Source organism: Thiothrix winogradskyi (genome assembly GCF_021650935.1).
Taxonomy (GTDB): Bacteria; Pseudomonadota; Gammaproteobacteria; order Thiotrichales; family Thiotrichaceae; genus Thiothrix; species Thiothrix winogradskyi.
In genome coordinates, this window is sequence record NZ_CP091244.1 from 225,290 (window position 1) to 282,960 (window position 57,671).

At 51.2% G+C, this 57,671-nt stretch carries 57 protein-coding genes and 2 pseudogenes (2 of these 59 running past the window's edge); 31 read left to right on the top strand and 28 right to left on the bottom strand.

The features are described from left to right. From L2Y54_RS01270 to L2Y54_RS01285, 4 genes are all read right to left on the bottom strand, one after another. Positions 1-60 carry the 5' portion of a DMT family transporter gene (locus L2Y54_RS01270; RefSeq protein WP_236499344.1) on the bottom strand. It extends 852 nt beyond the left edge of the window, so only the first 60 of its 912 coding nucleotides appear in the window; its start codon is at positions 58-60; its stop codon lies off the left edge, out of view. A gap of 161 nt (positions 61-221) precedes the next feature. Beyond that, positions 222-875 (bottom strand): DNA-3-methyladenine glycosylase I, encoded by a 654-nt coding sequence (locus tag L2Y54_RS01275; RefSeq protein WP_236499346.1) that lies wholly within the window; start codon positions 873-875, stop codon positions 222-224. Between the two features lie 13 nt (positions 876-888). Beyond that, entirely contained in the window at positions 889-1,104 is a 216-nt protein-coding gene (locus L2Y54_RS01280) for a helix-turn-helix domain-containing protein (RefSeq protein ID WP_236499348.1), read from the bottom strand. A 5-nt stretch (positions 1,105-1,109) separates the two neighbouring features. Beyond that, on the bottom strand, positions 1,110-1,640 hold the full coding sequence (locus tag L2Y54_RS01285) for a DUF2975 domain-containing protein (protein WP_236499350.1): 531 nt from the start codon (positions 1,638-1,640) through the stop codon (positions 1,110-1,112). A 77-nt stretch (positions 1,641-1,717) separates the two neighbouring features. Between L2Y54_RS01285 and L2Y54_RS01290 the strand changes: the two genes are divergently transcribed. The 5 genes from L2Y54_RS01290 (at position 1,718) to L2Y54_RS01310 (ending at position 5,087) form a co-directional block, all read left to right on the top strand. After that, entirely contained in the window at positions 1,718-2,290 is a 573-nt protein-coding gene (locus L2Y54_RS01290; RefSeq protein WP_236499352.1) for a hypothetical protein, read from the top strand. Further along, positions 2,284-2,442: a hypothetical protein gene (locus tag L2Y54_RS01295; protein ID WP_236499354.1), complete on the top strand. Its 159-nt coding sequence runs from the start codon at positions 2,284-2,286 to the stop codon at positions 2,440-2,442. Before L2Y54_RS01290 ends, L2Y54_RS01295 begins: the two co-directional genes overlap by 7 nt. A 165-nt stretch (positions 2,443-2,607) precedes the next feature. Further along, entirely contained in the window at positions 2,608-2,937 is a 330-nt protein-coding gene (locus L2Y54_RS01300) for a UPF0175 family protein (protein WP_236499356.1), read from the top strand. Further along, a complete protein-coding gene (locus L2Y54_RS01305) occupies positions 2,934-3,425 on the top strand; it encodes a PIN domain-containing protein (RefSeq protein WP_236499357.1) in 492 nt (163 codons plus the stop codon). The genes L2Y54_RS01300 and L2Y54_RS01305 overlap by 4 nt, the downstream gene beginning before the upstream one ends. A 249-nt stretch (positions 3,426-3,674) precedes the next feature. Then, positions 3,675-5,087, top strand: a complete 1,413-nt coding sequence (locus L2Y54_RS01310) for a prolyl hydroxylase family protein (RefSeq protein WP_236499359.1) — start codon at positions 3,675-3,677, stop codon at positions 5,085-5,087. Between the two features lie 45 nt (positions 5,088-5,132). Here the strand turns inward: L2Y54_RS01310 and alkB are convergent, their stop codons facing one another. After that, positions 5,133-5,780: a DNA oxidative demethylase AlkB gene (gene alkB / locus L2Y54_RS01315; RefSeq protein ID WP_236499361.1), complete on the bottom strand. Its 648-nt coding sequence runs from the start codon at positions 5,778-5,780 to the stop codon at positions 5,133-5,135. Between the two features lie 32 nt (positions 5,781-5,812). Next, positions 5,813-6,184 carry a hypothetical protein gene (locus L2Y54_RS01320; RefSeq protein WP_236499362.1) on the bottom strand — a complete coding sequence of 124 codons (372 nt, stop codon included), beginning with the start codon at positions 6,182-6,184 and terminating at the stop codon, positions 5,813-5,815. A 128-nt stretch (positions 6,185-6,312) separates the two neighbouring features. On the opposite strand from L2Y54_RS01320, the pseudogene L2Y54_RS21810 reads away from it, so the two are divergent. Beyond that, a pseudogene (locus L2Y54_RS21810) lies at positions 6,313-6,411 on the top strand (hypothetical protein); the annotation flags it as partial. Between the two features lie 87 nt (positions 6,412-6,498). Here L2Y54_RS21810 and L2Y54_RS01325 read toward each other — a convergent pair. Further along, the gene (locus L2Y54_RS01325) at positions 6,499-6,852 is read right to left on the bottom strand and encodes a helix-turn-helix transcriptional regulator (protein ID WP_236499364.1); all 354 of its coding nucleotides are present in this window, start codon (positions 6,850-6,852) and stop codon (positions 6,499-6,501) included. Positions 6,853-7,140: 288 nt separating this feature from the next. On the opposite strand from L2Y54_RS01325, the gene L2Y54_RS01330 reads away from it, so the two are divergent. From L2Y54_RS01330 to L2Y54_RS01350, 5 genes are all read left to right on the top strand, one after another. After that, positions 7,141-7,755, top strand: a complete 615-nt coding sequence (locus tag L2Y54_RS01330) for a hypothetical protein (RefSeq protein ID WP_236499366.1) — start codon at positions 7,141-7,143, stop codon at positions 7,753-7,755. A gap of 399 nt (positions 7,756-8,154) precedes the next feature. Then, entirely contained in the window at positions 8,155-8,517 is a 363-nt protein-coding gene (locus L2Y54_RS01335) for a hypothetical protein (protein WP_236499367.1), read from the top strand. 100 nt (positions 8,518-8,617) lie between these two features. Next, positions 8,618-9,133: a hypothetical protein gene (locus L2Y54_RS01340; protein WP_236499368.1), complete on the top strand. Its 516-nt coding sequence runs from the start codon at positions 8,618-8,620 to the stop codon at positions 9,131-9,133. 126 nt (positions 9,134-9,259) lie between these two features. After that, complete coding sequence (locus L2Y54_RS01345) at positions 9,260-10,123, top strand: hypothetical protein (protein WP_236499370.1); 864 nt, start codon at positions 9,260-9,262, stop codon at positions 10,121-10,123. After that, the gene (locus tag L2Y54_RS01350; protein ID WP_236499372.1) at positions 10,123-10,503 is read left to right on the top strand and encodes a hypothetical protein; all 381 of its coding nucleotides are present in this window, start codon (positions 10,123-10,125) and stop codon (positions 10,501-10,503) included. The genes L2Y54_RS01345 and L2Y54_RS01350 overlap by 1 nt, the downstream gene beginning before the upstream one ends. A gap of 126 nt (positions 10,504-10,629) precedes the next feature. On the opposite strand, the gene L2Y54_RS01355 is transcribed toward L2Y54_RS01350, so the two are convergent. From L2Y54_RS01355 to L2Y54_RS01365, 3 genes are all read right to left on the bottom strand, one after another. Beyond that, positions 10,630-11,859 (bottom strand): ATP-binding protein, encoded by a 1,230-nt coding sequence (locus L2Y54_RS01355; RefSeq protein ID WP_236499374.1) that lies wholly within the window; start codon positions 11,857-11,859, stop codon positions 10,630-10,632. Positions 11,860-12,222: 363 nt separating this feature from the next. Continuing rightward, positions 12,223-12,738 carry a DsrE family protein gene (locus L2Y54_RS01360; RefSeq protein ID WP_236499376.1) on the bottom strand — a complete coding sequence of 172 codons (516 nt, stop codon included), beginning with the start codon at positions 12,736-12,738 and terminating at the stop codon, positions 12,223-12,225. Positions 12,739-12,798: 60 nt separating this feature from the next. Then, positions 12,799-13,392 carry a TetR/AcrR family transcriptional regulator gene (locus L2Y54_RS01365; RefSeq protein ID WP_236499378.1) on the bottom strand — a complete coding sequence of 198 codons (594 nt, stop codon included), beginning with the start codon at positions 13,390-13,392 and terminating at the stop codon, positions 12,799-12,801. Positions 13,393-13,508: 116 nt separating this feature from the next. Here L2Y54_RS01365 and L2Y54_RS01370 point away from each other — a divergent pair, with 116 nt between their 5' ends. The 9 genes from L2Y54_RS01370 to L2Y54_RS01410 all read left to right on the top strand — a co-directional run bounded on the left by L2Y54_RS01370 (position 13,509) and on the right by L2Y54_RS01410 (position 24,791). Further along, entirely contained in the window at positions 13,509-13,976 is a 468-nt protein-coding gene (locus L2Y54_RS01370; RefSeq protein ID WP_236499380.1) for a GNAT family N-acetyltransferase, read from the top strand. A 97-nt stretch (positions 13,977-14,073) separates the two neighbouring features. Further along, the gene (locus tag L2Y54_RS01375) at positions 14,074-15,201 is read left to right on the top strand and encodes a thiolase family protein (protein ID WP_236499382.1); all 1,128 of its coding nucleotides are present in this window, start codon (positions 14,074-14,076) and stop codon (positions 15,199-15,201) included. After that, entirely contained in the window at positions 15,198-17,609 is a 2,412-nt protein-coding gene (locus L2Y54_RS01380) for a 3-hydroxyacyl-CoA dehydrogenase/enoyl-CoA hydratase family protein (protein ID WP_236499384.1), read from the top strand. Before L2Y54_RS01375 ends, L2Y54_RS01380 begins: the two co-directional genes overlap by 4 nt. 3 nt (positions 17,610-17,612) lie before the next feature. Then, positions 17,613-18,434: an SDR family oxidoreductase gene (locus L2Y54_RS01385; protein WP_236499386.1), complete on the top strand. Its 822-nt coding sequence runs from the start codon at positions 17,613-17,615 to the stop codon at positions 18,432-18,434. Between the two features lie 22 nt (positions 18,435-18,456). Beyond that, positions 18,457-20,124, top strand: a complete 1,668-nt coding sequence (locus tag L2Y54_RS01390; protein ID WP_236499387.1) for an AMP-binding protein — start codon at positions 18,457-18,459, stop codon at positions 20,122-20,124. A gap of 26 nt (positions 20,125-20,150) precedes the next feature. Beyond that, complete coding sequence (locus L2Y54_RS01395) at positions 20,151-20,933, top strand: PP-loop family protein (protein ID WP_236499389.1); 783 nt, start codon at positions 20,151-20,153, stop codon at positions 20,931-20,933. 150 nt (positions 20,934-21,083) lie between these two features. Continuing rightward, complete coding sequence (gene acs, locus L2Y54_RS01400) at positions 21,084-23,033, top strand: acetate--CoA ligase (protein WP_236499390.1); 1,950 nt, start codon at positions 21,084-21,086, stop codon at positions 23,031-23,033. Between the two features lie 193 nt (positions 23,034-23,226). Then, complete coding sequence (locus L2Y54_RS01405) at positions 23,227-23,496, top strand: helix-turn-helix domain-containing protein (RefSeq protein WP_236499392.1); 270 nt, start codon at positions 23,227-23,229, stop codon at positions 23,494-23,496. Continuing rightward, complete coding sequence (locus L2Y54_RS01410) at positions 23,493-24,791, top strand: HipA domain-containing protein (protein ID WP_236499394.1); 1,299 nt, start codon at positions 23,493-23,495, stop codon at positions 24,789-24,791. The genes L2Y54_RS01405 and L2Y54_RS01410 overlap by 4 nt, the downstream gene beginning before the upstream one ends. Positions 24,792-24,816: 25 nt before the next feature. On the opposite strand, the gene L2Y54_RS01415 is transcribed toward L2Y54_RS01410, so the two are convergent. Then, entirely contained in the window at positions 24,817-25,257 is a 441-nt protein-coding gene (locus L2Y54_RS01415; protein ID WP_236499396.1) for a hypothetical protein, read from the bottom strand. A gap of 94 nt (positions 25,258-25,351) precedes the next feature. Between L2Y54_RS01415 and L2Y54_RS01420 the strand changes: the two genes are divergently transcribed. Together L2Y54_RS01420 and murU are read left to right on the top strand one after the other, a co-directional pair. Further along, positions 25,352-26,359, top strand: a complete 1,008-nt coding sequence (locus L2Y54_RS01420) for an aminoglycoside phosphotransferase family protein (protein WP_236499398.1) — start codon at positions 25,352-25,354, stop codon at positions 26,357-26,359. An 8-nt stretch (positions 26,360-26,367) separates the two neighbouring features. Beyond that, on the top strand, positions 26,368-27,063 hold the full coding sequence (murU, locus tag L2Y54_RS01425; protein ID WP_236501976.1) for an N-acetylmuramate alpha-1-phosphate uridylyltransferase MurU: 696 nt from the start codon (positions 26,368-26,370) through the stop codon (positions 27,061-27,063). A 20-nt stretch (positions 27,064-27,083) separates the two neighbouring features. Here the strand turns inward: murU and idi are convergent. The 5 genes and pseudogenes from idi to L2Y54_RS01450 form a co-directional block, all read right to left on the bottom strand. Continuing rightward, positions 27,084-27,611 (bottom strand): annotated as a pseudogene (gene idi, locus L2Y54_RS01430) (isopentenyl-diphosphate Delta-isomerase); the annotation flags it as partial. After that, positions 27,535-28,524, bottom strand: coding sequence for a GTP cyclohydrolase FolE2 (folE2, locus tag L2Y54_RS01435; RefSeq protein ID WP_236499400.1), 990 nt, complete (start codon positions 28,522-28,524; stop codon positions 27,535-27,537). The pseudogene idi and the gene folE2, both read right to left, overlap by 77 nt. 90 nt (positions 28,525-28,614) lie before the next feature. Beyond that, positions 28,615-29,106 (bottom strand): rod shape-determining protein MreD, encoded by a 492-nt coding sequence (gene mreD / locus L2Y54_RS01440; RefSeq protein WP_236499402.1) that lies wholly within the window; start codon positions 29,104-29,106, stop codon positions 28,615-28,617. Beyond that, positions 29,096-29,896, bottom strand: coding sequence for a rod shape-determining protein MreC (mreC, locus tag L2Y54_RS01445; RefSeq protein ID WP_236499403.1), 801 nt, complete (start codon positions 29,894-29,896; stop codon positions 29,096-29,098). Before mreC ends, mreD begins: the two co-directional genes overlap by 11 nt. 121 nt (positions 29,897-30,017) lie before the next feature. After that, the gene (locus L2Y54_RS01450) at positions 30,018-31,064 is read right to left on the bottom strand and encodes a rod shape-determining protein (protein ID WP_202718604.1); all 1,047 of its coding nucleotides are present in this window, start codon (positions 31,062-31,064) and stop codon (positions 30,018-30,020) included. A gap of 246 nt (positions 31,065-31,310) precedes the next feature. On the opposite strand from L2Y54_RS01450, the gene hslO reads away from it, so the two are divergent. From hslO to L2Y54_RS01465, 3 genes are read left to right on the top strand one after another with little or no spacing between them, the layout of a single operon-like run. After that, positions 31,311-32,174, top strand: coding sequence for an Hsp33 family molecular chaperone HslO (hslO, locus tag L2Y54_RS01455; protein WP_236499404.1), 864 nt, complete (start codon positions 31,311-31,313; stop codon positions 32,172-32,174). A gap of 39 nt (positions 32,175-32,213) precedes the next feature. Then, on the top strand, positions 32,214-32,798 hold the full coding sequence (locus tag L2Y54_RS01460; RefSeq protein WP_236499406.1) for an NAD(P)H-dependent oxidoreductase: 585 nt from the start codon (positions 32,214-32,216) through the stop codon (positions 32,796-32,798). After that, complete coding sequence (locus tag L2Y54_RS01465; RefSeq protein WP_236499408.1) at positions 32,792-33,559, top strand: alpha/beta fold hydrolase; 768 nt, start codon at positions 32,792-32,794, stop codon at positions 33,557-33,559. Before L2Y54_RS01460 ends, L2Y54_RS01465 begins: the two co-directional genes overlap by 7 nt. Here the strand turns inward: L2Y54_RS01465 and L2Y54_RS01470 are convergent. The 7 genes from L2Y54_RS01470 to L2Y54_RS01500 form a co-directional block, all read right to left on the bottom strand. Then, a complete protein-coding gene (locus L2Y54_RS01470) occupies positions 33,556-34,509 on the bottom strand; it encodes a hypothetical protein (protein ID WP_236499409.1) in 954 nt (317 codons plus the stop codon). The genes L2Y54_RS01465 and L2Y54_RS01470 overlap by 4 nt on opposite strands. Before the next feature lie 94 nt (positions 34,510-34,603). Further along, a complete protein-coding gene (locus L2Y54_RS01475) occupies positions 34,604-35,590 on the bottom strand; it encodes a hypothetical protein (RefSeq protein WP_236499411.1) in 987 nt (328 codons plus the stop codon). 166 nt (positions 35,591-35,756) lie between these two features. Continuing rightward, a complete protein-coding gene (locus L2Y54_RS01480; protein ID WP_236499413.1) occupies positions 35,757-36,536 on the bottom strand; it encodes a BPSS1780 family membrane protein in 780 nt (259 codons plus the stop codon). A 48-nt stretch (positions 36,537-36,584) separates the two neighbouring features. Beyond that, positions 36,585-36,872, bottom strand: a complete 288-nt coding sequence (gene gatC / locus L2Y54_RS01485) for an Asp-tRNA(Asn)/Glu-tRNA(Gln) amidotransferase subunit GatC (protein ID WP_236499415.1) — start codon at positions 36,870-36,872, stop codon at positions 36,585-36,587. A 2-nt stretch (positions 36,873-36,874) separates the two neighbouring features. After that, positions 36,875-38,305: an Asp-tRNA(Asn)/Glu-tRNA(Gln) amidotransferase subunit GatB gene (gene gatB, locus L2Y54_RS01490; protein ID WP_236499416.1), complete on the bottom strand. Its 1,431-nt coding sequence runs from the start codon at positions 38,303-38,305 to the stop codon at positions 36,875-36,877. Between the two features lie 12 nt (positions 38,306-38,317). Beyond that, positions 38,318-39,796, bottom strand: a complete 1,479-nt coding sequence (gene gatA, locus L2Y54_RS01495) for an Asp-tRNA(Asn)/Glu-tRNA(Gln) amidotransferase subunit GatA (RefSeq protein ID WP_236499418.1) — start codon at positions 39,794-39,796, stop codon at positions 38,318-38,320. A gap of 82 nt (positions 39,797-39,878) precedes the next feature. Next, positions 39,879-43,523, bottom strand: coding sequence for a DUF11 domain-containing protein (locus L2Y54_RS01500; RefSeq protein ID WP_236499419.1), 3,645 nt, complete (start codon positions 43,521-43,523; stop codon positions 39,879-39,881). A gap of 216 nt (positions 43,524-43,739) precedes the next feature. On the opposite strand from L2Y54_RS01500, the gene L2Y54_RS01505 reads away from it, so the two are divergent. After that, positions 43,740-44,873, top strand: coding sequence for an MltA domain-containing protein (locus L2Y54_RS01505; RefSeq protein ID WP_236499420.1), 1,134 nt, complete (start codon positions 43,740-43,742; stop codon positions 44,871-44,873). A gap of 239 nt (positions 44,874-45,112) precedes the next feature. Beyond that, positions 45,113-46,372 (top strand): coiled-coil domain-containing protein, encoded by a 1,260-nt coding sequence (locus tag L2Y54_RS01510; RefSeq protein WP_236499422.1) that lies wholly within the window; start codon positions 45,113-45,115, stop codon positions 46,370-46,372. 66 nt (positions 46,373-46,438) lie between these two features. On the opposite strand, the gene L2Y54_RS01515 is transcribed toward L2Y54_RS01510, so the two are convergent. Further along, complete coding sequence (locus L2Y54_RS01515) at positions 46,439-48,217, bottom strand: ABCB family ABC transporter ATP-binding protein/permease (protein WP_311196216.1); 1,779 nt, start codon at positions 48,215-48,217, stop codon at positions 46,439-46,441. 201 nt (positions 48,218-48,418) lie between these two features. Between L2Y54_RS01515 and L2Y54_RS01520 the strand changes: the two genes are divergently transcribed. Together L2Y54_RS01520 and L2Y54_RS01525 are read left to right on the top strand one after the other, a co-directional pair. Further along, positions 48,419-50,458: a TonB-dependent copper receptor gene (locus L2Y54_RS01520; RefSeq protein WP_236499424.1), complete on the top strand. Its 2,040-nt coding sequence runs from the start codon at positions 48,419-48,421 to the stop codon at positions 50,456-50,458. 20 nt (positions 50,459-50,478) lie between these two features. Then, positions 50,479-50,973, top strand: a complete 495-nt coding sequence (locus L2Y54_RS01525; protein ID WP_236499426.1) for a copper chaperone PCu(A)C — start codon at positions 50,479-50,481, stop codon at positions 50,971-50,973. 12 nt (positions 50,974-50,985) lie between these two features. On the opposite strand, the gene L2Y54_RS01530 is transcribed toward L2Y54_RS01525, so the two are convergent. Together L2Y54_RS01530 and L2Y54_RS01535 are read right to left on the bottom strand one after the other, a co-directional pair. After that, positions 50,986-51,630, bottom strand: coding sequence for a C40 family peptidase (locus tag L2Y54_RS01530; protein ID WP_236499427.1), 645 nt, complete (start codon positions 51,628-51,630; stop codon positions 50,986-50,988). Between the two features lie 119 nt (positions 51,631-51,749). Continuing rightward, the gene (locus L2Y54_RS01535) at positions 51,750-52,694 is read right to left on the bottom strand and encodes a sigma-54 interaction domain-containing protein (protein WP_236499428.1); all 945 of its coding nucleotides are present in this window, start codon (positions 52,692-52,694) and stop codon (positions 51,750-51,752) included. Positions 52,695-52,805: 111 nt separating this feature from the next. Here L2Y54_RS01535 and L2Y54_RS01540 point away from each other — a divergent pair, with 111 nt between their 5' ends. Beyond that, entirely contained in the window at positions 52,806-53,726 is a 921-nt protein-coding gene (locus L2Y54_RS01540) for an ROK family protein (RefSeq protein ID WP_236499429.1), read from the top strand. Here L2Y54_RS01540 and L2Y54_RS01545 read toward each other — a convergent pair. Beyond that, entirely contained in the window at positions 53,695-54,201 is a 507-nt protein-coding gene (locus tag L2Y54_RS01545) for a hypothetical protein (RefSeq protein WP_236499431.1), read from the bottom strand. The genes L2Y54_RS01540 and L2Y54_RS01545 overlap by 32 nt on opposite strands. A gap of 19 nt (positions 54,202-54,220) precedes the next feature. Then, positions 54,221-54,976: a tRNA pseudouridine(65) synthase TruC gene (gene truC / locus L2Y54_RS01550; protein WP_236499433.1), complete on the bottom strand. Its 756-nt coding sequence runs from the start codon at positions 54,974-54,976 to the stop codon at positions 54,221-54,223. A gap of 159 nt (positions 54,977-55,135) precedes the next feature. Between truC and cas9 the strand changes: the two genes are divergently transcribed. Next, positions 55,136-57,671 carry the 5' portion of a type II CRISPR RNA-guided endonuclease Cas9 gene (gene cas9, locus L2Y54_RS01555; RefSeq protein ID WP_236499434.1) on the top strand. 662 nt of this gene lie beyond the right edge of the window, so the window shows 2,536 of its 3,198 coding nt (coding positions 1-2,536); the start codon lies at positions 55,136-55,138; the stop codon falls past the right edge of the window.

The following is a 57,671-nucleotide window of genomic DNA, read 5'->3' on the forward strand; positions in this document are numbered from 1 at the left end:
CAGCATCCAGCCTGTGCGGAAATAGTTTGGGGTGTCGTCGTCGTTGGGTATTTCCCGCATGATTGTCTCCAAAAAGGGTGCTGCGGGATTAAGCGTCATTAACTGGGGAATCCCGCAGCTAATGAAAAAAGGCAAAAACTAGCTGCTCCGCGTGTATTTGCAGAGTTTTAGCCAGCGATAGGCGTGGGTGAAAAAGGTGGTTACGGTGTTCATGGTCGGCACTATACAGGGAGTTTTTTCCTTGGTGCAAGGGTGTCGGTTAGGGTGATTCCAATGGTGTCCATTTCAGGCTCCTCATTGCGTCGGAAGCAGTCGAGCATGTGGTCATTCACCATCCCTGTCGCCTGCATGTGCGCGTAACACACGGTCGACCCCATGAATTTGAAGCCGCGCTTTTTCAAATCCTTACTCATCGCATCCGATTCCGGCGTGGTGGTAGTGTATTCTGCCAACGTTTTCCGGTGGTTTACGATCGGTTTTCCGCCGACAAACTGCCACAAATACGCATCAAAACTGCCGAATTCTGCCTGAACAGCGAGAAAGCGTTGCGCATTATTGATGGTTGCCAACACTTTCAGGCGATTGCGGATGATTCCGGCATTGCCGAGCAATTCCTCGACTTTGGCAGCGTCATAGAGCGCAATTTTTTCGGGGTCAAAATCGTCGAAGGCTTTTCGGTAATTCTCACGCTTGCGCAGGATGGTGTACCAACTCAAGCCCGCTTGCGCCGATTCCAGCACGATAAACTCGAACAGCTTGCGGTCATCGTGGACGGGTACGCCCCATTCTTCGTCGTGATAGGCGACGTAATCGGGTTTGCTCAGGTCTACCCATGCGCAACGGCACAGGGTGGTATCATGCGTGACATTATTCATGATGATATTCCTATTACTCTCTAGCTTCTGCTTCAAACACCAAAATATCCCCCGGCTGGCATTGTAACACCTCGCAAATTTTCTCCAGCGTATCAAAGCGGATGCCTTTGACCTTGCCAGATTTGAGCAGGGACACATTCTGTTCGGTAATGCCAATGCGTTCCGCCAGCTCTTTCGAGCGCATTTTGCGTTTGGCGAGCATCACATCAAGGTTCACGATTATTGGCATGGCGGTCACACAATCTGGCGGTTGTCTTCGGCAATGGCGGCGGCTGCTTGCAGGGCATGGGCAAGCATCACCATTAACGCCCCGATTAACACCACCAGCACATCATTCATTTCCAGGCTCAACGCGATGGCTTGGTGACCGGCGGGGTTTTCCAGCGTTACCGCCAGCACCATTAACAGCCGTACCAACGGGCCGGTAATGCCAAAGACCACCAACGCCAGCCCAAAGCGTCGCAATTGCAGCGCCACGTTGGCATGAAAATAGTCCCCCTGTGCCAACAAGCGAAACACGCTTGCCATCGCCCAAATGCCAAAGACCATGATCAAGAGGTGCAGCGTGGCAATTCCCCAGCCGACACCGACCGCGAACGGCGTAACCTGAATGGTTTCATGGGTCAGGGTTGCAAAGTGTTTGACGATGAGTGCTTGTCCATCTGGCAGCCACCACAGCAAGGTATTGGATAGCAGCAGCAATACGGCAATCACTTGCGCCAGGGGTGCAAGCCAATGTTTGAGGCGGGAATGGTGGAGTTTCATACAAATCTCATCTTCATGTTGCGTAGAAAAATATTATTGTATTACGATAATATTTTCAACTTAAACGGTATCTTTTTATGAAACGATTCTTACCCATCGCTGCCATCATCTTGTTGAGCGCCTGTACCGCAATCCCCGTTAAAACCCTATACAAACTGGCCACCGCTGATTTTATGACGGTTGACCCGGCGGTATTGCGGGTTGCCGCGCAAATGCCGGATTGGGTTGCGCCACGCCCTGATGGCGTCAAGCTGGAACTGGGCATGAAGCGTGACGGTGAAACGCCAGTGAACGAACGCTTTAACCTCGAAGCCATCCCTCTGGCACTGGAAGGCAAAACGCTCGCCGATGCCGCCAAACCGGGCTATCAACTGTATGCGTATCGGCTTGCACCTGCGGATATTCCGCGCTTGCAACACTTCCGCGACACTGTGAAGGCGAAAAAAGCGGATGGTGGCAAAAAGCCGGAAACCTCCTTGAGCGTGGGAGTGGATGCGTGCCGCAAGAGCGAATTGCCTGCTGGCAAAATCCCCGCGACCACCTTCCTGCAACTGGATAAAGAGTCGGGCTATCTGCCCCTGTTGGTCGATTACGATTTGCGCCAAGAGGTAGATGGCAAGGAACTGGCAACACTGATTCCGCCGTGTTAATTGTCCGACCAAGCACCTCTCTGAGTGCGACGTGGTATCAAGACGTGCTGCGCCCGTTTGCAGAATGGGCGTTGCGCCCGATGCAAGCCGACAGCTTCGATTCCAGCCAAGCCCACGACATTATCCACAACCTCGCCAAAACCTCAGGCTGAATAAGGTGGCGGATGAATTTGTGTTTTTTGACCGCACCGTATACGGCTTATGCAAAATCTTCGAGCGCATGGGCACGACGGTGCGAATTCGTCACCATTGGGTAACTGACAGTTCAACTATGCTATACTCAAGTACTCCGTAACGTTAGTACAAGGTGATTTGCAATGAACGTCATCGGCATCAAGGAATTACAAACCAACCCCGGCAAGTTGAGCCATTTACTGCAAAATAATGAGTACATGCTCATCACCCGACGCGGCGAACCGTTGGGTGTCGCTTTGCCATTCAGCCACCAACTCATGGAAAATGGGCTGAAAAACTGGATGGCACTCAAAGCCTTTCAGAGCGGCGACTTGAGCCTTGGGCAATTAGGCAAAGTGCTGGGGAAAAACAAACATGCCACGCTAGAGCTGCTCGGTGAACTCAATATCCCCTTTGCCGACTACGATTTACAGGAAGACCTGCAAATGCTGGATGAGCTATTTGCTGCATGAAATCGGTGATTGTTAGCGACACCACCAGCCTGATTGTGTTGGAAAAATTGGCATCACTAGGGCTGTTATGCAAGCTATTTGAGCAAATTCTGATACCTGCCGTGGTATTGGCAGAATTACAGGCGGGTTCGCCCGACATCACCGCACAGTTGGCGCATTTACCCTGCTTCACCGTCGTGGATGTGCCAGCGTCAAAACGGCTTACCGCTCTCCTGCTATTGCTGGATGCAGGCGAAGCAAATGCTATCGAACTGGCTACCAGCCTCAACCTGCCCCTGATTATTGACGAACGCAAAGGTCGCCAGATTGCCAAACAATTCGGCATTCGCATCACGGGGTTTGCGGGATTGTTGATACAGGCAAACCGCAGCAAGCTCGTGGATACCCATACTGCGCTAGCGATGCTGGATGAAGCGGTTACTAATGGGTTGAGGCTTGCGCCGTCGCTCCAGCAACAGGTACGGGATGTGTTGGAACAAGCAAGCTAAGCCTAGTGACTTCGTGCGGGTGTTCCTGACCGATGGGGCAGCAAATACCGCTTGCAATTGCCGGAAATTTCCGCGTTGCAAAACCTTGTCGCATGGCTGCTGATCACGGATGGCGAACGGGTGGAAGTGGTTACGTTCTAACGTCGCTCGTCACAATGCTTGCCGAAACGTCAGGTGTCAGGCTAGGATTTGAACGGTTTCTAGGTATTCTTTATTAATGGCATGGTTTTTAAAAATAGTATGGGGTTTATGATGCAAACACAGATGGATAAAGGTTGGAAAGATTGGTTACAGCTCAATATTTCACGCGGGTGTGATAAAGATGGCATCGTCAAAATTTTAATGGACGCTAACTTTCATCCACTCACGATTGTCAATGAAATGAAATATTTGCCACAATCAAATGCGTTAGTCACGCTCATGAATCAAGCGATGAGCAGTGTTTCACCTGCTGAGAACCCAGACTTGGAGATGTATCAGGCGTTGGATGCGATTCATCTGCCTTTTGCTCAAAGGCTTCCTTCCGATCAGGTACGGTTGCATGTGGTGGAGGATTTTTTGAGTGCTAGTGAATGCGTACAACTCGTTGATCAGATTAAAAGCCATTGTCGCCCTTCGACTATAACCACCCCTGATGAAGCAGATAAATATTTTCGCACCAGCCAAACATGTGATTTATTGCTAGAGGCTCATGCACTGACCCAAGAAATTGATCAACGTATCGCAGAATACATGGGTATTGAGCCAGAGCGCTCAGAAGTAATCCAAGGGCAATATTATCAAGTAGGGCAACAGTTTAAAAAACACACGGATTATTTTGAGCCAAATACATGGGAGTTTGAAAAGTTTGGAGGTGATCAGGGGCAGCGCACTTGGACATTTATGATCTATTTAACCGACGTGGAAGAAGGCGGAGAAACACGCTTTACGGATATCGATTTAGAAATAAAACCTAAACGCGGCATGGCAGTAGTTTGGAATAATCTCACCCCCAAAGGCGAAGTTAATCCCTATACAATGCACTGGGCAAAACCTGTGGTTCACGGTGAAAAAGTGGTTATCACTAAATGGTTTAGAACCCAAGGCTCAATAACCACGCCGTTTAAAACTTTACCCTATAAACAACTGCCTTGTTTTACGACAGAGGGTTTTAAGAAAACGCGCCTACCGGATGATTTATTTACTACTATTACTGAATTTTATCAAAAAAATAGGGCGCATACGGTTGCAGAAGAAAATGACGCGATTGGAACCTACATTCAAACTACTACTGATCATCATCCTGCTAAACTCATTGAATTAAGCGAAGAGTTACGCCAAGCAATTTTTAGTGTCATTTGCCCACTGCTGGAAGATTGGGTGAATATCAAACTAAAGCCCAGTGCAGTTTATGGAATCAGAGAATACCAGCGTGGGGCAACCTTAAAAATGCATGTCGATCGGATTGATACTCATCAAGTCAGTATGATTATTAATGTCGCACAACAAGTGGAAAAAGACTGGGCATTACAGATTGCTGACCACAAAGCAAAAATTCATCATGTCATTATGTCGCCGGGGGATGTGGTGTTTTATGAATCAGCCCGTTTGCAACACGGACGCCCTGAACCGTTGGATGGCGAGTATTATGCCAATATTTTCGCCCACACAGCCCCGATGTAATCTATCGGGGTGAACGGACGCAGCATGAGCGTGTGGGAGATGTCGTTACAACGCCTGCCGAAACGTCAGGTTGATACGCGCCTCACCCAGCAGCGGATGTTGCCCCGCCTTGAGTGGCGCAATGCCGTGGAATACCAACCGCGCTTCCCTGCCCCACACCACCACGTCGCCGTGCAGCAATGGCACTTTCAGCGCCTTGTCACTGCGCTGCAAACCGCCCCATAAGAACGTCGCGGGCAAGCCCAATGACACCGACACAATCGGCGCGGTCAGGTCGTGTTCGTCGCGATCTTGATGCAGTGCCATTTTTGCGCCCACCGGATAGCGGTTGATCAGGCAGGCATCCGGCTGAAACGCGGGGAAACCTGCCGCCAGTGCTGCGGCTTGCGCCAAACTGCGGAAATCCGCTGGCAGCGCAGGCCACGCTTGCCCACTCAGCGGGTCGGTGGTGCTGTAACGATAACCTTTGCGATCGGTGATCCAGCCTGCCGTGCCGCAGTTGGTCATCGCCACCGACATCGTGTAGCCGTCGGGTGTTTGCATGTGCCGGAACGGGGCTTGGGCAGCAATGGCGTGGATGCCTGCCAGCAAGCTGTCGGTGTGGGCGGTGGCGTATTGGCGCAATACCAGCGCACCGGGGCTTAGGGGTTCAGTCCACGGTTCGGGCGGGGTGTTGAAGAGGTTGAGATTCATGGGAGAGGTAGTCGCACAAGGTAATTGTCGAGTTACTGCAACTGCAACTTCGCCTTCACCCCATCAACCAGCCCCTTGACCTTAGCGTACTCTGCCCCTGCCACAATGACTGTGCCACCGCTGGCATACGGCTCTTCCGGTGCATCGCAGCCGCCTTCATCGCTCACGCAATACAGCACAACCTTGTAATCGCCCTTAAAACCAACGACTTCATTGCGCGGATTGGTGGAGCTTTTTTCAGTGATACCCAAGGTGGTAAAGGCTTTTTTGCCCTGCTCCCGGCATTCAGCTAACGGCATACTGGACGCGAAAAAGCCGGTCGTGTGTTCGATGAAAGGGGCATCGGCAGAGGCGACCGCACTCAGGCAAAACAAAGAGGTGGCGAACCAGCGTGTGATTTTCATTATGGTGTCCTCGCAGTGATAAGCAGCCGCGAGCATGACACGTTTCCGCTAGGTAGTCATCAGTAACACCGCCTTGTCACTGCGTTGCGCAACAGTTTGCAGGCAAGACGCTCCCCAGCAATGGGCAATTTCAAATCTCCCTAACCAAACTGCGCAAACTCAATGAATCCGTCGCTTCGACAGACCGTTTACCCAGAATCGCCGCAGAAAACAGCACAATAACCTAAAGATCGTACAACAGAATAACCTATAAATCGTCTAACGGTTTACACGGCAACCAGACCCACACAAAGGCTTCTTTGTAGCCCTTGGTATTAGAAATCATCCTCTACCTCCTGCCTATCGGGGTGGGTATGCTTTGGCAACAACGCCAATACCTCGCTGGCGTGACTGATTTGCCGATTTAACTCGGCACTATCCGCATCAAACAGGCGCACACCGACCAATGCCGCCACTTCAAACACCAAGCCGATAGCCACACCCATATCGCCGCTTTCAATTTTTTGTAAGGTGGAACGGGAAATTCCGGCGCGTTCAGCCAGCGCGTGTGCTGTCCACTTGCGCCGCTTGCGTCCGAGGCGGATTTGCTGACCGAGCAACTGGCTGGCGGCGATGGTGTAACGGGAATAGGTGCGGGGTTGCTGCATAACGACCATAATAGTAGCCATATTGATGAGATATGACTGTTATTATACTCAAATTATGCTTTCCGTACACAGCCGCGACATTGACCCAATCGGTGCGGGCAGTGATCCAGCGCACCGGGGCTTAGCGACTAACTCACGATAGACGCACGCCCTATGGTCTATAATGCATGACTGAACTCAATGAATCCGTCGCCTCGACAGAGCGTTTACCCAGAATCGCCACAGAAAAAAGCACAATAACCTAAAGATCGTACAACAGAATAACCTATGAATTGCACGCCAACATTCGTATAGAAAAAGGACACCACCATGATTCCCGTCGGCTATATGTACAAAAAAGTTGTCATCAAACCGGATTGGCTGCAAGCCGCCAACACCGTTGATGTCTACTCACTGAGCAACTGCATTTCCCACGGCTTTGCCGATTACATCAACTATTGGCAGCATAACGGCTACTGGCTGTTCGATTCGCCCGCCATTATCGAAGCCCTCGCTGCGGCTGAAAATATCGACCTAAGCGACACCACCCTGTTTTATTACGAAGCCTACGAGTACGAATACGTCGAAGAAACCGACACATGGGCAACGTTCACCCCCGAACCATCATGCGTAACCGACGTAAAAATCCCAGTACACAAGCACCTCGAAGGCTTTGACGTCACCACGTTTTCGGGACACAACGAGCCGGAATGCTCGCCACTGTCATGCAACGCATTAGCGGCTGATATTTCGGTCAACCAACATTGCCTGTTCAATACGTTTGCGGAAGCAAAAGAAGCCATAGAACGTGGATTTTTCAAGAATTCCGAACCGGGGCCGTACCGGATTTTCGCGGTTTACACGATTTTGCAAGGTAAACATCGTGTTTCGGGTGTCGAAGAGGTTGATGTTGACGGTTATAAACACGAATGCGGGCGTTATTAGTGGGTATTTTTTACTAACTTATGATAGAGTTTCAGGCAATTCGTCAAACATTGGCGACAACCCAACACACGCCATACCAATCATAACAACACGCGACTGACCCTATGCTGGTTTCGACGCAGTAGGGCGGTAGCGTGTCAGCGATTCCTCGTATGGCATCGGTGTATGTACGGCAGGCGTGAACCAGAAGGCAGCAACGACAATCCCAGACTAGGCGAACCAGATAGGCAGTCTCTGCTTATTGGTTGAGCGGAGGCTGTATATTCTGATATTCTTGAACGCCGAATAGCAAACTGCTAACGGGATACACTCGGTCATAGTATAGTAGATTAAAAATAGGTATATCCGAAACGACAAAATTAATATCTTATTGACTATCTTTTTTAGAAGGATTTGCTAATGCCGACAGTTTTCTCTATGGCCCCACTTCATAATGTTCACGACATCCATGTACAAACTGCGAAAGGTCGATTATTTGTCATAGACATCTATGAATCAGGTGCTGGAAACTACGATTCAACAGTTACTGTTTTAGATAAAGCTTCTGTCAGTCGCTCGTATCACACCGAAGCCAAAAGTACATCAGCTAATGACAATTTCAAAATGGCTGTTGAATTCATTCAGTCCTATTTGGCTTCAATTGATTCCTCTGACTCCATTGTCAAAATTCACAACCCTTGCAATTGCCCGTTCGTTTATGAGACTGAGCAAAATATTATTGTTTCTGATCTTGGCATCAACATCAAAGTTTTGGTGAATTAAAAAAGTCAATCCAATAGTTCATGCAGATGCTACATGATAAACCTGCGTAGCCATCATGATTTTTATATTAATGTGAATTTTTAGAGCGGTTTAAATATTGATGAATAATTTCACTCCACTACATACTACTGCACAATTTATGTGTTTTAGCTTATATCCAGAAGAATTTAAAGAATCTTATATTGAAAACATTACAACTGATTATAATGGTGCAGAAATTGCTTATGTAATGCAAGAATTATCAGCAGGACTAACTAATATTTGTCTTGGGTTATTGGTAAATTATTTGTATGATAAAGCCAAATTAAAATTCTCATCGAAAAATGAAAGTGTTGAGCAACTATTAACGGAACAGCAAAAACAAATTAATAGATTAAATGATATAATTGAGTCGGGTGTTTCTACCTACCCATTTGTTGAAGGACTTTCTTATTCTATTGAGGAGGAAGATAAAAAGCTGGCACGCTTTCATGAAATAACGCTTCTTAAAATAAAAGAAAATGATCCTGAAATTCGCAAGATGATTGAAGACAGCATTAATGCACTTGAGGCGAGGGGTGAATCTAAAATAAAAGAAGATATGGATAATTATTTTTATTATGAGGAGGTGAAATAAATTATCCATCAAAATACTAATAAACATATCGGCGACGGACGCGGGGATAGCCAGCGATTTTTAACGGCTTACTCCCCGCCGCGCCTGTCATGTTGGACATTAGGTTTCACATCAAGGTAATCACTCTTGACTCAAAAATTAATTAAGATATTTTCCTTAATTTTTAAGATAAGCATCATATTATCAAGTGTTTTTCTTGTATCAGTTATTGTTTTTTCTTTTAAAAATAAAAACGAAATCATATGGATTGACTCTACCATTGAAGAAATAAGCAAGAAAAATGATTACATAGAAATAATTAAATTAAACGATAAGTTTTTAGAAATTGAAGGTAAAACATGCAACAGTTATCTATTAAAAATAAAAGATGACAATATATTGCTTGACCAACCATTTGGCGAGAAGAAATACACTAGAAACAATGAGCTTGATCTCCTAAACGATAAAAGCAAACTAAATAAAATATGCGACCTTCTTGCAAATACAAACAAAGGTGTTCCAGGATCACAACTTGTTGAAATGACGAATTCCGACAACTCATTGTATAAAATATCAAAGATTGCATTGGAAATAGCAAACAACCTTGATAATAAAATTAGTGAAATTCACTTGTATGTAAAAGGCTATGCCGACAAATCGAGAACAGACTGGAAGGATAAACTTGATAAAAAGTATCATTACCAAGATATTCCTTACTATATCTCGATGGATAAATTCAATGAAAAATACATAATTAGCAATGAAAACATTAATCTGCACAAAATAACTGATGACTATTATGTTAATTCAGACCTTCCTTTTCTTAGATCTAAATATGTAGAAGATAATTATCTATCTTACCTTCAAGGATGTTCTAATAAGATTACAAAAACCGGAATATTAGAAGGAAGAATAATAAACGAAAATTTAGAAAAAATGAGAACTACTGAGATTTACATATCAGCATGTTACTTATCCAATCAATATTCTAGTTGTGCGAGTCATAATTAATGATCAATAAAATAATGAGATATTGGGCTAACGCAGCGTTTTATTTAATGGCAGCTTTTTGTGGATATGGTCTTGCTAGTATCTTTTCTACTGAGTTTTCATTTTTTGCAATTCACTACTATCTTATGGGTATTGCATTTGTAATGACATCACGATCATTGTTTTTTACAAGAGTGTCGTTGTCAAAATTGTCTCATTATTCTTTTGCCTTTATGGTTTTTTTAGGTGTTATGTTGGCAATAACCGGAGCTTCTTTCGAGATCGTAGAAAATATTAAAAATACAATAGCTCCAAATTATTATTATGGCTTTGTCGTATCAATAATGACGCTTGCTTTATTGATATTAATGACAAGCATTTATTATCTCAATAAAACCTAATGAGAACATCGATCAACGACGGAAGCGGTGACAGCCAACGACTCCGATCAATCTACTCCCCGCCGCGCCCGCCCGAAACGTTGAAAATCTAAGCCCCACCGCGCCTTGCGACTGTATCTCAACCCACTATATCCCACCCCCCGCCATCATCCCCAACGGCACTGCCCACAACTTCACCCCGTCACTTTCCCCAAACGGCAACACCCGTTCCCCGCCATACAACACAATCCCCTGTACCACCCGCCCCGGATTCTGCCCGATAAAGTAGCTGATAGGCCGGAAATCCGCCGGAGTCACGCTATGCGCCGCCTTCACTTCCAACAACACCAGCCCTTTACCGTTATCCAGCACGAAGTCGATTTCCTTGCCATCACTGGTGCGGTAAAAGCTCAAATCCACTGGCTGCGCCGCGTAAGTATTCGCCTTCACCAATTCACTCAACACAAACGTTTCATACACCGCCCCGCGTTGGCTGGATTGCTGTAAATCCTCCGCGCTACTGAGCTTGAGCAAGTGGCACAAAATGCCGCTATCGAGCATGAACACCTTGGGCATTTTCACCAGCCGTTTCGCCGCATTGTTGAACCACGGTTTGAGCAACGCAATCTGGTAAGTGTGCTTGAGGATACCGAGGTAATTATCCAGCGTTTTATTGTCAAGCTGGCAATCCCGCGCCACATCGGACTTGTTGAGCAGATTGGCACTGCGTAACGCCAGCGACAGGTACAAGCGCATGAAGCTATCGAGATTGCGGATATTGCCCATGTCATGCAAATCACGCTCAATGTAAGTGCGAATGTACGAACTGAACCACAACATCCGCGTTTTAGCGTGTGCAATCGTCTGCACTTCGGGAAACCCACCCTTGAGCAAATGCGGCACAATATCCCTCACTTGCGCCACCGCCGGAAATGCCGCGCCAGAAAACACCTGGTCGATGAAATTGAAACTGCGCCCGTACAACTCGCTGAGGTTGAAGGCATACAAATCCACAATCCCAATCCGCCCCGCCAGCGAATCGGAAATGTCGCGGAAACCCTGCAAACTGCTCGAACCCGTCAGCACAAACCGCCCCGGCGTGCGGTCAAGGTCAATCTGTTCCTTGATGGCAACGAACAATTCCGGCACACGCTGCACTTCATCAATCACCACCGGCTTAGGCAAACTGAGCACAAACCCTTTCGGGTCAGCCTTGGCACTTTGGTAAGTGGCGATGTCATCCAGCGTGACGTAGTGTTCAATCCCCAACTGCAACGCCAGCGTGGATTTGCCCACTTGCCGAGCGCCCGTGATCAGCAAGGACGGGAAATGCGCCAGATAGGCTTGTACGTCAGCGGCAATATTGCGGTTTAACATGGGCTATTCCTGTAAATACAAGGATTATAATCCACGAATTTACAGGAATAGTTGCTTGTCATGCAATACCGCCACAGTTGTCATTTCCTGACAGCCGCGTCACTGCCACTTGCTGACACCCCAGCCACACCAACAAACAGAATCATTAACTATCAACAACTTAAATAAATCCGTAGCATTGGCACGGGGGTTGCAATAACCCTTTCAGTCAGAACAGCGTAACAACAACAAAAGAATTTATCAGCAAGCCCCAAGAAGCAGAGAGCAGGCGTAATCATTAATAACAACAAGCTGCCTAGCCATGTTTCGACTCCTCTAACCCCCGCCTTTAAAGCGGGGGTATTTATTTTCAAGAAACCCGCCTCAGTAGATCGGGATATTCGCGTAACCCTGTGCCTGATAACCCGTCAGTGACACAAAAGTGTTACCCACCGGCTTGATACCATCCAACAATTTAGCGTTATCCACCTCAAACAAACGGGTTGCTACCGAACAGGCTTCCATACGCACACCCTTTTGCTTTTGCAGATCAGCAATTTGCGTGGCGATTTTATCCAGATGCTCATAATCGGTCAGCTCCATGTTCTCGCGGTCTTTGGAAATCAGCTTAACTGACAACCCCCGAAATGCCAGCACCACATCCGGCTCCACCCCTTGGCGTTTCAGGTCTTCAACGGTTTCCTGAATAACCATCAGATACAAGGGCAACTTCTCGGCACTGTTCATATTGATGTCGAAAATCACCTTGCCTTTCTCTACGCCTTGCAAGGCATCACTATCGTTCGGCTTGGCAGCCTCACTCGGTTTGGGCGACTCTGCCCATAGTGCCGGGGAAAACAGCAACGCAGACACCAACAATAATTTGCCTAACGATTTCATACCAGACTCCTCGAATTAAAAAAGAACGATCATTCGTTCGGTTTTGGGGGTAAAAAAATTTTAGCGTTTAATACCGCGCCATGCCGCTTCCGCAACCTCATCCACATGGTTCAGCAGCGAATGCCCCAGCACACCATCCAGCGCCAGATTCATCATGCGCAATGCGCCGCCGAACATGGTGGTGGCAGCAACCCACGCATCCATTTGTCGGATTTCACCGTTGATCATGCCCTGCTCAATCACTTGCCGCATCGCTTTAAATGGCTTGGAGGAGCAAATCGGTGATTCATTGGGCAAGTATTCGCGGTGTTGCGCCAGCAGAATAAACTGCATCAACTTGGGCTGCTCTTCCGTCAGCGTGAACAGTTGCTCGATAATGGCGCGGCTTTGGGCATAACACCCACCATGTGGCTGACAAGCGCAGGCAATTGCCACATCCATTTGCACCAACAAGCTTTCGTACAATGCCTTCGCCAAGGCTTCTTTATTCTCAAAGTGGTGATAAATCGCGCCCGTGCTCACCCCGGCTGCTTGGCGGATGTCCTGAATCGAGGTGTTGAAATAGCCACGCGCAGAAAACAGCTCCAATGCCGTGGACAGCACTTTTTCGCGTAAATCATCGCCTTTGGCGCGGTGGGTAATAGGCTTTGTCATAGCGTTACAATTTACCGAATGCTCATTCGGTTTTCAAGACCTACTTGCTTAAAGCGCTGCAATGTTAAAAACTGACGAGCGGCAACACCCTTTCCACATTGACAAATCCAACGCCCATGAACGCAATCCATAATCTCGACATCCACTGCAACCGCCTTGAAACCCTGTCTCCACTCCAACTCCACGCCATTATGCTGGCGCGGCAAACCGTTTTCATCGACGAACAACGCATCTGCTGCGCCGACACCGACCAGCACGACCTGCACGCTTGGCATTTAACCGCTTGGCACGAAGGCAAGCTCGCTGCCTACCTGCGCATCCTCGACCCCGGCGAAAAATACCCCGAACCCGCCATCGGCAGAGTCCTCACCACCCAAGCATACCGGCGCATCGGTCTCGGTAAGCGCATTATGCAAGTCGCCATCGACCACTGCACCCGTCTCTATCCCGCACAAGCCATCCGCATCAGCGCCCAAACCCACCTCGAAACGTTCTACACCCGCCTCGGTTTTATCACCCTTGGCGAGCAATACTTGGAAGAAGGCGTTCCCCACTACGCCATGCTGCGCACCGCAGATGCATAACACCACAAATACCGCCTTGATTTGACGCAACTAATGCCGAGTTCTAGTATCAACAATAACAAGTAAAAAACAAAACCGTACCGATGGAGGATCAAACATGAAGAGCGTTGTGATTGCCGGGTACGCCCGCACTCCCTTTACCCCCGCCCACAAAGGCGCATTCGCCAAAGTTCGCCCCGACGATTTAGCGACCGCTGCCATTCGTGGTTTATTAGCCCAAACCGACCTAGACCCCCACGCGATTGAAGACCTGATTCTCGGTTGCGCCTTTCCCGAAGGCGAACAAGGCTTCAATATGGCACGGCTAGTCGTACTGATGGCAGATTTGCCGTTCGCCATTGGTGGTGTCACCGTCAACCGCTTTTGCGGCTCGTCGATGCAAGCCATCCACCAAGCAGCGGGGGCTATCCAAATGAATGCGGGCGATGTGTTCCTCTGTGCCGGGGTCGAATCCATGACCCGCATCCCCATGACCGGCTTCAACCCCTCACCTAACCCTGCCTTGTATGCCAAGCTGCCATCTGCCTACATCAGCATGGGGCAAACCGCCGAAAACCTTGCCAAACGCTACGGCATTTCCCGCGCAGAACAAGAAACCTTCGCGGTTGCCAGCCAACAAAAAGCCGCTGCTGCTCAAGCTGCCGGACATTTTAGCGCTGAAATCATCCCCGTTGGCGCAGTCACGCAAGACGGCTGCATCCGCCCCGACACGACCGCTGCAACGCTTGCCGGTCTGAAACTGGCATTTGACGAACACGGCACGGTAACAGCCGGAACCGCTTCCCCGCTTACCGACGGCGCATCCGCCACACTAGTATGCAGCGAAACCTTCGCCCGTGCGCACGGCTTACCTCTGTTAGCACGGATTCGTAGCATCGCGATTTCCGGTTGCGCCCCCGACATTATGGGCATCGGCCCGGTGCTTGCCACGCAAAAAGCCCTGCAACGTGCCGGTTTAACGCTTGCCGATCTCGACATTATCGAACTCAACGAAGCCTTTGCCGCACAAGCCATCGCTTGCATCCGCGACCTTGGGCTGGATGAAAGTAAGATCAACCTCGACGGCGGCGCGATTGCCTTGGGGCATCCACTCGGTGCAACCGGCGCACGCATTACCGGTAAAGCTGCTGCCCTGTTGCAACGCGAAGGCAAACAGTTTGCGCTTGCCACCCAATGCATCGGCGGCGGGCAAGGCATCGCCACGATTCTGGAGGCAGTGTCATGAACATCCAAAAAGTCGCCGTTATCGGCGCAGGTGTCATGGGCGCAGGCATTGCGGCACACATCGCCAATGCCGGTATTCCGGTGCTGCTACTCGACCTCACTACTCCCACCCTCGACAAATTGCTGAAAGCCGACCCCGCGCCCTTAATGCACCCCAAAAATGTCCGGCTGATTACCACAGGCACTATTGCAGACGACTTGCCTGCCCTCGCGCAATGCGATTGGATTATTGAAGCCATTGTCGAACGCCTCGCCATTAAGCAGGAGTTGTACCGCAAACTCGCCACCATACGCCGCGCCGATGCGGTGGTTTCCTCCAACACCTCCTCCATCCCGCTGCACGAACTGGTGGCAGGCTTACCGGAGGATTTCGCCGCGCATTTCATGATCACGCATTTTTTCAACCCGCCGCGTTACATGCGTTTGCTGGAAATTGTCAGTAGCGCCCAAACCGATCCAGATGCCGTCGCCAAAATCAGCCAGTTCTGTGACCACAAACTCGGCAAGGGCGTGGTTGCCTGCAAGGATACCCCCGGATTCATCGCCAACCGTATCGGCATTTTCTGGATACAAACCGCGATACAGGAAGCGATTGCGTTGGGCTTGACGGTGGAAGAAGCCGATGCGGTGGTCGGCAAACCAATGGGCATTCCCAAAACCGGTGTGTTTGGGCTTTCCGATTTGGTGGGGATTGACCTCATGCCGCACCTAATGCGCAGCATGAACCGCAGCCTGCCCGCTGGCGATGCTTTGCTGGAAAAAGCCACTATCCCGCCCCTGATTCAAACCATGATCGACACCGGTTATACCGGGCGCAAAGGCAAAGGCGGTTTCTACCGGCTCAACCGTGACGGCGGCGCAAAGATCAAAGAATCCATTAACCTGCAAACCGGCGAATACAGTATCTCGCAACCCGCCAAACTCAACAGCGTGAAAGCCGCTCGCGACGGTGGCTTACCCGCCTTGATTACGCACCCCGACAAGGGCGGACAATATGCATGGCGGGTACTCTCGCAAACCCTGCGTTACGCCGCCGCGCTCGTGCCGGAAATTGCTGACGATATTTGCGCCGTCAATACCGCCATGAAACTCGGTTACAACTGGAAATTCGGGCCGTTTGAACTGATCGACCAGTTGGGGGCAGAGGCGTTTGCGCGGCGATTGGAAGCGGATGATGCTACCGCATCCCCCCCCATCCCCGGCCCTTCCCCCGCAAGGGGTGAAGGGAGCGAAGAAGCGCTTGGAGATTGCGTCTTGTCCCCTCCACCCCTTGCGGGGGGAGGGTTAGGGAGGGGGGGGAATATTCCGCCACTGTTGGAAAAAGCGCGGGAACAGGGCTTTTATCGGCACGCAGCCAATGCAACCCACTACCTCCAACCCGACGGCACCTACCGCCCCCTACAACGCCCCCCCGGTGTGCTGCTACTCGCTGATCTCAAACGCCATGCCGAACCCTTGCTGAGCAACGATGCCGCCAGCCTTTGGGACATTGGCGATGGCGTAGCTTGCTTGGAATTCCACAGCAAAATGAATTCCCTCGACCCGCAAATACTGGAAATGATCGAGGAAACCGTTGCCTTCATCCCGCAACACCACCAAGCACTGGTGATCTATAACGAGGGCAGCAATTTTTCCGCCGGGGCAAATCTCGGCTTACTGGTGTTTGCGGCTAAACTCGGCGGCTGGGATGAAGTCGACAATATCGTGCGAGCGGGGCAACGCGCTTACCAAGCCCTCAAATACGCCCCCTTCCCCGTGATTGGCGCACCGTCTGGTATGGCGTTAGGCGGTGGCTGTGAGATCCTGCTGCATTGCGACGCGCTGCAAGCCCATGCCGAAACTTACGTCGGCTTAGTCGAAACCGGCGTGGGGCTGATTCCCGGTTGGGGTGGCTGCAAGGAAATGCTGCACCGTTGGACACAGTTCCCCAAACGCCCCGGTGGATTTCTACCGCCTGTATTAAAATGCTTTGAAATCATTAGCGTGGCAACCGTGGCGAAATCCGCGCAAGAAGCCCGTGATTATCTATTCCTGCGCCCACACGATGGCATTACCATGAACCGTGACCGGCTGCTTGCCGATGCCAAAGCCCGTGCGCTGGCAATGGTCGACGGCTATCGACCGCCCGAACCACCCGTATTCCACCTACCCGGCGCAACCGCCCGTGTCGCCATGGAAATGGCAGTCAACGACTTCCGCGTGCAAGGCAAAGCCACCCCTTACGATGCGGTCATCGCCAAGGCACTCGCCGTAGTCCTCAGTGGCGGTGACACCGACATCACCGAAACCTTGAGCGAAACCGACGTGTTGGCGCTGGAACACGCCCAGTTCATGCAACTGGTACGCAACCCCGAAACACTGGCACGGGTCAGCCACATGCTGGAAACCGGCAAACCGCTAAGGAACTGACGTATGGATACCCTGCACGGCAAAACCTTATTCATCACCGGCGGCAGTCGCGGCATCGGCTTAGCAATTGCCCTCAAAGCTGCCAGCGAAGGTGCCAACATCGTGATTGCAGCGAAAACCACCGAACCACACCCCCAGCTTCCCGGCACGATTTACACCGCTGCGGCTGACATTGAGGCTGTCGGCGGCAATGCCCTGCCACTTGCCGTCGACATCCGTGACGAGGGGCAAATCCAAACAGCGGTACAACAAGCTATCGCCACTTTTGGCGGCATTGACATTCTGGTGAATAACGCCAGCGCCATCAGCCTCAGCGGCACACTGGAAACCCCGCTGAAACGTTTTGACCTGATGCAACAAGTCAACACACGCGGCACGTTTGCCGTCTCGCAAGCCTGCTTACCGCACTTATTACAAGCCCCCAACCCGCACATCCTCACCCTTTCACCACCGCTATCGCTGCAACCGAAATGGTTCAAAGATCATCTTGCCTACACACTGGCAAAATACGGCATGAGCATGTGCGTATTGGGCATGGCGGAAGAATTCAGGGGGCGAGTGGCGGTGAATGCGCTATGGCCGCGCACCGTGATTGCAACGGCTGCCATTCAAATGCTGGGCGGACGGGTGCAACCGGCGATGTGTCGCAAACCGGAAATTGTAGCGGATGCTGCCTGCATCATACTGAAACGCAATGCCCGCGAACACACCGGCAACTTTTACCTCGACGAATCGGTATTGGCAGAAACAGGCGTAACAGATTTCGAGCCATATGCCGTGGCATCAGGCAACCCATTACTGGCAGACTTGTTTTTAGATAATTAAAACGGCAGGTAAGGAGGAGGAAATGGAAAAGTTATGGCTACAAAGCTACCCCAAACACGTTCCGGCAGAGATTGACACCCATCAATACCAATCGCTGGTGGATCTGTTTCAGCGCAGTGTGGCGCAATACCGCGACCGCCCTGCCTACAGCAATATGGGCAAAATTCTAACGTATGCGGAAGTTGACCGCCTGACGCAACAATTCGCCGCCTACCTGATCCACGGTGCTGGGCTGAAACCCGGCGACCGTATCGCCATTATGATGCCCAACCTGCTGCAATACCCGATTGCGCTATTTGGAGCATTGCGGGCGGGTTTGGTGGTGGTCAATACCAACCCGCTCTACACCGACCGCGAGCTTGAACACCAGCTAAAGGATTCCGGGGCAAAAGCCATCGTCATCCTCGTCAATTTCGCACACACACTCGAAAGCGTGCTAGATGAAGTAGGCATTCAAACCATCATTACCACCGAAATTGGCGATTTGCTGGGTTTCCCCAAATCCCTGCTGGTGAATGCGGTGGTGAAATACGTGAAAAAAATGGTGCCTGCATTCACCTTGCCGGAAGCCATCAAATTCAACCAAGCCCTGACACTCGGCAAACAATACGCGCACAACTTCACCGATGCGCAACCACAACACGAAGATGCGGCATTCCTGCAATACACCGGCGGCACGACTGGCGTTGCCAAAGGCGCGGTACTGACTCATCGCAATATGATCGCCAATATGTTGCAAGCGGAAGCTTGGACAACGGAAGATCTTGTGGCTGGCGAAGAAATATTCATCACCGCGCTACCGCTGTACCATGTGTTTGCGCTGACGGCGAATGCCCTGTTTGCGCTAAAAATGGGTGCCAAGAATGTGCTGATCACCAACCCGCGTGATTTACCAGCCTTCATTAAAGACTTGGCACACGAACCGTTTACCTTCATCACCGGCGTAAACACACTTTATAACGCGCTGCTGAATCAGCCTGCGCTACAGCAAGTGGATTTTTCCCGCCTAAAAATTTCCCTTGGCGGCGGCATGGCAGTGCAAAAATCAGTCGCCGAACGCTGGAAAGCCTTAACCGGCGTGACCTTGTTGGAAGCTTACGGTTTGACCGAAACCTCCCCCGCTGTGTGCATTAATCCCGTGGATTTGACGGATTACAATGGCATGATTGGCTTGCCGATTCCGTCTACCGAAATCTCCATTCGTGATCTTGACGATAAGGAATTGGGCGTGGGTGAAGCAGGCGAGTTGTGGGTACGCGGCCCCCAAGTCATGCAAGGCTACTGGCAGCGCCCCGACGAGACCGCTAAGGTTATGCCCGGTGATGGTTGGTTACGCACGGGCGATGTAGCGGTTATCAATGAACTAGGGTTCGTCAAGCTGGTGGATCGTTTGAAGGATTTGGTACTGGTTTCCGGCTTCAATGTTTATCCAAATGAAGTCGAAGATGTGCTGGCAAGCCACCCCAAAGTGCTGGAAGCGGGCGTTGTTGGCGTGAAAGACGAACACTCCGGCGAAGTCGTCAAAGCCTTCGTGGTGAAAAAAGACCAGAGCCTGACGCTGGAAGAACTCAAAGCCTATTGCCGCAAAGAACTTTCAGCGTACAAATGCCCGAAGCAAATCGTGTTTGTGGAATCATTACCCAAGAGCAATGTGGGTAAGATTTTGCGGAAAGAGTTGCGGAATTTGTAAGGGGGTAATACGCTGAATGCCCTTTAATGCTGGATGTTGCCGTGCTAATGGATAGTGTCGCCCCTAACCGACTGGAATTTGTTAAACCACCCAAATCCTTGCTGAGCAAAGTCGGCAAAGCTATTGGCGAATACCAGCTCATCCGTGAAGGCGACCGCATTTTGCTGGGGCTATCCGGCGGCAAAGATTCACTGGCATTGCTGCACTTGCTCAACCATTTTCAGCGACACGCGCCGATCCAGTTTGAATTTGCTGCCGTCACCATTGATCCGCAAGCCGACACGTTTGACCCGTCACCGCTGATTCCGTACATGGAAAGTCTGGGCATTCCCTACCATTACGTGCGCGAACCGATTGTGAAGTTGGCAGAAACGCACATGGACAACGATTCCTACTGTGCGTTTTGTTCACGCATGAAGCGCGGTCTGATGTACCGCACCGCCCGCGAACACGGCTATAACGTCTTGGCACTGGCGCAACATTTGGACGATTTGGCGGAAAGTTTCCTCATGTCAGCCTTCCACGGTGGCAAACTCAAAACCATGAAAGCGCATTACCGCATTGATGCGGGAGACTTGCGCGTCATCCGCCCGTTAGTGATGGTGCGCGAACGCCAAACCGCTGATTTTGCCAAAGCAGCCGCTTTGCCTGTGATTGTGGAAAATTGCCCCATGTGTTTCGATATGCCGACACAACGCCAGCACATGAAAGAATTGCTGGCAGGCGAGGAGCAGCAAAACACCCATTTGTTCAAGAGCTTGCTGACCGCGATGCAACCCCTAATACGCGATGGCTTGGAAAATACCTGAATTGTTGACAATTCCCGCTTTTTTCCGCCATTCGGCTGGACACTTGGCATGGATTGTATAAAGATAGCGATTAACAACAATCACGGCATCAGCCATAGCACCGCACTACGTTAGAAGCTTTACCCGACTAGAGATGAGGAGTCTACAATAATGTCAGAGATGAAAATCTTCCCAGTACCTGCCGAATTTGCGGCGCAAGCCAACATCAATGCCGAGCAATACGCTGCTATGTATCAGCAATCGGTTGACGATCCGGCGGCTTTCTGGGGCGAACAAGCGGAAAAATACCTAAGCTGGTCAAAGAAGTGGGATACCGTACTCGACTGGAGCTTTGGGGCAGATGACCTGCACATTAACTGGTTCAAGGGCGGTCAACTGAACGTTTCTTATAACTGCCTTGATCGTCACCTCGATACCCGTGGCGACCAAGTAGCGATCATTTGGGAAGGCGATAGCCCGAACGAAGACCGCAAAATCACTTACCGCGAACTGCACGCTGAAGTGTCTAAATTTGCGAACGTGCTGAAAAGCCGTGGCGTGAAAAAAGGCGACCGCGTATCCATTTACCTGCCAATGATTCCTGAAGCAGCCGTAGCTATGCTGGCGTGTGCGCGTATCGGCGCAATGCACTCCATCGTATTCGGCGGTTTCTCACCGGATGCATTGCGTGACCGTATCCAAGATGCGGAATGCGGCGTGGTCATTACCTCTGACCAATCCATGCGTGGCGGCAAGAAAGTGCCATTGAAAGGCAATGCTGACAAAGCGATGGATCAATGCCCAACCGTTCACACCTGCGTCGTGGTACAACGCGGTGGCGATCCGGTTAAATGGAATGACGCACGTGACATTTGGTATCACGAAGCCGTGGCTGCTGCGGATGCGGATTGCCCCGTAGAAGCGATGGAAGCCGATGATCCACTCTTCATCCTCTACACTTCTGGCTCTACCGGCAAGCCTAAAGGCGCATTGCACACCACGGGCGGCTACCTGCTGCAAGCAGCAATGACGCACAAAACCGTGTTTGACTATAAAGACGGTGAAATCTACTGGTGTACGGCTGACGTGGGCTGGGTAACAGGTCACTCTTACATCGTCTACGGCCCGCTGACCAACGGCGCGACCACGCTGATGTTTGAAGGCATCCCCACCTACCCAGATGCGGGGCGTTTCTGGGATGTGTGCGACAAGCACGACGTTTCCATTTTCTACACCGCGCCAACTGCCATCCGTATGTTGATGGGTCAAGGCGAAGAATTGGTTAACCGTGCAAAACTCGACAAACTGCGTTTGCTGGGTACGGTCGGTGAGCCAATCAACCCCGAAGCATGGCACTGGTATCATCGAGTGGTCGGTCGTGGTCGTTGCCCGATCGTGGATACTTGGTGGCAAACTGAAACCGGCGCACACATGCTGACCCCATTACCGGGTGCAACCGCGTTGAAACCGGGTTCAGCGACTACTCCATTCTTCGGCGTACAACCGTGCCTGCTGGATGATAAAGGCGTGGAAATCGAAGGCAATGGCGTGGAAGGCTTGCTGTGTATCAAAGCTCCGTGGCCTTCCATGATGCGCACCATTTACGGTGACCATAAGCGTTTCTTTGAGACCTATTTCGCGATGTATCCGGGTTACTATTTCACTGGCGATGGCGCACGTCGTGACGAAGACGGTTATTACTGGATCACTGGGCGCGTGGATGACGTATTGAACGTTTCCGGGCATCGTCTGGGTACGGCGGAAATCGAATCTGCGTTGGTACTGCACCCGAAAGTTGCGGAAGCAGCAGTTGTTGGCTACCCGCACGAGTTGACGGGTCAGGGCATCTACGCTTACGTCACCTTGATGGCAGGCGAAGAAGGTACGGATGCGCTGAAGAAAGAACTGGGCGATTTGGTACGTAAAGAAATTGGTCCAATCGCGAAGGTTAACCTGATTCAGTGGGCACCGGGCTTACCGAAGACCCGTTCTGGTAAAATCATGCGCCGGATTCTGCGCAAGATTGCTGCGAATGAAATCGACGGTCTGGGCGATACTTCCACACTGGCTGACCCAAGCGTAGTCGATAACCTGATCGACTTCCGCGAAAACAAGTCATAAGAACCCTCACCCTCCAACCCCCTCTCCCGCTCAGCGGTAGAGGGGAGTAAGACGAGTTAAGGTAAGGGTCTTTAAGCCCACGCCTGTACGCCCATTTCGATTTAAAAAATCCTAATAATCGTTAGGATTTTTGTTGCAAAACGGTAGAATCTGCCTAAAATCCGAATAACTGTTAGGATTTTATGGAGCATTTATGGCTATCACCTTAGCCACCCCTACTGATGTCGGTCATCTGGTTAGAGCCGCCCGCAAAGCGCAAAAACTACGTCAAGATGATGCCGCCGGAGCAATGGGGGTTTCCGACATGTTTCTGAGTGGTTTGGAAAACGGCGCACCCGGCGTTCGTTTAGATAAATTATTGCAAGTATTACACGGCTTAGGCTTGGTACTCCAAGTCGACGTCAATGACGATATTGCTGTGCAATACACCATATTACAGCGCACGAAAGCAGCTAAATCATGAAAGTGCTGCATGTTTACATCAATACCCGTCGGGTTGGGGAACTGCATGACACCAATGGCATTTGGTCATTTACCTACGATCCGACTTGGGTTGATGCCGTTGATGGCTATGACATTAGCCCGATATTGCCGCGCCAGTTAGTGCCGCACGTCGATAACAGTTCGCAACGCAGTGTGCAGTGGTTTTTCGATAATCTGCTCCCTGAAGAAGGCGCACGCACCTTGCTGGCACGCGATGCGCAATTGGAAAGTGCCGATGCCTTTGGCTTGCTGGCGTATTACGGCGCAGAATCCGCTGGCTCTTTGATATTACGCACCTCACCGGATGAAATACTGGATAGCGGCACAAGGCCACTCAGCGATGCCCACTTGCATGAGCGTATTCAGCGTTTACCGACAGTTTCCCTATCAACAGGCGCGGCAAAACGCATGTCACTGGCAGGGGCGCAACATAAGTTACCGGTTATTTTACGGAATGGGCAATTATTCGAGCCAATCGGGGTAACGCCTTCAACGCATATTCTGAAACCTGATCACCCCGATACCCACTATGCGCACAGCGTGATTAATGAATATTTCACCATGCGCTTGGCGAAAGCACTCAATCTCGTGGTGCCGGAGGTAACACGGCATTACGTGCCGGAGCCGGTATACTTGATTGAGCGTTTTGACCGCCAGATAACACTGGCGAATACCGCCCGCCTGCATCTGGTCGATGCCTGCCAAGTTCTTGATTTGGATCGACAGTTCAAATACGCCCAAGCCAGCGTCGAACGCTTAAGCCTGCTGGCGAGCCGTTGTCATGCGCCTGCTGCTGCCCGCTTACGCTTATTTTCTTGGTTAGTGTTCAATGTGCTGGTGGGCAATAGCGATGCGCACCTGAAAAACTTGTCGTTTTTAATGAGCAAACAAGGCGTAAGCCTTGCCCCGCATTACGATTTACTCGCCATTGGGGTGTACGACACCAAGGCAATGGAACGCAATGTCTGGCCTCATACCACACTGGCATGGTCGATACTGGGCAAGCGCACTTTCGCGGAACTGGATCGCACGACCTTACTCAATGCGGGTGCAGTGCTGGGCATTCACGTTAACACCGCTCAACGCTTATTGGACTTCCAGCTTGAGCGTATCAAACCTGCCGCGACGCAATTGCTGACCGCTATTGAGCAGGAAAACCACACCCTATTGCAGCAACAACCTGCCCTGAATCGCTTTTTTGCGGGGGAAGTGCGCTGCTTACGCGCCATTCTTCATGTCATTATCAACGATATGGTGCAGCGGTTACGATCATGAACCTAAAACACTACAAGTGATGCCCCTATGAATGCTCTATCAACCTCTCCTCTGTCTTCCCCAGCATCTCCCCCAACGCCAGCCGCGACGTTGCCGCCACCAATGCACGGCTGAATTTGCGCGGCGCAAACAATACGTTTTCCACAAACTCCTGATTGCTAAACACAATATCATCCGCTGTTGGTGCATAGGCACTGCCGCGACTAATACGCGCCACCCGTCCCAAATTCACCCCACGCCCATCATCCAAAATCAACAGATGCGGGCAAAGCTGCCGATACGGGTCAGGTCGGGGAAAATCCACAATCGCCAGCAACACCAAGGGCTTACCCGGAAAATGCACACCCGCATTGATTTCAGTCGAATGGATTTCCACCACATACAGCGGTTGCCCAATCAGACCCCGTAATTGCTCCACTTGTTGGTGATAAGCCGTTGACGGCCATAACGCTTCATCATCGTTCATTGTTTTGCCGATTTAATGTTCAATTAACAGAAAGCCTAGCATGTTAGGATACACTATCTATAAGCTATCAATACGCTAGGAAACGCCGAGATTTATGACACAGGATACACGTCTTGAGCAATTAACTCAGTGGGTCAACAGCCTGCCCAACTGGGAGCACGCCGTCTTAGAACCTGCTTCGGCAGATGCCAGCTTCCGGCGTTATTTTCGCGCCCGTGGCACTGACGGTACGGCCATTTGCATGGATGCCCCGCCCGATAAAGAAGACATCCGCCCGTTTATAGAAGTGACGCACTTGCTGAGTGCGACCGGTGTCCACGTGCCGCAATTGTTAGCGCAAAATTTACTGGATGGCTTCTTGCTGCTAGAAGACTTGGGCAATACCAGCTACCTCAGCCAGCTTACTCCCGCCACCGCCAAAGATTTGTATGCTGATGCCCTGCACGCGCTATTGCAACTCCAGCAAGCCAACTGTGACCACCTACCTGTTTACAACGAACGTACCTTGCGCCGTGAAATGGAATTAATGCCAGAATGGTTCCTAAAAACACATTTGGGCTTTACCGAGGAAGAAATTCCACACGAGCTGATTCAGCACACCTTTGAAAACTTGATTGAAGCCGCTGTCGGGCAACCCGCCGCGTTTGTGCACCGCGATTACCACAGCCGCAATCTCATGGTAACAACCGCCAATAACCCCGGCATTATTGATTATCAGGATGCACTATTAGGGCCTGCGACCTACGATTTGGTATCCTTGCTGCGTGACTGCTACATCGTTTGGCCGCAAGCGCAGGTGGAATGGTGGGTCGATTGCTACCGCAAAGAAGCCATTGCTGCGGGTGTGTTACCGCCGGTAGATCAGCAAACCTACCAACAATGGTTTGACCTCATGGGGCTGCAACGCCACCTGAAAGTACTGGGGATTTTTGCCCGCCTCAATCACCGTGACGGTAAACCGAGCTATCTCGATGACCTGCCCTTGGTGCTAAGTTACGTGCTGGAAATCGGCTCACGTTACCCCGAAACCAGCGAGCTAATCGAATGGATGCGGCGGGCAGGCATTCCCGAACGCATCGGCACTGTCCACATTCCCGCCTGATGACAATGATGAAAGCAATGATTCTCGCCGCTGGGCACGGCACACGGATGCGCCCATTAACCGACCACACCCCCAAACCCTTGCTACCTGCTGGCGGCAAGCCGTTGATTGTGTGGCACATCGAAAAACTCGCCCGTGCGGGCTTTCGCGACATTGTGATCAATCTGGCGTGGCTGGGCTGGAAAATCCCCGAAGCCTTGGGCGATGGTTCACGTTGGAATGTCAATCTGCACTATTCCGACGAGCAGCAAGAGGGCGCATTGGAAACCGCAGGTGGCATTATCAAAGCCCTACCCTTGCTAGGCAACGAACCGTTTTTGGTAGTGAACGGTGATGTATGGTGCAATTATCCGTGTCTGCCTTTCCAATTAGCGGAACACGATCTGGCGCACTTGGTGCTGGTTGCCAATCCGACACACCACCCGCAAGGCGATTTCGGCTTGAATCAAGGGCGGGTTAGCAGCAACGGCGAACCGCGTTATACCTTCAGCGGCATTGGCTATTACAGCCCCGAACTGTTTGCCGGATTGCCCCAAGGCAAGCACCCACTCGCACCGTTACTGCGCCAAGCGATGCAATCACATCAAGTCAGCGGGGAATATTTTGCGGGCGACTGGCGCGACATCGGCACACCCGAACGGTTAGCAGAATTAGACCAAGATTTATCCAGCAGCGTGGTTTCTAATTTGCACCAAGGCGAATAATGCCCAGCCACATCCGCTGCCAATACCTGTTTGAAATCTTCCCACGCAATCCAGCGAGTAGCCGCCACTTCAAGCGGATTGAGTATTGGCTCATCCACAGTACGCGCTAACCACACCGGGCAGATTTCGTTTTCAACCACACCGCCGTATTCACAACGGTACTGGAAATTAGGTAAGGCTTCGTACAAATCATACACCTGCATCCCCAACTCCAACTCCACCCGCCGCTGGATGGCTTCAGCAACCGATTCGCCCAATGCCGGATGCCCACAGCACGAATTAGACCAAAAACCGGGCCACGTCAGTTTGCTGAAACTGCGTTGTTGCAATAACAGCTCCCCCGCCTGATTAAAGATAAACACCGAAAACCCCCGGTGTAACGGGGTTTCCAGCGTATGCACTTGGCTTTTCGGCAGAGTCCCCAGCACCGCATTATGCTGATCGACCAACACCACGTGTTCCATCAAGCTATCAGGTCGGGTGGACGTATTCACGCGGATCGTCACGGTAGCCCCCTTCCACGCCTTTGACAACGACGGCGACCGCATCGTGTGCGTGCAAGCTTTCCATGTGATTGACACGCAACCAGAAATCGCGCACCGAAATATCGTCGTTCAAGGCATTTTTCAGGCGACGCGCCGCATCTTCGCAAAACATCAAATTCGCCGCATTCAAACGCGCAAATTCTTGCTCATCTTCGCGTTTCACTGTGGCTTGTACCGGGGTTTTAAGCGCCGCTTCCACCCGGTCAATCAGGCTGGTAATGGGCAGTGTGCGCACTTTTTCTGCCAATTTTACCCGCACTTGCGCAATGCTGCGCTGGCTATGCGGCGTCGCCCGAATCCCGTTGGTTGTTCCTAACCAGTCGAAAACGGTGTTCGCATCCACGACGGAAGCATCGCCGAACGTTTCGCGGAAACCTTCCTGAATCAATTGCCGCGCTAACGCCGCCGAACACGGGCAAGTGGAAGAATAAGGCACTTCCACGCTAACTTCGGTGTCAATTTGCCCATTGCGCAAAGTAGCAGCGACTTTTACGGGATAGTTTTTCCAACCACTGTTATCACTCAATAGGGAATTACGGCGCTCGAAATAATCAAAACGGCATTCCAAATAAGCGGCATCGCTCAAACCACCGTGGGTATCGACGAATTGGGCAATGGTGGCACGCAAGACTTCGGGGGTCAGGTCATTCATGCCAAGGAGTGTGTCTAGCGCCACGTATAAGCGCGACATGTGAATACCCTTGCTGTTAGGGTCAATCAAGTTAACGTAAGCCTGAACCCGTGCCAGTGTTTGCACGCGCTCACCGTTGGGGCTGCGTAGAAAGACTGGCAACTCAATTTGGCTCATCCCCACCCAGTTGAGCGTTCCTTTAGCACCTGCGAGGGGTTGCTTGGCAACATCCGGCATAGCGGCGACCGCACAGGGCAATTCCTGGCAGGCATTTGTAGACATCATGTGAATTCCTCTTAGTCAAGGCTTGGCTCTATGGCTAGCACAGTAGCAAAATGACCAGCACTATGACAATTTACCTAGAGCAGGCGTTGATTAAAGGGCTTTACGCTGCACATGGAAATACCCCAGAAAGGAGTGGTAGACCGGCCAGATAACAATACTGCTAACTAATGAAGCCCAATACAGCCAACCGAGATTACTGCCTCTGCCGGTCACCTGTGATATCCACAGATTCACCAACATATAGACACCGAGAATCGCGAATAATAGCGCCAACTGCTGCATAAAAGCTTCGGGCGTCATCCGCAAACTCAAACGCACCGCCAGATAAGTGACTAACACATACCCTAATGCATGTTGCCCCAATAAAGAGCCATATAAGGTATCAACGATCAAGCCAATCGCAAACACCACCACCAGACTGATACGGTCACGAATAATCAGCGCCCAATGCACCAACGTCAATGCCACCCATTCAGGACGCCAAGCAGCAACGGATTCCCCCAAGGGAACCACCAATAACACCATGGCCAGAACCAGTGTCAGTAATACCGCACCGGGAAAACGGGGATCGTTAACGGGCATCTAACACCCCTCCTGCTGGCGGCTGTATGGCAGTGTCATCAGACGGCTTCTCCCACACCAAAAGCACTTCGCGTACTGCTTCGTAATCGACTGAGGGCATTGCCCATACCGTCGCAAATAAATCACCCTGCTTAAATTCCACACCTTTGGGCAGCACGGTGGCAATCTCATAACCAGCGGGAAACAAACCACCTAAGCCGGATGAAACAAACACATCACCCTCTTTAACGGTACTGCTGGCGGGCAAATTTGTAATTTCTATCGGGCGTCCGCGCCCATGACCATTCGCCAAGCCACGTTCGCCGGTACGTTGATTTTGCACGGGAATAGAATGTTCGCGATCAATCAATTGCATCACGCTGGCATCAAATGGGGTAACACTCACCACTTGCCCGTAGATTTTATTGCCATCCAACACCACTTGGCTTTCCTTCACCCCATCGCGACTGCCCTTATTGAGCGTCACCAAGCCACGTACCGGGTCTTGGGCAACCTTAAAAATTTCAGCCATTAAAAAGGTATGGGTTTCGCGAGGTGCTGCATTCAGCATGGCACGCAAGCGCTGATTTTCTGCATGTACCTTATTCAGATCCTGCTGTTGGGCGGAAAAGGTTTGCACCTGCTGCTTCAGAGCCAAATTTTCATCCGATAACTGACGTTGCGCGGAAAAGAAGCCACTGGAACGCTGATAAGCCCGTTGCGGGAAATCAACCCCGTATAACAGTGGGTAAACCATCATGGTTGCCAGCGTGCGCACCGGTGCTAACGCCTTGGAATTACGGTTATCCACGGCCATTAGCACCAGCGCAACAAGAATTAGCACCATAAACCGAAACGAAAATCCCGGTGTGGCATGATAATTGGTGTCGTTAATGGTCGCCTCCGCTGCTGCTTGTCATTCAGCTTGCTGATCAGTCGGTAGCGAGGAAGTTAACGCCTTCTTCTTCCATGATTTCCAGAATCTTGCCGCCACCACGCGCCACGCAAGTCAGCGGATCATCAGCAATCACCACTGGGATTCCGGTTTCTTCCATCAACAAACGATCCAAATCGCGCAATAACGCCCCACCACCCGTTAGGACGATACCACGGTCGGCAACGTCAGCAGCCAATTCTGGCGGGGTTTGTTCCAAAGCCGTTTTCACCGCACTGACAATACCAAACAGCGGTTCCTGCAACGCTTCGAGGATTTCATTGCTGGTCAGGGTGAAACTGCGGGGTACGCCTTCTGACAGGTTACGTCCCTTCACTTCGATTTCCAGCAATTCCTTGCCGGGGTAAGCCGAACCGATTTCGCATTTAATCCGCTCAGCCGTCGCCTCACCGATTAACATGCCGTAATTGCGACGCACATAACTGATGATCGCATCATCCAACCGATCACCACCGATACGTACTGATGCCGAGTAAACGATACCACGCAGTGACATAATCGCCACTTCAGACGTACCGCCGCCGATGTCCAATACCATCGAGCCAATCGCCTCATCGACCGGAATGCCTGCACCAATCGCTGCCGCCATCGGCTCTTCGATCAGGTAAACCTTACGCGCACCAGCACCCAGAGCGGAATCTTTAATCGCACGGCGTTCCACTTGGGTTGCGCCACACGGCACACAAATTACCACACGTGGGCTAGGGCGCAAAATACGACCCGCGTCCACTTTGCGGATAAAGTGCTGCAACATTTTTTCAGTGTAGGTAAAGTCGGCAATCACGCCGTCTTTCATCGGTCGAATTGCGGTGATATTCTCAGGGGTGCGCCCCAACATTTTCTTGGCTTCCGTTCCCACGGCTTCGATCGACTTGGGACCACCCGGACCACGGTCTTGACGGATAGCAACGACAGAAGGCTCATCCAGTACGATGCCTTTGCCACGCATATAAATCAGGGTATTGGCGGTGCCTAGGTCGATGGAAATATCATTGGAAAATAAACCTGATAAGGCTTTGAACATAATCTAATCAATCCGGCTTAAAGCTAAATAAAGGGAGTACTTGAACACATCCTGTGTGACTGTCGTTTTTCCGCGAACAGGCTAACCTCTGGGCAGCCCCCAAAATAATTCGCTAAATGTAACAACCGCCATCACTTTGGGCAAGCCAACTTGTGTGATAAGTTCACGTTCCGGCTAAAATGGGTGCTTTTTAGCAGATTAAGCCGCATTTAGAAAGCAATTCTCGCTGTGTGAGGTTCAGAAAATATGTCAGCAGACACATTACGACGTTTTATGCTCGAACAAGCGCATGTGCGCGGTGAATGGTTACACCTTAATCAAACCTGGCAGGAAATTTTAGCACGGGCAGATTACCCTGCTTTTGTGAAAACCATTCTGGGCGAAGCCGTGACCGCCGCCGTGTTATTAGCCGCCACCATTAAACACGACGGCTCCCTCACCTTACAGATTCGCGGCGATGGTCCGATCCATTTGCTGGTCATTCAAGCCACTGCACAAGGCACAGTACGCGGATTGGCACAGTGGAGCCGCGAAGCCACCGGCACACGTTTGCCCGATCTGTTCGGTGAAGCCCAATTAGCGATTACCTTGGAATCTCACCAAAACAACGAGCGCTACCAAAGCCTGATTCCCTTGGAAGGTGATTCCTTAAGTGTGGCATTGGAGGCGTATTTTGAACGTTCCGAACAATTACCGACACGCTTGTGGTTAACCTCAGATGACAAGAGCGCCGCCGGTATTTTGCTGCAACGCCTGCCGCAAGCGGAACACCATGCGGATGATTGGCAACGCGCTTCGGTCTTGCTGGACACCCTGACCCGCGACGAACTGACTCAGCTTGAACCGGAAGCCCTGCTCTACCGCCTGTTTCATGAAGAAGACGTGCGTTTATTTGACGCCAAAGCCATTGGCTTTCACTGCACCTGTAGCCGTGAACGGGTGGAAACCATGGTGCGCTCCTTGGGGCAGACCGAAGCCACCGCCATTATTGAAGCGCAGGGAAAAATTGAGATCATTTGTGAGTTTTGCAATGCAAACTATACACTTGACGCTATTGATACGGGGCTATTATTCACGGCAGCCATGCCAGCGAATGATACCCTACACTAACCAAATTCTAATGAATCCTAAATTTACCAGGAAACACTCATGCGCGTTCTGATCGTTTACGCTCACCCCAACCCCAGCAGCTTCAATCATGCCATGCTGGATTATTGCCAACGCGGCTTGCAGGAAGGGGGACACGAAGTGCGGGTCAAAGACCTGTATGCGGAAGATTTCGACCCGGTATTACGCGCCACCGACTTGGCAGTCCTGCAAACCGGTGTTATCCCCGCCAAAATCAGCCATGAGCAACAAGACCTGTTGTGGGCCGATGGCTTGGTGTTTATTTACCCACTGTGGTGGTTTGACCGCCCTGCCATCTTGAAAGGCTGGTTTGACCACGTATTAACCAATGGCACAGCATTTGAATATTCACAGGAAGGCGTGAAAGGCTTGCTGCAACACCAGCGGGCGCTGGTCTTAATCACGGCGGGCGGCACTGAAGACTATTTCCGCCAAACGGATGCCGAACACCTGATCTACCGTCCGGTCACGGATGGCACACTCGCGTTCTGTGGGATTAAAGATGTGCGTCACAGCATTTATTACAATGTCCCCTCACTCAGTGCCGAGGAGCGCACGGTCATTTTGGAAAGCATTGCTAAGATGGGGCGTGAATTCGCGTGTTAAATTATCGCTTAATGGGAACGTTAAACAGCACCCCGCCACTGGTAGTATTGCATGGCTTACTAGGGTCGCTGGATAACTGGCAAACCTTTGCACGCGGGCAAACCACCCAACGGGCGGTGTTAGCGATGGATTTGCGCAATCACGGCGATTCACCGCACCTTGAAGGCATGTCCTACCGGCAAATGGGTGCGGATGTGGTGGAAGTGCTGGATGCCTTAGGCATTCCACGCTGCGATCTGATGGGGCATTCAATGGGAGGCAAGGTCGCCATGACGCTGGCACTGCAACACCCGGAACGGGTACAGCGCCTGCTGGTAGTGGATATTGCGCCCAAAGCCTACCCACCCCGTCATCAAGCCCTGCTGCAAGCCATGTCGACTCTGCCACTTGCCACGCTCACCAGCCGCAAACAAGCCGATGAATGGTTAAGCAGCACCGTCAAACACCCGTTCGAGCGCGGTTTCTTGCTAAAAAATCTGGGGCGACATACCGATGGTAGCTTCTTCTGGCAATGCAACCTGCCGGAAATTGCCAAACACTATCTGAAAATATCGGGATTCCCCCCACCGGAAAACGTCTTCACCCAAGCGGCACTGTTTGTGCGCGGCGGGCAATCGGATTATGTACAAGACACCGATCTTGACACTATCCGGCAAGCGTTTCCGCAAGCAGCACTCACCACGATTGACGCAGCCGGGCATTTGCCGCATGTGCAAACACCCGCCGAGTTCAGCGATACCGTGAATGCCTTTCTGGACTAGACCAGCATCCGGCGATAGGTATTCACGCGGTTAGACCAGCCTGCCAGCCATTTCCGCTCGTTATTGGCAGGTGGGGAATTGCGTACCCGGCGATCCAATACCCGCATGGCAGCATCTGCAAACTCGTGCAATGCCTGTTCACCGGGGCGGGACGGGCGCATTTCCTCCAATACCTGCAACAAGCCCCAGTTTTGACCGTTATAACCACCACTGCGATTCAAACCTTCACCCTTGAAGTTGGTGTAGTCGATCAGCGCATACCAGCCACCCGGTGTATTCGCCACTGCATTCAGGTTATTTACGACATGTGGGCGCAACTGATCGGGGGTTTTCGTCACCAGCTTTGGCATGGCGCGGCGGGTACGATCCACGATGAACTGCACTTGTAATAAACGGGTTTGGTACAAGAAGTTTTGCAACTCCTGTACTTGTGGCGTGTGTTTAGCCTGCATCAATTCGGCTTTAGTGCGCCAAGGGGCTTCACGTGGTACCCAAGCTGGAACTTGCACCCCGCGTGATTGCATATAACTCAGCAATTCCGGGAAGGTACTGCCAAAGCGTGCATGACGGTCTGCCGGATACCAAGTGAAATGCCCGATGCCCATTGAGGCAAAATTTTCACCATCATTCCAATGCACTAAATTGCCGACATCACCGCCGCCTTCATTTTTGAAAATCTGATCACCAATGACCTGCAACTCCACCGGGGATAATTCCGGCATCCCATTACTCGCCGTTTGCGGTGGACGAGAAATATTTTGAGACGAATAATGCGAAGTATTTTGCGCAGCCGGATTATGCATAACAAAGGTGTTGCGTGCAGAATCGGTGGTATTGGTGTGAGGCGCAACACCGGCATTGGGTCCGCGCACGGCTTGAGAACTGGGGCTGCAAGCTGATAATCCCACGCTAGCAATAGCAGCCAAGGCCATAATGGCTTTTGCTTTCATCTATCAATCCCTCTTATTTTTATGTATTTTTATGGGACTATAAAGTAAATTTACTCGTCGTGTTAGATTACCCGACGAGCGTTACAAGCGGTAGTTAAACGCTGGCGTAACGGTAGGTATTGATCCGTTTTGACCAACCTGCCAACCAACGCCCCTCATTACGGGCAGGTGGCGAATTGCGAACCCGGCGCTCTAAAACGCGGTTGGCAGCATCCGCAAACAAATGCAGTGCCTGTTGCCCCGGTTGGCTGGGCTGCATGTCTTCCAGCACTTGCAACAAGCCCCAGTTCTGCCCTTTATAACCGCCGGAAGTGTTCAAACCTTCACCTTTGAAATTGACGTAATCCACCAAGACATACCAACCACCGGGGGTATTCGCAATCGCATTCAGATTTTGCGCCACCCGTGCGCGTGAGTGCGGCGGGGCAGCATTCACTAACTTCGGCATGGCACGACGGGTACGCTCCACAATATACGCCGCTTGTAACAAACGGGTTTGGTACAACAAATCTTGCAACTCACGCACTTGTCCGGTTTGCTTGGCACGCATCAACTCGGCTTTAGTCCGCCAAGGTGCGCCTTGATAACGCGCTTGCTGCACCCAAGCAGGCAATTGCACCCCGTTGGATTGCAAATGCCCCAATAAATCCGGGAACGTATTACCGAAACGTGCTGCACGCCCAGCGGGATACCAAGTGAAATGCCCCAAACCCATTGACGCAAAATTTTCACCATCATTCCAATGCACTAACTTGTCAGGGTCGCCCCCACTTTCATTTTTGAAAATGTGATCAGCAATCAGCAATAACTCCTGACCGGATAAAGTTGGCATCCCGGATACCGCAGCCCCAACGGCAGGTCGATAAGAATGACCCTGCATCGCCACTTGCCGGTTATGACCATGCTGTGGATATTGCGCTTGTTTAGTCACCGTCTGCTTTTTAGCAACCGTCGGCTTATTGTAACCAAACAGCAAATCGTCACTGTCATCGTCCTTAGCCGTATGGATAGTTTGGCTGCACCCTGACGTGCCGATGGCGACCGCAAGTGCAAAAAGTGTTCCCCACGCTCGAATGCGCATGTCCTAAGCCCCTCGTGTAAGCAGCATCTTGGTTTTGAATAATTGCCGCCTATTAATAGACCAGAACAACTTTACCAATCCTTAATAAGTAAAATTAATGAATAAAAAGCATAAAAAACCCGCACAACGGCGGGTTTCTTAAAAAAACACCTCATGCTATCCAGCATTATTTGAGGAAAATCTGCCGGTAAGAAACATACATACTTGCAAATATCCAAGGCACTACCACCAGCAACCCTAATAACAGCGGAATAACACCCAAAATCAGCAACAGCAGCAATAACAATGAGTACACAATCAACGCCAATGGGTTACGCAAACACGCCTTAAAGCTCATGCTCAGCGCCTGAAACACCGGAACATTATTCAACGCCACCAGTTGCGTCGCAAACCAGAACAACATCATCACCAATAGCAACAAAATCACCCCAACCGCGATCAAACCGGTGTTGACACCGCTCAGCAAGTCTTCCGGCCTGCTCAGCTCACCTTGCATGAGATCCATATTCATGCCAACAAATGCGCCGCCAATAATAATCCCGAACAGAATAAAGATACCCAGCGTCAACGCCCCCAAACCTAACAAGGGCGCGAAGTTTTCTTTAAATCCTGCAAACAAATGCTCGAAACGTAAGGCATCACCCGCAGTAATAGCCCTAACCCCCATCAAAATACCACCCGTCAACACCGGTCCAATCAAACTGGAAACAATATCACCCACCACAGGGACAATACCCAGCACGAACTGAATCGCAAACAGCGCCAGCGTGATCAATACCCAGACAACGAGGTTACTTTTCACCAATGCCCAACTATCGGCAAGCCAGCTTAGACCAGCACCCGCAGACAGTGCCCGTGGCTCGGCTAACAAGGTCAGATTACCGACCGGTACTGGCGGTGGCTTCACATCTGCCTGTGGTGGCTGATATGGGTTATTATCGTTCATAAAGAACCGCTCCTAATTGTTATGATGAATAATTGGCTGAATACTAGCCTACTCAATGACCTTGGGTACGAGGTACAGACCATTTTCCACTTCTGGGGCAACAGACTGGTATTTTTCCCGATGATCGGTTTCTGTCACCACGTCATCACGCAAGCGTTGCATCATATCCAGCGGATGTGCCATCGGCTCCACACCCGTGGTATCCACCGCACTCAACTGATCCACTAAATCGAGGATATTGCACAGATTTTGGGTATACGCTGCCAAACGCTCATCCGGCACTGCCAGACGCGCCAAACGCGCCACTTTTTTCACTTCAACTTCACTAATCGCCATGCTCAGCCCTCCAGCTTCTGCTTCAGAATATCGTTCAAGGTATTAGGGTTGGCCTTGCCTTTGGAAGCCTTCATCGCTTGCCCCACAAAGAAGCCGAACAGCTTATCCTTACCACTGCGGTATTCCGCCACCTGCCCCGGATTATTGGCAATGATTTCATCAATCACCGCTTCAATCGCACTGGTATCGGTGATCTGCTTCAAGCCTTTCTTGTCGATGATCGCATCGGCTGAACCTTCGCCGTTCCACATTGCCGCGAATACATCCCGCGCAATTTTATTGGAAACGGTATTGTCCTGAATGCGCTTGAGCAATTCGATCAACGCCGCACTGCTCACTGGAACAGCAGCAATCTCCATCTCATTGTCTGCCAACGTTTTGCTGACTTCGCCATTCACCCAGTTCGCCGCAAGCTTCGCATCCCCGCAACCTTGCGCGACTGCCTCGAAATAATCCGCCACTTCACGGCTGAGTGTCAGCAAGCTGGCGTCGTAGTCAGTCAGCGCGTATTCCGCCATGAAACGCTGCTTTTTCGCATCCGGCAATTCCGGCATCGTGGCGCGTACTGCTTCAATATCCGCTGGGGTGATTTCCACCGGCAGCAAATCGGGGTCGGGGAAGTAACGGTAGTCGTTAGCGTCTTCCTTGCTGCGCATCGAACGGGTTTCGTCCTTGTCCGGGTCGTACAGGCGGGTTTCCTGCACCACTTTGCCACCGGATTCGATAATGTCGATCTGACGTTCTACTTCGTGGTTAATAGCGCGTTCGATGAACTTAAACGAGTTCAAGTTCTTGATTTCGGCGCGTGTACCGAATTCTGCACCGGGGCGACGCACCGACACGTTGGCATCGCAACGGAACGAACCTTCTTGCATATTGCCATCGCCTACACCGAGGTAGCGCACCAATGCGTGCAGCTTTTTCATGTAAGCCACGGCTTCTTTGGCGTTGCGCATATCCGGCTCAGAAACGATTTCCAGCAACGGCGTACCTGCACGGTTTAAGTCAATCCCGGTTTGCCCTTGGAAATCTTCGTGCAGCGATTTGCCTGCATCTTCTTCCAAATGGGCGCGGGTAATGCCAATGCGCTTGGTTTCACCGTTTTCCAGTTGAATGTCCATGTGACCTAAGCCAACGATGGGCAACTCATACTGGCTGATCTGATAGCCTTTCGGCGAATCGGGGTAGAAGTAATTTTTACGCGCAAAAATCGAACGCGGCGCAATCTCGGCATCAATCGCCAAGCCTAAGCGAATCGCCAATTCCACCGCTTTTTTGTTGAGCACGGGCAAAACACCCGGCATCCCCAAATCAACCAGATTGGCTTGCGTGTTCGGCTCTGCGCCGTAAGCGGTCGATGAACCCGAAAAAATCTTTGAATTGGTGGCAAGCTGGGCGTGAATTTCCAGACCAATAACGGTTTCCCATTCCATGCGCTGTCCTCCTTACGCGAACTGGGCTGGCACTTGGGTGTGCCAGTCCGTCCATTGTTGGTACTGATGCGCAATGTTCAACATCCGCGCTTCCTCAAAATAATTGCCGACTAATTGCATCCCGACCGGCAAACCGTCCGCCGCAAAGCCGATGGGGAACGTCATCCCCGGCAACCCTGCCAAACTGACCGGAATGGTGTACAAATCTTCGAGGTACATCGCAATCGGGTCATCTTTTTTCGCGCCGATACCGAAGGCGGTGGTCGGGCAAGAAGGCCCCATGATCACATCCACATCCTTGAATGCGGATTCAAAATCCTGTTTAATCAACCGACGAACCTGCTGAGCTTTCAGATAATAGGCATCATAATACCCTGCTGACAGTGCGTAAGTGCCGATCATAATGCGGCGTTTGACCTCATCGCCGAAGCCTTCCCAGCGGCTGCGTTCATACAAATCCATCAAGTCTTTAGGATTGTCGCAACGATGCCCGAAACGTACCCCGTCAAAACGCGACAGATTCGAGGAACATTCCGCCGGAGCAACCACGTAATACACGGGTACGGCAAGGTGGCTATTCGGCAGGGTCACTTCCTTAATGATCGCGCCCTTAGCTTGGAATTCTTTAATGGCACGGTCGATGACTGCACCAACTTGCGCATCCAGCCCTTCCGCGAAGAATTCTTTCGGCAATCCAATCCGCAAACCTTCCAGCGAACCATTGAGGTTGGCGGTGTAATCCGGCACCGGCAAATCAACGCTAGTAGAATCGCGGCTATCCAAGCCCGCAATAATATTCATCGTAATCGCGCAATCTTCCGCCGACGGAGCCATCGGCCCACACTGATCAAGGCTGGAAGCAAACGCAATCATCCCGTAACGCGAAATCCGCCCGTAGGTCGGTTTAATGCCCGTGATATTGCAGAACGAAGCTGGTTGGCGAATCGAACCACCCGTATCCGTCCCCAACGTCATCGGCGCAAGCCGTGCCGCAATCGTTGCCGCGCCACCGCCAGAGCTGCCGCCCGGAACTTTAGTGGTATCCCACGGATTACGGACATTGCCAAACGCCGAGGTTTCATTGGAAGACCCCATTGCAAATTCATCCATATTGTTCTTGCCGAGCAAGACACCGCCAGCCGCTTTGAGCTTTGCCGCCACATGCGCGTCATACGGCGAGATGAAATTCGACAGCATATTGGAGGCGCAGGTGGTACGCACGCCTTCCGAACAGAACAAATCTTTGAGCGCATACGGCACACCCGCCATTGCACCCGTGAGTTCGCCCTTGCGGATACGGTTGTCGATGTCCACGGCTTGCGCTTGGGCAGACTCGCGGGTCACGGTAATGTAGGCGTTCAATTCAGGGTTGAAGCGTTCGATGCGATCAAGATACGCATCCGTCGCTTCCATGACAGAAAATTTGCCCGTATGCACCCCGTCGTGAATGCCCTTCAAGGACAGGGTATGGATGGAATCAGCCTGCGACATGGTTTCTCCGTTATTGCCGGGGTAATTTTAACGTCTTACTATAGTGTAAGCCGCTTGCCGCTGGCAACCTGCGCAACACTGCTCAGATAGGGGATTCCCCGCGAATAATATAATTGCCACTGGTACTGGTATTTCCCGGATGGATCAAAATATTACCCAGCATGACATTGACATCATTATTTGGCCCAGTGTAAAGCGTAGTGCCATCCATATTGAAATCCGTGGAATAATAGCCTGGCAGCTTAAATGACGCATTTACCTGAGTATTTTCGGGAGCCACTAAAATAGCACCTAATAACACACTATTATCACTACCTGGACCACTCGAAATAACCGTATTACTATTATTCGCATCCCCCGCCCACATGAACGCGCCGTTACTATTTTCCAAACGTGCGAGGCTACGGCCATACACCGGCGTGGTACGCGCAGTAAAATCGACTACTGCTGGTATTGCCTGCTTAATCATAACCGGCGTTTCGGTCGTGACTGCTAAATGGTTACGGTGACGCACCATAATGTAGTAAAGACCATCTTCCGCATTAAAAATAGGTAACAGTTTAGAGCCGGTGGTGGCATCCACAATATCACCGTCACGTTGCAACAAACCCGCTGCCACCGCGACGCGCTTACCGGGGTCAAACAAATGGCGTAATTCCACTAAAACCCAATCCACAGGGGCATCCCCACCGGTTGCTGCCAATACAGCCGCAGATGCCGTTTCCTTACCCTTGTAATCAAATGGCGACACGACACCTGAAGAAGATGCATAGCCAAACGCTGTTTTTAACTCCCCATAAGGTTGTAAATGTGGCATTAACCCCAAACGGTGCAAATCCCCGCGCATCATTTTACTAGTCGAATCATAAGCACCCTGCAACCACACCCGCAGGCTCACATGGACGGACGATACATCGTCGAGATTCGTCACCGTTACCGTGATACTTTGGGTCGCGCTCATGCCACCAGCATCCTTCACCGTTACCACAACACGATAAACATTGTCTTGGTCGACATCTTTAGGCGCTTCAAAATCCGGGGCAGCCATGAATTCCAACATTCCGGTTGCAGCATTTATCTTGAATAAGGCAGCATCCGCACCGCCGCTAATGCTATACGTCAGGGCATCACCATTCGGATCATTAGCGGTCACGACGGTAACTAGCGTTTTATTTTCTTCCACATCCTGAGAGACATTCGCGATACCACTATAGCTAGTAATGACAGGAGGAAGGTTTTCCAAGACATCCGCGACCACTAGGTTTATGGTTTGTGACACATGTTGTGAGCCGTCGCTCGCAGTCACTGTCACCACATAAATATTGTCTTTATTGCTATCGTGCGGTTTTTCATAATCAGGGGCTACGATAAAACTGAGCGTGCCACCACTGCTGATCTGGAATAATACGGCATCCGCCCCTCCGCTAATACTGTAGGTAATCGGATCGCCATCGGCATCAGTAGCCGTCACAATCGTCGCCACCTTTTGATTTTCTTCCATGCTTAACGTAGCACTAGCGCCACCACCATCACTAATAATCTTCGGCGGGGCGTTTTCCACCGCATCCGTTACGGTGACGAAGAGCAATTGCGTGGTTTCAAACACCCCATCCGTCGCAATCACGGTTAAAATATAAATATTATCCTGATTAGCATCTTTAGGAGCTTCATAATCCGGGAGTTTAATGAAGGCCAATTTGCCGCTATTGGTATTAATCTGGAACAAACCATCATCTGCCCCTGTGGCTAAACGGTAGGTAATGGTATCGCCATCAACATCCGTTGCCACCACGGTCGTCACCGCCTGCTGGTTTTCTGGCACGCTGATGTTTGCTGTCGCACCACCACCATTGCTGGTAATGACCGGCGGCTTGCCTTCCTGCACGTTGAGAATTTGTACGCGGATAAGTTGTGTATCGGTTAACTCACCATCGCTGACCCGGACTTCCACTTCATAGCTATTGTCACGGTTGGCATCGTGCGGTTTTTCATAATCGGGGGCGTTGATAAAACTCAACCTACCGGTACTAAGGGTAATTTTGAATAACGCGGCATCCGCACCGCCCGCAATGTCAAAGGTTAAATAGTCGCCATCCGAGTCAGTCGCCGTTACTTTGGTCACGGCAGTCAGGTTTTCATCCAAACTAACAGTGGCCGTCGTGCCACCACCGTTACTGGTAATTTGTGGTGCAGCATTTTCCGCCCCATCCAACACTTGCACTGTTAAGGTCTGGGTATCCGTTAAACTGCCATCACTAGCCGTCACCACCACCTCATACTTATTGTTTTTATCCACATCAATGGGGAATTCATAGTCGGGTGGTGAGATAAACGCTAGCGTCCCCGTCACCGCATTCAAGGTAAAACGCGCCGCATCCGTACCACTCAGGCTATAGTTAATCGCGCTGCCTTCCGAGTCGGTTGCTTTCACGGTTGTGACCGCAGTTTGCCCTTCAGGAATGGATACTGTTGCGGTGGCATTCCCACCATTACTGGTAATGACTGGCGGCTGATTCGCGGGCTTATCCACCGGAGACAACACCAGACTGGCGGTATCATCTTCATTCGGCTTACTACGGCGGTTAAACGGTGTCGAATCGGGGTCTTCGTTGAACGCAAAGGTAATTTCCCCATCGACACGGTAACTGCTCGCTGTCCCTACCCGCGCACGGATTTTCAGGGTTTTAGCACCACTGGCAGCAATAGCATCCGCATTCCACACGCCGGTACTAGGGTTATAACGCCCAGCAGAATCGTCGCTCACCCACGTCAAACCGGCTGGCCATTCCAGCCCCACCTCCACCAAACTGGTAGGAATAGGCGTTGCATTTTTGAGGGTGTATGTAATTTCCACCTCACTATTCCAAGCGGGTGCGGTTGTACTCGCGGTTGCCTGCAAGGAAAGGTCAACAGGCGTGGAGTTAGTGCTGGTTAACCACTTAAAAAATGCCCCGGAATCATAAGCCGGGTCGCCAGCATCTGCTAACGCCAGCTTGACACGGTAACGTTGCCCCGGTGTCAAACCGCCCAAAGACGCGGTGATGGGGCGCGTGTAACCATCCAACTGCGTTGCAGTGCTCCCTCCGCCATTACCATTGTCCACAAAGTACGTAATATTATTCAGATTACAAGCCGCCCCATTGGCATTCGCACCAGGTTTGCCGCCGTTAACATTATTGACTGCGATTGCATCACCCGTGTCCGGCAGAAACGCCGCATTCTGCGTTCCTGACAATCCAGGACCGGAAACAAACAAACCAAAGGCATCGTTGAAACTGCTACAGACGTACTCTGGGTATTCCTCTGAACCAAACGCGAACACGAAGTTAACCCTATCCCCCGACGGGGTGATGTCAAACTCAATGATAGCGGGATCATATTTAGCATTCGGGCTGATTTTGCCAAGATCGGGGTCGAGGTACTGCACCTTGGTATTGTGTGAAAACGCTGCCCCATTGTTTGGTGCTTGAATACTACCCAGATTCCCCGTATTCAGGAAAACCCCCGTACCCACTCCCCAAACATCAGCACCGCCACTAAAAATGCCGTATTGTTGGGAGACACCACGTGTAATGGAAAGATTGTTCACCGCCAAACCGGGGCCGTCCAGCAGATTCGTCATGTCTACCGTACTAGCATTGGCATTATAGGTAGGAGCAGCCTGCGTAAATGTGCCATACGAAAGCATCAGCAGGATGCCCAATGACGTCAGTCGATTGTGCTTCATAGTTTCATAGCCCCAGCGCTCTTATCTTTATTGTTCATTAAGCTCTTTTTGATACGCAGCTTATGAAACGAATCATAACCAATAAACAAAATTAATTCTATAGAGCATTCCACTTATCCGAATGTACCGTTCACGCCTTCACGCCTGCCTTGGCTAGTCGCATAATGCTGACAACCCCAACCTACCCCATAACCATAATAAAATAAGGGTGTTTACATGTTTTCACGTCGTCTAGCGACCACCATTCTCATGAGCACGCTTACCAGTGCGGCTACGCCAACGTATGCCAACTCACCTATTTGGGAGTCTTGGTCACAACCACAGCCGCAACGTGGTGAATTCGCACCCAGCCGCGCAGGCATCTTGCAACCACGGCTGCAATTAGCGAGCTATTCCCAGCCGACTATTGCTGCTAACCCTGTTCAAGCTGGGTTACATGATCTTGCCCTCTCACTGGAAGGCAAAAGCCTGTGGGAACGCCAAGCCCCATTAGGCAGCAATATCGCCACCAAAACCCTGCTGGAAACCATTGAGCAGTTACGCTATTGGCGCGGGGATTTGTTCCCGGCAACACTCGGTCAGCAATTTGAACTAAGACCGCTAACGAACTGGCAAGGACAAGCAGGGCATTTTACCGGTTACTACACCCCCATTTTAGAAGGCAGCCGCACCCGTACCGCGCAATTCAGAATACCCGTATACGGTATGCCCAAGGGCAAGATGAGCCGTGTAAGCCATGCAGAAATTGCCAACGGCGCTTTAGCAAACAAAGGCTTAGAGATAGCATGGATAGCAGACCCCTACATGCTTTACATCGCGCAAGTACAAGGTTCCGCCAAAATCCACTTTACCGATGGCAGTGTCAGCACCCTGGATTATGCTGGCAATAACGGCAAAGACTTCATACCCGTATCAGCTTATCTAGAAGCCAAACGCTACAATATCGGCAGCCAATCGCACGAGAATGTTGGGCGTTGGTTGCGTGAGCGCCCAGACATTATGCGTGAAGCGCTGTTAAGCAATCCGCGTTATATCTTTTTTCATGAAACCAAAGGTTTACCACAAACCGCTTCGGGAACATCGGTCATACCCGGTCATACTGTCGCGGTAGACAGCCGCTATATTCCACACGGCTCGGTTTTACTGGCAGAATTGCCGCGCGTGAACAATCAAGGGCAAAAAGTAAACGGCACGGAATGGCGACTCCTGTTTGCACAAGACCACGGTCGGGCGATTCAAGGCAATGGGCGTTTCGACTTGTACACGGGGGTTGGCAATAGCGCAGAATCTGCCGCGTATGCAATATCAGGGATGCACAGAGCATTCTTACTGGTGCGAAAATCTGGCTAAAAACCCATGGAAACCCCTGTATTCTAAGTTTCTGATGAAACTGGCTTTGCGTGACAATAACGGAAAAATCGTGCAACATAAGTGGCAATTATTGCTAGCAACCGACCGTAGATCAGATGACAGGGGCGTTATCAGGATCGATATTAATTTTTTCACGGGTTGAACTGTACGAGCAATTTTGACATCCAAGGCTATACTAAGCAGAATAAATTATTGATTTAGACACAGGGTTTTCACTTATGTTGGGTTATATTGACTGGATCATCATTCTGGTTGCGCTACTCGCCGCCATCGGGGCTGTATTGTTGCTATTGCCGCAAACAAACAGCAAGGAAACCCAAGAGTTGCGGGTTATCCGCCTGCAAGCCGAGGCAGACCGCAAAAAAGTTGCCGATACGCTGGAAATTACCCAAAACGGGGTACAAGATGCCGAGCAACTGCTGAATAAACTCAAATCACAAGTTGAACAAAGCACCCGCACCTACGAAGCCAGTCAAGCGCGAGCCGAACAAGCAGAACGCATTATTGAACGAGTCGGCACTGCCGAACAGGAAATCCGCGATATTTCCAGCCAACTCGGCGACCGTTTGCAACACCTGCAAAGTTATTGGGATGAACAACTCGGCGACTCCGTAGAAAGTGTCAAACGCATCCGCAGCAAACTGCACGAAGGTCTCGGCCAAGTCGATGACAGCCTCGTGCGTTTACGCGAACAGGAAAAAATGGCGCAAGGCTTTACCCGCCGCCTGATCGACCATCACCACGAACAAGCACACAACCAACAAGAAAATGCTCGCCTTTCCGCTGAAGTTCACAACCGTCTGGAAGCCATGCTCAAAGAATCCAGCCACTTACTGGAACAAATGCAGCGTTATCAAGAAGATGCCGACACCGTTTTCCTGAAATTCAATACCGAAATGGAAGGTCTGGAAACCCAAGCCAGCGAACATTTCAGCACCCTATTCCAAACCACCGATTTGGCACGTCACGAGCTGAACTCTGGTCTAGAAGAAAGCCGCAAACACGTCGAAACCATGCGCCGCCGCGAAGAACAAAGCAACGACCTCAGCCGCCGCATTCACCAACACTTCGAGCAAATCGACCACATCCGCGTGGAGCGCATCGCCAAAACATTGGATTTGACCGAACAAATGTCGACCGACTTGCACAAAGGCATGGAAAACGCCCGCGATTTGCTGTTCTCACTGGAAGTTGCCGTGCAAAACGTCACCTCAAGCCTCGACAGCAAACAAGCCCATGCCAGTGCTAATGTTGCACCTGAACCAGAACGCATGGATGAGCCTACCCCGCTCAAGCTGGTAACAACACCAGCAGAGGCATCGAATACCGATGACATGGAAGTCGATGTGACGGTTGAAGCAGCAATTGACGATAACGAAGTTACCAAACTGGCAGAAATTGGTAATCTGAAACCCATTAAGACTGGGGAAGACGAACCAACCCCGCATAATCTGTTAGCTTTGCGGGCGTACCGCTAAAGTTCAATGGATGCGTGGGTAGAGACGCAAGATTTTGCGTCTCTACGATGGGTGGTCAATCACCATTTACGACTCGTGTAGCTGTAATTCCCACATCGCCAAATATTGCCCGCGCAGTGCCAGCAACTCCGCATGAGTCCCCTGCTCCACCACCCGCCCTTTATCCAGCACCAAAATCCGATCCGCATCCACAATCGTTGATAAGCGGTGCGCAATCATCAGCGTGGTATGCCGCCCAGCCACTTCGTGCAAGGTTTGCTGAATTGCCTGCTCGGTAGCACTGTCCAGCGAAGACGTCGCTTCATCGAAAATCAAAATCGGGGGCTGTTTCAGAATCGCCCGCGCAATCGCCACGCGCTGCTTTTCCCCACCGGATAATTTCAAGCCACGTTCACCCACCACCGTTTCCCAGCCATCCGGCAAACTTTCGATAAACGTGCGGATTTGCGCCATGTCAGCGGCACGTTCAATCTCCGCCTGTGTCGCTTGCACGTTGCCGTATTGCAGGTTGTAACGAATCGTATTGTTAAACAACACAGTATCTTGCGGCACAATCCCAATTGCTTTGCGCAAACTGGCTTGCGAGACTTGCGCAATATCCTGCCCATCAATCAACACACGCCCGCCTGTCACGTCGTAAAAACGGTAAATCAAGCGTGATAAAGTGGATTTCCCCGCCCCGCTATGCCCCACCACCGCGAGTTTTGTTCCAGCAGGCACACTAAAACTCACCCCACGCAAGATCTGGCGTTCCGCCTGATAACCGAAATCGACGTGCTCAAAGCGGATTTCACCCTGCGTCACTTGTAATTCAGTCGCGTTTGGCGCATCGCGCACCTCCTGCGGGGTTTCCAGCAAGCGAAATACCATATCCATATCCGCCAGCGTGTATTTCACTTGCCGGTAAACAATACCCAGCGACCCTAGCGGCAAAAACAATTGCAGCATAAATGCATTCACCATCACCAGATCGCCAATGCTCATTGTGCCGTTCACCACGCTATTTGCTGCCAAAAACATAATAATGGTGACACCAATCGCAATAATCGAAGACTGCCCGAAATTCAACAATGACATCGAAGTTTGGCTTTTCACCGCCACATCTTCCCACTTGCCCAACGTGTCGTCGTAATGTGCTAATTCCAGCTTTTCATTATTGAAATACTTAACGGTTTCGTAGTTGATCAAACTGTCCACCGCCTGATTGCTGGATTGCGAATCCAGCCGGTTCATTTCATGGCGATGATCCATGCGCCACTCAGTAATTTTGATGGTAAAAATCACGTACACCGCCACGGTGGCAAACGTCACCAACGCAAAGGCAGGCGCGTAATTCCCCAACAAAATCACAGCCACCAAGGTAAATTCCACCGCAATCGGAATAATGCTAAACACCATGAAATTCATTAAGGTACTGACCGAAGCCGTGCCGCGTTCCAAATCACGGCTGATCGCGCCGGTTTTGCGTTCCAGATGAAACCGCAACGACAAATTATGCAAATGTTCCAACACTCGAACCGACATTTTGCGCATTGCGTGGTAACGCACCCGCGCAAACACCGTATCGCGCAATTCATTGAACAGCGCACTCGCCAGCCGCAACGCTCCATAGCCCAGCAGCAAAATCACCGGCAATACCAACACCTGTTCCGGCTTGCCCTGTAAGCCATCCACAATATCCTTGAGGAACAGCGGCACACCCACATTCGCCACTTTTGAGGCAATCAGACATGCCAACGCAAATAAGGCTCGCCCCCGGTATTCCCACAAAAACGGCAGCACGGATTTAAGATTGTGCCAGTCACGGCGGTTTTTGTCGGGGCGTTCGGTACGGTTGGGCATCATTGTGTTACACACATCCTGTTAAGCAATGCGCGAATCATAGCGCACCCGTGCCATCGCGTACCGTGTGAAATCACACGGTTAATGCGTCATATCACGCAAATATATTAGTATATAATAAATAATTAATTTAAAAATCAGTCATTTAATAGTTGGCACAGTCATTGCCTTAGCATCGGTAACAAAAATTTTGGAAGGTTCCCCATGCAACATGCTCGCACCCGTTTAACCCTGCTCAGTTCCCTACTAATCGTCAGTGCTGCTGTCTGTGCCGAAGACACCTTGGTCATCGACATCAAATCCACCAAAAAAGCCCCCTCCCCCAACGAAGTACAACCACTGACCGCCGAACGCAGCGCCGTATTACCCGCTGATGGCGGTGATTTCCTCAAGCAATTGAATGGTGTATCCGGCAGTCGCTTTGGCGGGCGCGGCATTGAACCGATCATTCGCGGGCAATCCCAAACCCAGCTCAATGTGTTGCTAGACGGCGCTTACGTGCATGGCGGTTGCCCCAATCGCATGGATCCACCCGCCAGTTGGGCAGCGCTAGAAACCTACGAAAGCGTTAAAGTGGAAAAAGGCGTGCAAACCTTGCAACACGGTTCCGGCGGCAGCGGCGGCACGGTGCTATTCGAGCGCGATACCCGCAGCATTCTTGACCCTGAAGACGGCTGGAGTGGCAAAGCCTCCGCCACCACCATGAGCAATGGCGTGAAACACGATGTCTCCGCCGATGTCACCAAATCCTTCCAACAAGGCTATGCGCGTGTTTTCACACAGGATAGAGAAGCCGACAATTACGAAGACGGCGATGGCAACGAAGTACGCGCTTCTTACCAACACCAGCAAGCCGGTGTCGTGCTAGGTTTTACTCCAACACAAGACCGTTTGCTTGAATACAGCTACGAAAACAACGATTTTTCTGACGCGCTTTACCCCGGTGCAGGCATGGATAGCCCCGAAGAATCCGGCTCCATCCAACGCCTAAAGTACAAAGACAAACTGGATGGTAAAATCAACACCATTGAAGCCGACGTATACACCAGCAATATCGACCACGTGATGGACAATTACAGCCTGCGCCCGCAAACCGGCATGAAAATGGCAGTCCCCACCACCTCGGATACGGTTGGTGGCAAATTGGCACTTACCTCCAGCATTGGCGACACCGACATCACTTACGGGCTGAATGTGCAAAACCGTGAACGCGATGCCGCCATGAAAAACATGTCCGCCCCCGGCGCACCGACCACCAACCTCATGTGGCCAGAAGCCAGCACCGACCAAACCGGCATTTTCGCCGAAGCCACGCGCAAATTCGCCAGCGGCGATAAACTCAAGTACGGGGTGCGGGTTGACCAAGTAGACGCTAGCGCCGCGAAAGCGAATGTTGTGGCGGGCGGGCGCACCGCCAACCAAAACTACACCGCCGTTTACGGCTCTGGCGCAAGCGACAAAACAGAAACCAATGTCAGCGGCTTATTGCGCTATGACAAAGCTCTCAATGACACCACTACCGCGTTTGCCGGAGTCAGCCGCACGGTACGCACCGCCGATGAAACCGAACGCTTCATTAGCAAATGGGGCGCAACAGCACCAGACCGTTGGGTAGGCAACCCCGACATTCAACCCGAAAAACACACCCAACTCGACCTCGGCATTAGCCAGCAACAAGGCAAAGTACGCTGGACAGGCACCGTCTTCGCCGACCAAGTAGACGATTACATCCTGCGCGACAAAGTAACCACAGGCGCACAAACCGGCGCACAAATCTACCGCAATGTTGACGCTGAAATTCTCGGTGCAGAACTGGGGGCAGAAACCAAATTAACCGACAAACTCCGCCTTGCCGCAGATGTGGCTTACGTCAAACGCACCGACACCACCGATGATCGCCCGATTGCGCAAACCCCGCCACTGAATGGCAAATTGCAATTGGATTACAATGGCGGTAAATGGAGCGCTGGCACACGGGTACGCTTTGCCGCAGGGCAAGACCGCATCGACACCGCGATGATTGGCGCAACCGAAGTCGGTGAAAGCGCGGGCTACACCACCCTCGACACTTACGGGCGTTACAGCCTCAATAAATCGACGAAGGTACGCTTTGGGGTGGATAATGTCCTCGATAAAACCTATGCCGAACACGTCAGCCGCCGCAATTTAGACCTAGGAGGCACGATTGAACGGGTAAATGAAGCCGGGCGCAGCGCATGGCTGAAACTCGAAACTGAATTTTAACCTTGTAAAGGAAACACACCGTGAAACGTTTAGTACACACCACTGCCCTTGCCATCTTAATGTCCATGACCGTCGCCTGCCAAGCGGATGCTGATAAAGCAGCAGCGCCCACAACCGGTAAAACCGCCACTGCCGCTGATAGCGTGACCGTAGAAAGTCCGTTTGTACGTGCCGTACCACCGGGACAACCCAATAGTGCAGCATTCATGGCATTGGTGAACGCATCCGACACCGAACACAGCGTCAAATCAGCGACCAGCCCGGTTGCCGCCACCGTGGAGCTGCACACCCACACCAATAACAACGGGGTGATGGAAATGCGCCAAGTGCCACAAATTGACGTACCCGCCAAAGGGCGCACCGAGTTAAAGCCAGGTGGCTTACACATTATGTTGATTGGCTTAACGCAAGACCTGAAAGCAGGCGAAAAAGCCGCTATTACCCTGACGTTTGAAGACGGTAGCACCACCACCGTCGATGCACCGATTCAGGAAGTGACCCCACCTAAACACTAAGACTGCACGAAGTCACACCACGCTTTTCGGGAGTAGCGGCTGAGCTGCTCCCGGAATCCGCCCAAACCCAACCAACTTGCGCTTCCAATAACCTTCCAGCTTGGTGGTGGTAATGACTTTGCCAGTGCGCGGGGCATGGATAAACTTATCTCTCCCCAAGTAAATCCCCACGTGGCTGACTTTCTGACCGCGTGTCCTGAAAAATACCAAATCACCACGATCGGCTTCTTGATGCGGAATTTTCACCGCTGCCTTGTATTGCCCAGCGGCGGTACGCGGGATATTAACATTCGCGCCCTTCTCAAAAGAATATTGCGTCAAACCGCTGCAATCGAAGCCTTTCATCGGACTATTGCCACCCCAGCAATAACCCTTGCCGCTTTGCTTGAGCGCGTGCACGACTACTTTGTCGAGTGGGGTAAGCGCTGTTGCTGCCGGTTTCGCTGCCGGTTTTGCGGCTGACGCTGGCGGGGGAATAGCAGTTACGTGCTTAACCGGCGCTGCCTGGCTTACCGGCTGTTTAGGGGATTTGTCAGGCTGGATACTTTGTAACGGGGTAATATCTGCCACACGCGGATTCAGGCTACACCCCGCCATCGTTAACATAGCGGAACCTAACACGGAATATTTTAACGCTGACACATGATGACTTAACATACACGACCTCACCTCAACTTATCTCACCCTAAGGTTTTGGCAGAGGCGGGATGATTGTGCCGTGCTTAGCCGACTAGAGGCAGGAAATAAGCGCCAGCCTGTAAACGGTCGAGTGATTGTCAGGCAAGCACTTGTTTTTTCAGGCGATAGTTCAGCGCGTCGCGGCTAATCCCCAACAGGCGGGCAGCGTGGGTCTTGTTGTTTTGAGTGCGCTCCAAGGCTTGGCTCAGCAAGTTGCGTTCCAGATCTTCCAGATTCACACCCGTTTCTGGGAGGTTGAAAGGCTGATTCGCAGCAAGGGCTGGCGAACGCATTTCCTGCGGCAAATTGCTAGCCGCAATCTCACGCCCTGCCAGCAAAATACTCAAACGTTCGCACAAGTTGCGCAATTCGCGCACATTGCCTTGCCATGCATAACGCTGCAATTGCGCTTGCGCTTCCTTATTGAAGCTTGCCACCGGTAAGTTGTGTTGCGCCGCAAACCGTTGCAGAAAGTGTTGACTGAGTAGCGTGATGTCTTCCTTACGCTCACGTAAGGCGGGTAATTCCACCGGCACAATGTTGAGGCGGTAGAATAAATCCTGGCGGAATGCACCCGTTTGCGCCAGCGCATACAAATCACGGTGCGTAGCTGCCAACACCCGCACGTTCACGCGCTTAGTCTGGGCTTCCCCCAAGGGTTGGATTTCGCCGGATTCGAGAAACCGTAACAGTTTGGCTTGCAGGTTCAGCGGCAATTCGCCGATTTCATCCAGAAACACCGTGCCACCATCAGCAGCACTCAGCAAGCCAACATGGTGATGATCCGCCCCGGTGAACGCGCCCTTGCGATGCCCAAATAACAACGATTCCGCTAAGGTTTCCGGCAACGCCGCGCAATTGACGGTGATAAATGCCTGCTGGCGACGTGGACTCATTGCGTGCATGGCGTGCGCCACCAGTTCCTTGCCAGTGCCAGATTCACCAGTGATTAATACACTCGCATCCGTTTGCGCGATCAAGTGCGCGGAACGCAATACGGCTTCCATCAAGGGAGAGCGGGTAAGAATGTCTTTAAACTGCATGGTAACGCCTGCCATTTTCGTCTATGTTCAACGGGTTTGGCGTAATTTAACATTATTTTGCTAGGGTTTGTCATGACTTAGCGCAGCTTTCTTGGATTAACGGAGGAGTGTGTGCATATCGGCATTGATTTAGGCGGTACAAAAATCGAAGTACTGCTACTGGATACGCAAGGGCAGGAAATCTTTCGCAAGCGCCTGCCTACCCCACAGGGTCAATACGCAGCGATTTTAACCACCATCAAGCAATTGGTGGATGACGCGGAACAGCACGCGGGGCAACCATGCAGCGTTGGCATTGGCACACCCGGCGCGATTTCACCCGCCACGGGCTTGATGAAAAATTCCAATTCCGTGGTCTTGAACGGCAAACCGTTACACACCGCGCTGGAAAACCTGTTGCAACGCTCGGTACGCATGGAAAATGACGCCAATTGCCTAGCACTGTCAGAAGCAACCGACGGTACGGCTGCTGGTGCTGCCGTGGTGTTCGGCGTAATCGTCGGCACGGGGACAGGCGCGGGCATTGTGGTGCATGGCAAAGTCTTAACCGGTGCGAATGCGATTGCGGGCGAATGGGGACATAACCCGCTGCCTTGGCCTGAACCCGCCGAGTTACCGGGCAAAGCTTGTTATTGCGGCAAACACGGCTGTATTGAAACTTGGCTTTCCGGCACGGGGTTTCAGGCTGAATACCAATTAACCACAGGCACGACACTTGCCGCCACTGACATTGTGCAGTTAGCGATCAAAGGGGACATCACCGCCGAACATTGCCTGCAAGCTTACGAAGAACGCATGGCGAAAAGCCTTGCGCACGTCATCAATATCCTCGACCCCGATGTGATTGTATTAGGCGGGGGAATGTCGAATATCCAACGGTTATACCGCAATGTGCCGCAGCGCTGGGGCAAATACGTCTTTTCGGATCAGGTTGCCACCCGTTTGGTTGCGCCCCATTTTGGGGATTCGAGTGGCGTGCGTGGTGCAGCTTGGTTAGGTGCTAACCACCGCCTCGGTAAAAACGGTTATTGACGGCAGGTTTTTCAGGCGGTGATTCGACTTTGCGTGCCTCAAGCGGTACTGGCTCAGGCGCAATAACCGGCATACTGCCCCGGTAAAATTGGTTGGCAACCTGAGGCGGAACTGCCGATTGCTCAATCGACGCACTTACTTGGGGCATTGCCTCCTGACGGGGCGGGCTAATGGGCTGAATGCTGAGCAATGCCAAACATGCCTGATGATCAACGGCTGCACTGGCACGGAAAGGAATCAACTGATTTTCCGAAAAAGAACAAGAGCCGCCGGTCACTTCCAGCAAACTTAATACCGCCGCCTGCCCTTGGTCACGGCGGTGTGTGCAATGTGTCAGTTTGCCCGCATTAATCGCGAAGCGGCAGGAGGTATTATTATCGGTGGCAATATAAAACGTGCCGGTCTGCTTATAGCCAAGCACACTAGCCAAATGGCTCAAAATCTGCGCCAAGGAGAGAGGAGAATGCTTTTCCATAGAAGCCTCTGGGTAGTCGTCATACACTAATTATTGGTGGTTCTTGGAAAGGTAGCAATAAGCGTACCACCTGAGCGAAATCTTCCGGTGGCGACGCATCTAACTTCAAAGCCGTCTGAGAGTGGGGATGCAAGCATTCCAAGCTTGCCGCGTGTAACAGCAGCCGCTGGCAGGCAAATTGTTCACGGAAAAAACGGTTATGTTTGCCATTCCCGTGCGTGGTGTCACCGATCAGGTGATGGGAAATGTGTTTCAAGTGACGGCGCAATTGATGCTTGCGCCCTGTTTTGGGGCATAGCTCTACCAAGGAATAGCGACTGGTGGGGTAACGATCAACCGCATACGGCAATTCAAAACTCATTAAACGCCGGTAATGGCTGACGGCTGGTTGGGCGGGCTTGTGTTGGTCGGCTTGTGCATCCGTCAACTTATCGAGTTCTTCGGTAAGCGGATGATCAATCACACCCTGTTCAGGGATACGCCCGCGCACCACTGCAAGGTAAGTTTTTTGCACTTGCCCTGCGGTGAACTGCTCCGTTAGCAAACGTGCAGTCGTGCTATCGAGTGCAAACAGCAAAACGCCGGAAGTCGGTTTATCCAGCCGATGCACGGGGTAAACTTTCTGCCCAATTTGGTCGCGGGTAAGCTGAATCGCAAAACGGGTTTCGTGGCGGTCGATCAAGCTGCGATGCACCAACAAGCCTGAGGGTTTGTTGATGGCCACCAAATGTTCATCGCGGTAGAGGATTTCTAGCATAGGGATGATTGTGCGCAAATAGAAAACCCGACACAAGGTCGGGTTTGGATTCGGTTCTAAATCCCGAAGGATTTATACCTTATTGTAGCAACGGCTCTCACCCCGGAATGCAACAACATTTGCTCTACGCGATTAATAATATATCATCAGAGCTTCTATGGATTCAAGGGCTGATTTATGACTGGGGAAATCTGTAACGTTCCGTATGTACTCGGATTGGACATTGGTATGGCATCTGTGGGGGCAGCCCTATTAGCAGAAGATCATATTCTTGGCTTGCATGTGCGTGCATTCAACAAAGCCGAAACCGCTAAAGAAGGCGAGTCTCTGAATAAAATTCGGCGCGACTCACGCTTGACTCGGCGGCGCTTACACCGACGCGCATTCCGCTTGCTACGCCTGCGCCGCTTGTTTAAACGCACGGGTTTGTTAGCAGATCATTCACCCTGTGCTTTTATGATCCCGAATACATCGCCCTGGCAATTACGTGCCGAAGGTTTGGATAGGCAATTATCCCCTGCTGAATGGGCAACGGTGCTTTATCATTTGGTCAAACACCGTGGGTTTCAGTCCACCCGTAAAAGTGAAGCAAAAGCAGATGAAAAAGCGGGGCAAATGCTCAGCGGCGTCAATCACAATGCACAATTATTAGAGGCTAGTAATTACCGCACCGTCGGGGAACTGGCTTGGAAACACGACAATTTCCGTGACGCTAAACGCAATAAAGGCGGGCATTACACACACACGTTTGCCCGTGCTGATGTCGAAACAGAGTTGCGTACTTTGTTTGCGGCTCAACGTCTGATAGGTAATCAGCATACCAGCGATACCTTAGAACAAGGTGTACACACGCTGCTGATGGCGCGTCGCCCTGCTTTATCCGGGGATAATCTGCTAAAACTGGTTGGCAAATGTACGTTTGAAACCCAAGAATATCGCGCCCCCAAAGCCAGCCACACCGCTGAACGCTTTGTCTGGTTAACCCGGCTCAATAACCTGCGGATTAGCGGCATTGGACAAGCCCGCCCATTGGCAGAAAGTGAACGGCAGGTATTATTACAACTCCCCTTCACACAAGCCAAGCTCACCTACAAACAAGTGCGCAAGGTGTTGGATTTAGGCGAAGCTGAACGCTTTGCGGGACTCAATTACCGCGACAAAGACCCAGAAGGGTCAACCCTGTTTGAAGCTAAGTATTTTCATACCCTGCGCAAAGCTTACGAAAGTGCGAATTTAAAATCCGCCTGGCAGCGCGACAGTCTCGATACTGAACGTTTGGATACACTGGCTTACGCTCTCACGGTATTCAAAGAAGATGTGGAATCCCGACGTTGGTTAAGTGAACAAGGCGTGGAAGCTGCCATTATTGAGGCAGTGTTAGAGGTATCGTTCACGGATTTTGTGCGCCTATCGCGCAAAGCCCTGCTGAAAATTCTGCCCTTTATGGAACAAGGCAGACGCTATGATGAAGCGGTACAAGATGCGGGCTATCACCATCACAGCCAGAAAGATACGGGTCAAAAATCGCGTTTACTGCCTGCTTTCAGCAAAGAAGATGTCATCAATCCCGTGGTGTACCGCTCGCTCAATCAAGCCCGCAAACTGGTTAATGCGATTGTGCAAAAATACGGTGCGCCTTCCGCCGTGCATATCGAACTGGCACGGGATTTGAGCAAACCGTTTGAAGAACGTAAACGGATTGAACGTGAACAAAAAGAATTCCGCACCAACAAAGAGGAAGACATCAAGCAGTTCATTGCACAGTTCGGCTTTGAACCCAAAGGGCTGGATTTAATCAAATGGCGGCTGTATCGCGAACAAGATGCTAAGTGTGCCTATAGCCTGCAAGCACTTGACCTGCATCGCCTGTATGAAAACGGTTATGCGGAAATTGACCATGCGTTGCCCTATTCACGCAGCTTCGATGATGGCATGAACAATAAGGTGCTGGTTCTCACCACCGAAAATCGCAACAAGGGCAACCGCACACCTTACGAATATCTGGATGGTAAAAATGACTCATCGCAATGGCACGAGTTTATGGCATGGGTCATGGGCAACAAGAAAATCCGCCAAGCCAAACGCATGAAGTTGTTGCGTAAAGATTTTGGGCAAGAGGAAGCCGAAAAATTCCGGGAACGTAATCTCACGGATACTCGCTATGCCTGTCGTTTATTCAAGAATCACGTCGAAACCCACCTGCAACTGGCGGAATGTTCAGACAGTAAACGTGCCGTGGTGATTTCCGGGCAGTTGACCGCATTTTTGCGGGTGCGGTGGGGGTTGATTAAAGTACGTGCTGATGGCGATTTGCATCATGCGCTGGATGCGGCGGTAGTGGCGGCTTGCAGTCATGCTTTTGTGCAACGCTTGGCAAAATACTCGCAACGGGGTGAGTTGGAATACTTAAAAACGCATACGATTGATCCAGAAACCGGTGAAGTTGTCGATATTGCAGCATTGCGGCAATTAGAAAAAGATTTTCCGCAACCGTGGGCAGGTTTCCGTAAGGAATTATTGGCACGGTTGTCGCCTAATCCGGCAGCAGCCATTCCTCCACTGGAAGGCGTTGCTCCGGTTCGCGTTTCCCGCGCTCCACAACGGCGTGGAACAGGGTCAGCGCATCAGGAAACCATCCGTTCCGCCAAACAGCTTCAACAAGGTATTAGCAGTGTCAAAGTGCCGCTGGAAAGACTGCGCTTGCAGGATTTGC

What these genes read in the sequence shown, in the direction of transcription:
- L2Y54_RS01505 (WP_236499420.1), top strand. Translation starts at nt 43,740, where the DNA reads ATGTTTTCACGTCGTCTAGCGACCACCATTCTCATGAGCACGCTTACC.
- L2Y54_RS01300 (WP_236499356.1), top strand. Translation starts at nt 2,608, where the DNA reads ATGAACGTCATCGGCATCAAGGAATTACAAACCAACCCCGGCAAGTTG.
- gatA (WP_236499418.1), bottom strand. Translation starts at nt 39,796, where the DNA reads ATGTCGCAGGCTGATTCCATCCATACCCTGTCCTTGAAGGGCATTCAC.
- L2Y54_RS01275 (WP_236499346.1), bottom strand. Translation starts at nt 875, where the DNA reads ATGAATAATGTCACGCATGATACCACCCTGTGCCGTTGCGCATGGGTA.
- gatB (WP_236499416.1), bottom strand. Translation starts at nt 38,305, where the DNA reads ATGGAATGGGAAACCGTTATTGGTCTGGAAATTCACGCCCAGCTTGCC.
- L2Y54_RS01385 (WP_236499386.1), top strand. Translation starts at nt 17,613, where the DNA reads ATGGATACCCTGCACGGCAAAACCTTATTCATCACCGGCGGCAGTCGC.
- alkB (WP_236499361.1), bottom strand. Translation starts at nt 5,780, where the DNA reads ATGAATCTCAACCTCTTCAACACCCCGCCCGAACCGTGGACTGAACCC.
- L2Y54_RS01510 (WP_236499422.1), top strand. Translation starts at nt 45,113, where the DNA reads ATGTTGGGTTATATTGACTGGATCATCATTCTGGTTGCGCTACTCGCC.
- L2Y54_RS01480 (WP_236499413.1), bottom strand. Translation starts at nt 36,536, where the DNA reads ATGAACGATAATAACCCATATCAGCCACCACAGGCAGATGTGAAGCCA.
- L2Y54_RS01500 (WP_236499419.1), bottom strand. Translation starts at nt 43,523, where the DNA reads ATGAAGCACAATCGACTGACGTCATTGGGCATCCTGCTGATGCTTTCG.
- acs (WP_236499390.1), top strand. Translation starts at nt 21,084, where the DNA reads ATGTCAGAGATGAAAATCTTCCCAGTACCTGCCGAATTTGCGGCGCAA.
- murU (WP_236501976.1), top strand. Translation starts at nt 26,368, where the DNA reads ATGAAAGCAATGATTCTCGCCGCTGGGCACGGCACACGGATGCGCCCA.
- L2Y54_RS01390 (WP_236499387.1), top strand. Translation starts at nt 18,457, where the DNA reads ATGGAAAAGTTATGGCTACAAAGCTACCCCAAACACGTTCCGGCAGAG.
- L2Y54_RS01545 (WP_236499431.1), bottom strand. Translation starts at nt 54,201, where the DNA reads ATGGAAAAGCATTCTCCTCTCTCCTTGGCGCAGATTTTGAGCCATTTG.
- L2Y54_RS01535 (WP_236499428.1), bottom strand. Translation starts at nt 52,694, where the DNA reads ATGCAGTTTAAAGACATTCTTACCCGCTCTCCCTTGATGGAAGCCGTA.
- gatC (WP_236499415.1), bottom strand. Translation starts at nt 36,872, where the DNA reads ATGGCGATTAGTGAAGTTGAAGTGAAAAAAGTGGCGCGTTTGGCGCGT.
- L2Y54_RS01305 (WP_236499357.1), top strand. Translation starts at nt 2,934, where the DNA reads ATGAAATCGGTGATTGTTAGCGACACCACCAGCCTGATTGTGTTGGAA.
- L2Y54_RS01380 (WP_236499384.1), top strand. Translation starts at nt 15,198, where the DNA reads ATGAACATCCAAAAAGTCGCCGTTATCGGCGCAGGTGTCATGGGCGCA.
- L2Y54_RS01340 (WP_236499368.1), top strand. Translation starts at nt 8,618, where the DNA reads ATGAATAATTTCACTCCACTACATACTACTGCACAATTTATGTGTTTT.
- L2Y54_RS01520 (WP_236499424.1), top strand. Translation starts at nt 48,419, where the DNA reads ATGCAACATGCTCGCACCCGTTTAACCCTGCTCAGTTCCCTACTAATC.
- L2Y54_RS01360 (WP_236499376.1), bottom strand. Translation starts at nt 12,738, where the DNA reads ATGAAATCGTTAGGCAAATTATTGTTGGTGTCTGCGTTGCTGTTTTCC.
- L2Y54_RS01460 (WP_236499406.1), top strand. Translation starts at nt 32,214, where the DNA reads ATGCGCGTTCTGATCGTTTACGCTCACCCCAACCCCAGCAGCTTCAAT.
- L2Y54_RS01450 (WP_202718604.1), bottom strand. Translation starts at nt 31,064, where the DNA reads ATGTTCAAAGCCTTATCAGGTTTATTTTCCAATGATATTTCCATCGAC.
- L2Y54_RS01320 (WP_236499362.1), bottom strand. Translation starts at nt 6,184, where the DNA reads ATGAAAATCACACGCTGGTTCGCCACCTCTTTGTTTTGCCTGAGTGCG.
- hslO (WP_236499404.1), top strand. Translation starts at nt 31,311, where the DNA reads ATGTCAGCAGACACATTACGACGTTTTATGCTCGAACAAGCGCATGTG.
- L2Y54_RS01310 (WP_236499359.1), top strand. Translation starts at nt 3,675, where the DNA reads ATGATGCAAACACAGATGGATAAAGGTTGGAAAGATTGGTTACAGCTC.
- mreD (WP_236499402.1), bottom strand. Translation starts at nt 29,106, where the DNA reads ATGCCCGTTAACGATCCCCGTTTTCCCGGTGCGGTATTACTGACACTG.
- L2Y54_RS01355 (WP_236499374.1), bottom strand. Translation starts at nt 11,859, where the DNA reads ATGTTAAACCGCAATATTGCCGCTGACGTACAAGCCTATCTGGCGCAT.
- L2Y54_RS01420 (WP_236499398.1), top strand. Translation starts at nt 25,352, where the DNA reads ATGACACAGGATACACGTCTTGAGCAATTAACTCAGTGGGTCAACAGC.
- L2Y54_RS01375 (WP_236499382.1), top strand. Translation starts at nt 14,074, where the DNA reads ATGAAGAGCGTTGTGATTGCCGGGTACGCCCGCACTCCCTTTACCCCC.
- L2Y54_RS01290 (WP_236499352.1), top strand. Translation starts at nt 1,718, where the DNA reads ATGAAACGATTCTTACCCATCGCTGCCATCATCTTGTTGAGCGCCTGT.
- L2Y54_RS01405 (WP_236499392.1), top strand. Translation starts at nt 23,227, where the DNA reads ATGGCTATCACCTTAGCCACCCCTACTGATGTCGGTCATCTGGTTAGA.
- L2Y54_RS01285 (WP_236499350.1), bottom strand. Translation starts at nt 1,640, where the DNA reads ATGAAACTCCACCATTCCCGCCTCAAACATTGGCTTGCACCCCTGGCG.
- L2Y54_RS01280 (WP_236499348.1), bottom strand. Translation starts at nt 1,104, where the DNA reads ATGCCAATAATCGTGAACCTTGATGTGATGCTCGCCAAACGCAAAATG.
- folE2 (WP_236499400.1), bottom strand. Translation starts at nt 28,524, where the DNA reads ATGATGTCTACAAATGCCTGCCAGGAATTGCCCTGTGCGGTCGCCGCT.
- L2Y54_RS01415 (WP_236499396.1), bottom strand. Translation starts at nt 25,257, where the DNA reads ATGAACGATGATGAAGCGTTATGGCCGTCAACGGCTTATCACCAACAA.
- L2Y54_RS01410 (WP_236499394.1), top strand. Translation starts at nt 23,493, where the DNA reads ATGAAAGTGCTGCATGTTTACATCAATACCCGTCGGGTTGGGGAACTG.
- L2Y54_RS01325 (WP_236499364.1), bottom strand. Translation starts at nt 6,852, where the DNA reads ATGGCTACTATTATGGTCGTTATGCAGCAACCCCGCACCTATTCCCGT.
- L2Y54_RS01335 (WP_236499367.1), top strand. Translation starts at nt 8,155, where the DNA reads ATGCCGACAGTTTTCTCTATGGCCCCACTTCATAATGTTCACGACATC.
- L2Y54_RS01330 (WP_236499366.1), top strand. Translation starts at nt 7,141, where the DNA reads ATGATTCCCGTCGGCTATATGTACAAAAAAGTTGTCATCAAACCGGAT.
- L2Y54_RS01470 (WP_236499409.1), bottom strand. Translation starts at nt 34,509, where the DNA reads ATGAAAGCAAAAGCCATTATGGCCTTGGCTGCTATTGCTAGCGTGGGA.
- L2Y54_RS01475 (WP_236499411.1), bottom strand. Translation starts at nt 35,590, where the DNA reads ATGCGCATTCGAGCGTGGGGAACACTTTTTGCACTTGCGGTCGCCATC.
- L2Y54_RS01365 (WP_236499378.1), bottom strand. Translation starts at nt 13,392, where the DNA reads ATGACAAAGCCTATTACCCACCGCGCCAAAGGCGATGATTTACGCGAA.
- L2Y54_RS01530 (WP_236499427.1), bottom strand. Translation starts at nt 51,630, where the DNA reads ATGTTAAGTCATCATGTGTCAGCGTTAAAATATTCCGTGTTAGGTTCC.
- L2Y54_RS01370 (WP_236499380.1), top strand. Translation starts at nt 13,509, where the DNA reads ATGAACGCAATCCATAATCTCGACATCCACTGCAACCGCCTTGAAACC.
- L2Y54_RS01395 (WP_236499389.1), top strand. Translation starts at nt 20,151, where the DNA reads ATGCTGGATGTTGCCGTGCTAATGGATAGTGTCGCCCCTAACCGACTG.
- L2Y54_RS01350 (WP_236499372.1), top strand. Translation starts at nt 10,123, where the DNA reads ATGATCAATAAAATAATGAGATATTGGGCTAACGCAGCGTTTTATTTA.
- L2Y54_RS01515 (WP_311196216.1), bottom strand. Translation starts at nt 48,217, where the DNA reads ATGATGCCCAACCGTACCGAACGCCCCGACAAAAACCGCCGTGACTGG.